The 56,895-nt window shown below is 49.6% G+C and carries 65 protein-coding genes and 1 tRNA gene (2 of these 66 running past the window's edge); 42 read left to right on the forward strand and 24 right to left on the reverse strand.

The window, feature by feature from the left end; genetic code table 11:
* The 8 genes from VF575_00430 to recO all read left to right on the forward strand — a co-directional run.
* On the forward strand, positions 1-426 hold the 3' portion of the coding sequence (locus tag VF575_00430; protein HEX8182049.1) for a lysylphosphatidylglycerol synthase transmembrane domain-containing protein. It extends 633 nt beyond the left edge of the window; the window shows 426 of its 1,059 coding nt (coding positions 634-1,059); the start codon falls outside the window, past its left edge; the stop codon is at positions 424-426.
* A gap of 3 nt (positions 427-429) precedes the next feature.
* The gene (xseA, locus tag VF575_00435; protein HEX8182050.1) at positions 430-1,593 is read left to right on the forward strand and encodes an exodeoxyribonuclease VII large subunit; all 1,164 of its coding nucleotides are present in this window, start codon (positions 430-432) and stop codon (positions 1,591-1,593) included.
* Positions 1,590-1,841 carry an exodeoxyribonuclease VII small subunit gene (locus tag VF575_00440; GenBank protein HEX8182051.1) on the forward strand — a complete coding sequence of 84 codons (252 nt, stop codon included), beginning with the start codon at positions 1,590-1,592 and terminating at the stop codon, positions 1,839-1,841. The genes xseA and VF575_00440 overlap by 4 nt, the downstream gene beginning before the upstream one ends.
* A gap of 8 nt (positions 1,842-1,849) precedes the next feature.
* Complete coding sequence (locus VF575_00445) at positions 1,850-2,338, forward strand: class I SAM-dependent methyltransferase (protein HEX8182052.1); 489 nt, start codon at positions 1,850-1,852, stop codon at positions 2,336-2,338.
* Positions 2,339-2,494: 156 nt separating this feature from the next.
* Positions 2,495-3,178 carry a hypothetical protein gene (locus VF575_00450; protein HEX8182053.1) on the forward strand — a complete coding sequence of 228 codons (684 nt, stop codon included), beginning with the start codon at positions 2,495-2,497 and terminating at the stop codon, positions 3,176-3,178.
* Positions 3,179-3,328: 150 nt separating this feature from the next.
* The gene (locus VF575_00455; GenBank protein HEX8182054.1) at positions 3,329-4,063 is read left to right on the forward strand and encodes a hypothetical protein; all 735 of its coding nucleotides are present in this window, start codon (positions 3,329-3,331) and stop codon (positions 4,061-4,063) included.
* Between the two features lie 2 nt (positions 4,064-4,065).
* Positions 4,066-4,458 (forward strand): response regulator, encoded by a 393-nt coding sequence (locus VF575_00460; protein ID HEX8182055.1) that lies wholly within the window; start codon positions 4,066-4,068, stop codon positions 4,456-4,458.
* Between the two features lie 14 nt (positions 4,459-4,472).
* Entirely contained in the window at positions 4,473-5,165 is a 693-nt protein-coding gene (gene recO / locus VF575_00465) for a DNA repair protein RecO (protein HEX8182056.1), read from the forward strand.
* Between the two features lie 45 nt (positions 5,166-5,210).
* Here recO and VF575_00470 read toward each other — a convergent pair whose 3' ends face one another.
* Complete coding sequence (locus VF575_00470) at positions 5,211-5,423, reverse strand: hypothetical protein (GenBank protein HEX8182057.1); 213 nt, start codon at positions 5,421-5,423, stop codon at positions 5,211-5,213.
* Between the two features lie 257 nt (positions 5,424-5,680).
* Here VF575_00470 and VF575_00475 point away from each other — a divergent pair, with 257 nt between their 5' ends.
* Entirely contained in the window at positions 5,681-6,997 is a 1,317-nt protein-coding gene (locus tag VF575_00475; GenBank protein HEX8182058.1) for a glycine--tRNA ligase, read from the forward strand.
* Positions 6,998-7,312: 315 nt separating this feature from the next.
* On the opposite strand, the gene VF575_00480 is transcribed toward VF575_00475, so the two are convergent.
* Positions 7,313-8,053, reverse strand: a complete 741-nt coding sequence (locus VF575_00480; GenBank protein HEX8182059.1) for a transglycosylase family protein — start codon at positions 8,051-8,053, stop codon at positions 7,313-7,315.
* Between the two features lie 349 nt (positions 8,054-8,402).
* On the opposite strand from VF575_00480, the gene VF575_00485 reads away from it, so the two are divergent.
* The 4 genes from VF575_00485 (at position 8,403) to VF575_00500 (ending at position 10,312) form a co-directional block, all read left to right on the forward strand.
* Complete coding sequence (locus VF575_00485) at positions 8,403-8,597, forward strand: PspC domain-containing protein (protein HEX8182060.1); 195 nt, start codon at positions 8,403-8,405, stop codon at positions 8,595-8,597.
* 24 nt (positions 8,598-8,621) lie between these two features.
* Positions 8,622-9,050 carry a ribonuclease H gene (locus VF575_00490; GenBank protein ID HEX8182061.1) on the forward strand — a complete coding sequence of 143 codons (429 nt, stop codon included), beginning with the start codon at positions 8,622-8,624 and terminating at the stop codon, positions 9,048-9,050.
* Positions 9,051-9,115: 65 nt separating this feature from the next.
* Positions 9,116-9,724 (forward strand): hypothetical protein, encoded by a 609-nt coding sequence (locus VF575_00495; protein HEX8182062.1) that lies wholly within the window; start codon positions 9,116-9,118, stop codon positions 9,722-9,724.
* 3 nt (positions 9,725-9,727) lie between these two features.
* A complete protein-coding gene (locus VF575_00500) occupies positions 9,728-10,312 on the forward strand; it encodes an NYN domain-containing protein (protein HEX8182063.1) in 585 nt (194 codons plus the stop codon).
* A gap of 44 nt (positions 10,313-10,356) precedes the next feature.
* On the opposite strand, the gene VF575_00505 is transcribed toward VF575_00500, so the two are convergent.
* Positions 10,357-10,989 (reverse strand): hypothetical protein, encoded by a 633-nt coding sequence (locus VF575_00505; protein ID HEX8182064.1) that lies wholly within the window; start codon positions 10,987-10,989, stop codon positions 10,357-10,359.
* Positions 10,990-11,124: 135 nt separating this feature from the next.
* Between VF575_00505 and VF575_00510 the strand changes: the two genes are divergently transcribed.
* From VF575_00510 to VF575_00595, 18 genes are all read left to right on the forward strand, one after another.
* Positions 11,125-12,006, forward strand: coding sequence for an ElyC/SanA/YdcF family protein (locus VF575_00510; protein HEX8182065.1), 882 nt, complete (start codon positions 11,125-11,127; stop codon positions 12,004-12,006).
* Between the two features lie 110 nt (positions 12,007-12,116).
* Complete coding sequence (locus VF575_00515; GenBank protein ID HEX8182066.1) at positions 12,117-13,301, forward strand: Kiwa anti-phage protein KwaB-like domain-containing protein; 1,185 nt, start codon at positions 12,117-12,119, stop codon at positions 13,299-13,301.
* A gap of 67 nt (positions 13,302-13,368) precedes the next feature.
* Positions 13,369-13,827 carry a hypothetical protein gene (locus VF575_00520; protein HEX8182067.1) on the forward strand — a complete coding sequence of 153 codons (459 nt, stop codon included), beginning with the start codon at positions 13,369-13,371 and terminating at the stop codon, positions 13,825-13,827.
* 45 nt (positions 13,828-13,872) lie between these two features.
* Complete coding sequence (locus VF575_00525; GenBank protein HEX8182068.1) at positions 13,873-15,417, forward strand: PIF1 family DEAD/DEAH box helicase; 1,545 nt, start codon at positions 13,873-13,875, stop codon at positions 15,415-15,417.
* A 167-nt stretch (positions 15,418-15,584) separates the two neighbouring features.
* Complete coding sequence (locus VF575_00530; GenBank protein HEX8182069.1) at positions 15,585-16,208, forward strand: hypothetical protein; 624 nt, start codon at positions 15,585-15,587, stop codon at positions 16,206-16,208.
* 19 nt (positions 16,209-16,227) lie between these two features.
* Positions 16,228-16,818 carry a signal peptidase I gene (locus VF575_00535; GenBank protein ID HEX8182070.1) on the forward strand — a complete coding sequence of 197 codons (591 nt, stop codon included), beginning with the start codon at positions 16,228-16,230 and terminating at the stop codon, positions 16,816-16,818.
* Between the two features lie 176 nt (positions 16,819-16,994).
* A complete protein-coding gene (locus tag VF575_00540; protein HEX8182071.1) occupies positions 16,995-17,642 on the forward strand; it encodes an MBL fold metallo-hydrolase in 648 nt (215 codons plus the stop codon).
* 99 nt (positions 17,643-17,741) lie between these two features.
* Complete coding sequence (locus tag VF575_00545; GenBank protein ID HEX8182072.1) at positions 17,742-18,569, forward strand: aldo/keto reductase; 828 nt, start codon at positions 17,742-17,744, stop codon at positions 18,567-18,569.
* Between the two features lie 44 nt (positions 18,570-18,613).
* Entirely contained in the window at positions 18,614-18,940 is a 327-nt protein-coding gene (locus tag VF575_00550) for a hypothetical protein (protein ID HEX8182073.1), read from the forward strand.
* Positions 18,941-19,264: 324 nt separating this feature from the next.
* On the forward strand, positions 19,265-19,627 hold the full coding sequence (locus VF575_00555; protein ID HEX8182074.1) for a hypothetical protein: 363 nt from the start codon (positions 19,265-19,267) through the stop codon (positions 19,625-19,627).
* 608 nt (positions 19,628-20,235) lie between these two features.
* On the forward strand, positions 20,236-21,165 hold the full coding sequence (gene rsmH, locus VF575_00560) for a 16S rRNA (cytosine(1402)-N(4))-methyltransferase RsmH (protein ID HEX8182075.1): 930 nt from the start codon (positions 20,236-20,238) through the stop codon (positions 21,163-21,165).
* Positions 21,166-21,387: 222 nt separating this feature from the next.
* Positions 21,388-21,762, forward strand: coding sequence for a hypothetical protein (locus tag VF575_00565; GenBank protein HEX8182076.1), 375 nt, complete (start codon positions 21,388-21,390; stop codon positions 21,760-21,762).
* 33 nt (positions 21,763-21,795) lie between these two features.
* Entirely contained in the window at positions 21,796-23,541 is a 1,746-nt protein-coding gene (locus VF575_00570; GenBank protein ID HEX8182077.1) for a penicillin-binding protein 2, read from the forward strand.
* Positions 23,542-23,710: 169 nt separating this feature from the next.
* Positions 23,711-24,751, forward strand: a complete 1,041-nt coding sequence (mraY, locus tag VF575_00575; protein HEX8182078.1) for a phospho-N-acetylmuramoyl-pentapeptide-transferase — start codon at positions 23,711-23,713, stop codon at positions 24,749-24,751.
* Positions 24,752-26,041, forward strand: coding sequence for a putative peptidoglycan glycosyltransferase FtsW (locus VF575_00580; GenBank protein HEX8182079.1), 1,290 nt, complete (start codon positions 24,752-24,754; stop codon positions 26,039-26,041).
* The gene (locus VF575_00585) at positions 25,977-27,146 is read left to right on the forward strand and encodes a glycosyltransferase (protein HEX8182080.1); all 1,170 of its coding nucleotides are present in this window, start codon (positions 25,977-25,979) and stop codon (positions 27,144-27,146) included. Before VF575_00580 ends, VF575_00585 begins: the two co-directional genes overlap by 65 nt.
* Positions 27,143-28,090 (forward strand): hypothetical protein, encoded by a 948-nt coding sequence (locus tag VF575_00590; protein HEX8182081.1) that lies wholly within the window; start codon positions 27,143-27,145, stop codon positions 28,088-28,090. Before VF575_00585 ends, VF575_00590 begins: the two co-directional genes overlap by 4 nt.
* Positions 28,091-28,919: 829 nt before the next feature.
* Complete coding sequence (locus VF575_00595) at positions 28,920-29,156, forward strand: hypothetical protein (GenBank protein ID HEX8182082.1); 237 nt, start codon at positions 28,920-28,922, stop codon at positions 29,154-29,156.
* Between the two features lie 14 nt (positions 29,157-29,170).
* Here VF575_00595 and VF575_00600 read toward each other — a convergent pair whose 3' ends face one another.
* The 11 genes from VF575_00600 to topA form a co-directional block, all read right to left on the reverse strand.
* The gene (locus VF575_00600; GenBank protein HEX8182083.1) at positions 29,171-30,055 is read right to left on the reverse strand and encodes a hypothetical protein; all 885 of its coding nucleotides are present in this window, start codon (positions 30,053-30,055) and stop codon (positions 29,171-29,173) included.
* A gap of 141 nt (positions 30,056-30,196) precedes the next feature.
* A complete protein-coding gene (locus VF575_00605; GenBank protein HEX8182084.1) occupies positions 30,197-30,988 on the reverse strand; it encodes an ATP-binding protein in 792 nt (263 codons plus the stop codon).
* Positions 30,989-31,359: 371 nt separating this feature from the next.
* Positions 31,360-32,364 carry a hypothetical protein gene (locus tag VF575_00610; protein HEX8182085.1) on the reverse strand — a complete coding sequence of 335 codons (1,005 nt, stop codon included), beginning with the start codon at positions 32,362-32,364 and terminating at the stop codon, positions 31,360-31,362.
* A gap of 53 nt (positions 32,365-32,417) precedes the next feature.
* Positions 32,418-33,206: a hypothetical protein gene (locus VF575_00615; protein HEX8182086.1), complete on the reverse strand. Its 789-nt coding sequence runs from the start codon at positions 33,204-33,206 to the stop codon at positions 32,418-32,420.
* Positions 33,207-33,354: 148 nt separating this feature from the next.
* Positions 33,355-33,573 carry a hypothetical protein gene (locus tag VF575_00620; GenBank protein ID HEX8182087.1) on the reverse strand — a complete coding sequence of 73 codons (219 nt, stop codon included), beginning with the start codon at positions 33,571-33,573 and terminating at the stop codon, positions 33,355-33,357.
* A 299-nt stretch (positions 33,574-33,872) separates the two neighbouring features.
* Positions 33,873-34,052: a hypothetical protein gene (locus tag VF575_00625; GenBank protein HEX8182088.1), complete on the reverse strand. Its 180-nt coding sequence runs from the start codon at positions 34,050-34,052 to the stop codon at positions 33,873-33,875.
* Between the two features lie 14 nt (positions 34,053-34,066).
* Positions 34,067-34,243 (reverse strand): hypothetical protein, encoded by a 177-nt coding sequence (locus VF575_00630; GenBank protein ID HEX8182089.1) that lies wholly within the window; start codon positions 34,241-34,243, stop codon positions 34,067-34,069.
* Positions 34,244-34,651: 408 nt separating this feature from the next.
* On the reverse strand, positions 34,652-35,263 hold the full coding sequence (locus VF575_00635) for a phosphoribosyltransferase (GenBank protein HEX8182090.1): 612 nt from the start codon (positions 35,261-35,263) through the stop codon (positions 34,652-34,654).
* Between the two features lie 9 nt (positions 35,264-35,272).
* Positions 35,273-36,313 carry a sigma factor-like helix-turn-helix DNA-binding protein gene (locus VF575_00640; GenBank protein ID HEX8182091.1) on the reverse strand — a complete coding sequence of 347 codons (1,041 nt, stop codon included), beginning with the start codon at positions 36,311-36,313 and terminating at the stop codon, positions 35,273-35,275.
* Positions 36,314-36,603: 290 nt separating this feature from the next.
* Entirely contained in the window at positions 36,604-37,455 is an 852-nt protein-coding gene (locus tag VF575_00645) for a hypothetical protein (GenBank protein ID HEX8182092.1), read from the reverse strand.
* 178 nt (positions 37,456-37,633) lie between these two features.
* On the reverse strand, positions 37,634-39,979 hold the full coding sequence (gene topA, locus VF575_00650; protein ID HEX8182093.1) for a type I DNA topoisomerase: 2,346 nt from the start codon (positions 39,977-39,979) through the stop codon (positions 37,634-37,636).
* Between the two features lie 297 nt (positions 39,980-40,276).
* Between topA and VF575_00655 the strand changes: the two genes are divergently transcribed.
* The gene (locus VF575_00655) at positions 40,277-40,504 is read left to right on the forward strand and encodes a hypothetical protein (protein HEX8182094.1); all 228 of its coding nucleotides are present in this window, start codon (positions 40,277-40,279) and stop codon (positions 40,502-40,504) included.
* 394 nt (positions 40,505-40,898) lie between these two features.
* Here the strand turns inward: VF575_00655 and VF575_00660 are convergent, their stop codons facing one another.
* A complete protein-coding gene (locus tag VF575_00660) occupies positions 40,899-41,105 on the reverse strand; it encodes a hypothetical protein (GenBank protein ID HEX8182095.1) in 207 nt (68 codons plus the stop codon).
* A gap of 91 nt (positions 41,106-41,196) precedes the next feature.
* Positions 41,197-42,084 (reverse strand): DNA-processing protein DprA, encoded by an 888-nt coding sequence (gene dprA, locus VF575_00665; GenBank protein ID HEX8182096.1) that lies wholly within the window; start codon positions 42,082-42,084, stop codon positions 41,197-41,199.
* A 626-nt stretch (positions 42,085-42,710) separates the two neighbouring features.
* Between dprA and VF575_00670 the strand changes: the two genes are divergently transcribed.
* Positions 42,711-42,989, forward strand: a complete 279-nt coding sequence (locus tag VF575_00670; protein ID HEX8182097.1) for a hypothetical protein — start codon at positions 42,711-42,713, stop codon at positions 42,987-42,989.
* A gap of 15 nt (positions 42,990-43,004) precedes the next feature.
* Here the strand turns inward: VF575_00670 and pth are convergent, their stop codons facing one another.
* Positions 43,005-43,646 (reverse strand): aminoacyl-tRNA hydrolase, encoded by a 642-nt coding sequence (pth, locus tag VF575_00675; GenBank protein HEX8182098.1) that lies wholly within the window; start codon positions 43,644-43,646, stop codon positions 43,005-43,007.
* Between the two features lie 70 nt (positions 43,647-43,716).
* Entirely contained in the window at positions 43,717-45,168 is a 1,452-nt protein-coding gene (gene der / locus VF575_00680) for a ribosome biogenesis GTPase Der (protein ID HEX8182099.1), read from the reverse strand.
* Positions 45,169-45,274: 106 nt separating this feature from the next.
* Between der and VF575_00685 the strand changes: the two genes are divergently transcribed.
* The gene (locus tag VF575_00685; protein ID HEX8182100.1) at positions 45,275-46,111 is read left to right on the forward strand and encodes a hypothetical protein; all 837 of its coding nucleotides are present in this window, start codon (positions 45,275-45,277) and stop codon (positions 46,109-46,111) included.
* Between the two features lie 107 nt (positions 46,112-46,218).
* The gene (locus VF575_00690; protein HEX8182101.1) at positions 46,219-46,560 is read left to right on the forward strand and encodes a hypothetical protein; all 342 of its coding nucleotides are present in this window, start codon (positions 46,219-46,221) and stop codon (positions 46,558-46,560) included.
* 31 nt (positions 46,561-46,591) lie between these two features.
* Here VF575_00690 and VF575_00695 read toward each other — a convergent pair whose 3' ends face one another.
* From VF575_00695 to VF575_00705, 3 genes are all read right to left on the reverse strand, one after another.
* Complete coding sequence (locus tag VF575_00695) at positions 46,592-47,254, reverse strand: pseudouridine synthase (GenBank protein HEX8182102.1); 663 nt, start codon at positions 47,252-47,254, stop codon at positions 46,592-46,594.
* Between the two features lie 53 nt (positions 47,255-47,307).
* Positions 47,308-49,398, reverse strand: coding sequence for a response regulator (locus VF575_00700; protein HEX8182103.1), 2,091 nt, complete (start codon positions 49,396-49,398; stop codon positions 47,308-47,310).
* Between the two features lie 102 nt (positions 49,399-49,500).
* On the reverse strand, positions 49,501-50,877 hold the full coding sequence (locus tag VF575_00705; protein ID HEX8182104.1) for an ATP-binding protein: 1,377 nt from the start codon (positions 50,875-50,877) through the stop codon (positions 49,501-49,503).
* Between the two features lie 107 nt (positions 50,878-50,984).
* Between VF575_00705 and VF575_00710 the strand changes: the two genes are divergently transcribed.
* Positions 50,985-51,059, forward strand: a tRNA-Glu gene (locus VF575_00710).
* 109 nt (positions 51,060-51,168) lie between these two features.
* On the opposite strand, the gene VF575_00715 is transcribed toward VF575_00710, so the two are convergent.
* Entirely contained in the window at positions 51,169-51,411 is a 243-nt protein-coding gene (locus VF575_00715) for a hypothetical protein (protein ID HEX8182105.1), read from the reverse strand.
* Between the two features lie 409 nt (positions 51,412-51,820).
* Between VF575_00715 and VF575_00720 the strand changes: the two genes are divergently transcribed.
* On the forward strand, positions 51,821-52,408 hold the full coding sequence (locus VF575_00720; GenBank protein ID HEX8182106.1) for a histidine phosphatase family protein: 588 nt from the start codon (positions 51,821-51,823) through the stop codon (positions 52,406-52,408).
* A gap of 70 nt (positions 52,409-52,478) precedes the next feature.
* A complete protein-coding gene (locus VF575_00725) occupies positions 52,479-53,321 on the forward strand; it encodes a class I SAM-dependent methyltransferase (protein ID HEX8182107.1) in 843 nt (280 codons plus the stop codon).
* A gap of 40 nt (positions 53,322-53,361) precedes the next feature.
* Here the strand turns inward: VF575_00725 and VF575_00730 are convergent, their stop codons facing one another.
* Together VF575_00730 and VF575_00735 are read right to left on the reverse strand one after the other, a co-directional pair.
* On the reverse strand, positions 53,362-53,790 hold the full coding sequence (locus tag VF575_00730; GenBank protein ID HEX8182108.1) for a 23S rRNA (pseudouridine(1915)-N(3))-methyltransferase RlmH: 429 nt from the start codon (positions 53,788-53,790) through the stop codon (positions 53,362-53,364).
* Positions 53,791-53,803: 13 nt separating this feature from the next.
* Positions 53,804-54,424: a TylF/MycF/NovP-related O-methyltransferase gene (locus tag VF575_00735; GenBank protein ID HEX8182109.1), complete on the reverse strand. Its 621-nt coding sequence runs from the start codon at positions 54,422-54,424 to the stop codon at positions 53,804-53,806.
* 119 nt (positions 54,425-54,543) lie between these two features.
* Between VF575_00735 and VF575_00740 the strand changes: the two genes are divergently transcribed.
* The 4 genes from VF575_00740 to VF575_00755 all read left to right on the forward strand — a co-directional run.
* Entirely contained in the window at positions 54,544-55,002 is a 459-nt protein-coding gene (locus VF575_00740; GenBank protein ID HEX8182110.1) for an SRPBCC domain-containing protein, read from the forward strand.
* A 115-nt stretch (positions 55,003-55,117) separates the two neighbouring features.
* Positions 55,118-56,140 (forward strand): hypothetical protein, encoded by a 1,023-nt coding sequence (locus VF575_00745; GenBank protein HEX8182111.1) that lies wholly within the window; start codon positions 55,118-55,120, stop codon positions 56,138-56,140.
* 340 nt (positions 56,141-56,480) lie between these two features.
* Complete coding sequence (locus tag VF575_00750; protein ID HEX8182112.1) at positions 56,481-56,753, forward strand: hypothetical protein; 273 nt, start codon at positions 56,481-56,483, stop codon at positions 56,751-56,753.
* On the forward strand, positions 56,750-56,895 hold the 5' end (the start) of the coding sequence (locus VF575_00755; GenBank protein ID HEX8182113.1) for a hypothetical protein. Its footprint extends 1,213 nt past the window's final position; 146 of the gene's 1,359 nt are visible here — the first part of the coding sequence; it begins with the start codon at positions 56,750-56,752; its stop codon lies off the right edge, out of view. The genes VF575_00750 and VF575_00755 overlap by 4 nt, the downstream gene beginning before the upstream one ends.

Genomic DNA, 56,895 nt, shown 5'->3' on the forward strand with positions numbered 1-56,895 from the left:
CCTCGGCATCCGGAAACGATCAATGTCGAACGGGCGCGTGATGCATTTGATGATCTGCATGAAAACTATTTATTGTTTAGAACTCATTACAACGAGCTTCGTTGGCCGGCATTCTGGGCGCTCATGACCAGCGTGACTGAGCTGGCAGCGCTATATGTCGTCTACATTGCATTCGGGGAATACGTTAATGTCGGCGCCGTCATTTTGGCATATGCCGTAGCGAACTTTGCCGGGCTTGTTTCAGTCCTGCCAGGCGGTGTTGGCATTTACGAGGCGCTGATGACGGCAGTACTGTCGGCTGGCGGCGTTCCGGCCGCCACAAGTCTGCCGGTGACGGTTATGTACCGAGTTATCAATACGCTCATCCAGGTACCGCCAGGCTATTATTTTTATCACAAAGCACTCCACGAAAAGGCACCAGGCTAATGCATGTTTGATGATTTGCCGGACGTGAGCGTGACGGTCAGCGAATTTGTTGACTTGTTAAATGAAACCTATGAATTTGCTTTCCCGAGTATTGTTATCAGCGGTGAGCTGGCCAATCTGCGGATCAGCAAAAACAAATGGCTGTATTTTGACTTAAAAGACGATGGCGCCAGCGTCAAGTTTTTTGGAAATGTTCATCAGCTGCCCGGCCCGCTGGAAGACGGCATGCTGCTCAATGTCCGCGGGACGCCGCACATGCACGAACTGTACGGCTTCAGCGTTAATGTGCAGTTCATACAGCCAGCTGGCAAAGGCTCGATTCGCCGTGCGGCGGAGCTGCTGCAGGCAAAGCTGCAGGCCGAAGGCTTGTTTGACGACAGCCGCAAGCGGTCGCTGCCATATCCACCGCGGCGCATCGGCCTGATTACTTCAGCCCAGTCAGCGGCTTATGCCGATTTTATAAAAATTTTGGGAGCCCGCTGGGGTGGGCTTGCTATCGAGCTGATTGACGTGCAGGTACAGGGTGAGGCAGCGCCAGCACAGATCATAGCTGCGATTGATACCTTCAATGAAACTGCCGATCCGCCGGAAATACTCGTGATGATCCGAGGCGGTGGCAGTGCTGATGATTTAGCGACCTGGAGTCACGAGCATGTTACCAGGGCAGTCGCTGGCAGCCGGGTGCCGACGCTCGTGGCTATTGGTCACGAAATTGATACAAGCCTGGCTGAACTGGCGGCTGACAGCCGTGCCAGCACTCCAAGTAACGCCGCCGAGCTGCTGACACCGGATAAAAAAGTAGTGCTCCAAACCCTCTCTACGTTATCGGAAGAGCTGTATGACGCGGTGCAAGATCGTATACACGATGAACGGACAGCGCATGAACATATTTTGGGGGATCTTACCCGAGCCATCACTGGCAGGCTGCAGTGGCACCGAGACCAGCTGGACAGCACTCGCGCGTTGCTTGCAGTACTCAGCCCGGACGCCGCGCTGAAGCGCGGCTACGCTATCGTACGCGACGCTCGCCACAAGGCGCTGCAGACGACGAGCAGCTCAGATCTGCCGGCGGTCGGTGATATAGTACATATAGAATTACTGCACTCGCAGTTAAGCGCGGCAATAACCAGTGTTCAGACACTGCAACGAACAGGAGAAACGAAATGACCAAATCACGCACAGCTCCCGCATCAGATGCGAGCCAGCCCGACTACACGGAGCTGAGCCAAGAACTCGCCGTTGTCATGGAAAAGCTCGAACAGGGCGGGTTAGACGTTGATGCTGCGGTGGCTTGCTACGACCGCGGACTGCAAATCGTTGCGCTACTCGAAGCACATTTGTTACATGCCGAAAACCGCGTCAGCGAACTGAAGGCAACGCTCGGTGATCTCGATGACGCAAGCGAAGAAGAGTAGGGCGCCGTATGCAGTTGATACTAATCGTCGGTGGTTTGCTGGCATTTTGTTTTGGTTTTGTGCTGCTGTACGGCGCACCGTATTTGCCGACGCTCAGCAAACAGGTCGAAACAGCTCTTGACCTAGTAGATCTGCAGCCTGGCGACACGCTGCTTGAGCTGGGCTGCGGTGACGGTAAGATACTCATAGCCGCTGCCGCCAGAGGCTGGAATGTAGTCGGCTATGAATTGAATCCTCTGCTGGCGCTGATCGCTTGGCTGCGTACCCGTCGCTACCACAAACAGGTGCGAATCGTTTGTGGTAACTTCTGGAGCCGCGAATGGCCGGAAGCCCAGGGAATATTTGTATTTTTACTTGATAAATATATGGTGCGGCTGGATACAAAAATTGCGCAACTACCGACGCGTCCAATCAAACTTGTCAGCTTTGCGTTCCAAATCCCAAACAAGACACCTGCAACCAGCCGGAGCGGCGTATATCTCTATGAATATAAATAAATCTGCATTTCAAAATCTCCCCATGAGTCTCGTCAACCTGTCCGCCCCTAAAATAATTTTGGGGCCGCCCCGCAGGTTGCCACTCAAGGTGGAGATTTTCAAATGCAAATTAAGTCAGACTTGCACGCGAGCAATAAGTCGTTTACCATTAGCAATATGATACGGGCAACCTTCGGACCAGGCAACAGAGGTGAAATTAATGTGCTTTTACTGCCATTGATTCTGCTGAGTGTATTCTTCGTAGCCAGCGCCGGCTTCGCTATATGGGCGTATGGTGGCCGGCAGGATTACAAAAATAATACGGAACAGAAAATCGCCAGCGCCGTTAAAACAGCCAAGCAGCAAGAGGGAATCGTAAAGGACAAGCAACATGCCGAAGCCGACAAGCAGCCGCTGAAAACGTATACCGGACCCGATCAGTTCGGCAGTGTAAAAGTCTCGTTTCCCAAGACCTGGAGTGCTTATGTTAACGCCAGCGGAAGTGGCGCCCAGCCGCTTGACGGATACTTTAATCCTGGAGTCGTCCCGAGCTTGAGTGATCAAGCTTCTATCTTTGCCCTTCGTGTCCAGATCGTCAATCAACCATACGCCGCAGTTATTGCTGGACTAAATACTGCGGTTACTGCTAAGCAGCTGACCGCAACACCGTACGCCTTTCCGCAGGTACCAAATGTCATTGGTACCAAATTCGACGGTACAATCAATCAAAGCCGGAAAATCACTGGCAGTATGATCGTAGTACCGCTGCGCGACAAGACATTGCAGGTCTGGAACGAGAGTTCAGTCACGAGTGCTGATTTTACTACCTATATTCTCCCGAATATTACTTTTTCTCCTTGAACCCGCCGGTTTTCGAACGTTGAAGCGTGGAAGTTGAACATAAATTTACAGCTAAGTAGTGAAGAATTGAATAAATTTTGTGGTTACTTCGCGGTACAGCGTGATCGAGGTGCTATACTACTCTGTAGTAAGTAAGCGAGGGGTACGCTGGTGACTGAATCGACTCTGGCAGAGCAAAAGCAAGCATTGGTGCAATCCGAACAGCTGTTTTTGTCACTGGCAGAACAAATGAAATTACCGCTGCTCCAAATCTTAAAACAGGCTGAACTCGGCGTACTCATCGGCAATGCCACCGAACATCTGCAGCAGGTACAGGTAAACGCAGATGTTGCGCTGAAGCTGATTGACGGATATTTGCTCAGCATGCGGCTAGCGGCCGAAGAGTCGTATGACATTGAACAGGAATCGGTATCAATATCATCAGTGCTGTACGACACAGCGCATCAACTACATCCGATTGCCAAGTTGTACGGTGTTAGCCTGGAGCTGTCGCTAGGCGGCAAGTACGGGCCGGTGACAGCCCACCGCGAAGGTTTGCAGAGCGCCCTCGTGACGCTCGGGTACGCACTGATCGAGGCGCTGCCAGCAACCAATACGCCGCAGCTCAAACTGGAGCTGGCAGCGCACCGCTGTCGCTACGGCATTGTGGCCGGGCTGTATGCAGATGTTGACCGGCTGACTGCCGAAGCCTTGCGCCAGGGGAGGCGGTTGGTTGGTGATACGCGTCAGCCACTGCCAGCGCTCAGCCACTGCGGCGGCGCCGGCGTATTTGTCGCCGACGCCATACTCAACGCCATTGGCGCCCGGCTCAAAGTTTCTCACCATAACCGCCGTTCCGGGCTGGGCACGGTCCTTCAGGCAAATCCTCAGTTACAATTAATATAATTATGGCAGACATACTATTACTCGAACCAGATGCTATTCTCGCTAATTTGTATATGCAGGCCTTTAGTTTTTCTGGACATACCGTGCGGCGGACGGTCAGTGCACAAGATGCAGTGTTTCAAGTCGATGAGAGTATGCCAAATGTTATAATCGTTGAACTGCAGCTTGTAGCGCATAGCGGTATCGAATTTTTGTATGAACTGCGCTCCTATCATGAGTGGCAGCATATCCCGGTTTTGATCCACAGCTGTATTCCGCCAACTGAATTTAGCGACAGTACGAGTCTGCTGCGCGACAAGCTGGGCGTAAAGGAGTATTTATACAAGCCGCATACCAGTATGCAAAAACTACTGCGCTCAATTACGGATATCAGCCCGGCAGCAATAACGGCGTAGCTTCTAAAGAAATTATGAAACAAATCAACACCCAGGCCGTCGTACTCAACCGCACGGAATACGGCGAAGCTGACCGCATCCTGACGCTACTCACGCCCGACCATGGCAAGCTAAGTCTTATAGCCAAAGGCGTGCGTAAAATAAAATCGAAGTTAGCTGGCGGCATTGAGCTGTTCAGTGTCAGCGACATATCGTATATACAGGGCAGGGGTACGGTCGGCACGCTTGTCTCGACGAGGCTCATACGGCATTACGGCGCCATTGTCACCGACGTCAACCGGACGATGCTGGGCTACGAGCTGATTCGCCAGCTCCACAAAGCTACAGAGGACGAACCAGAGCTGGAATATTTCGAACTGATCGAACAGGCCTTTGCGGCACTCGACGATGTCTCGATTGACCTACATCTCATAAAAATGTGGTTTCTCATGCAGTTGTTGCGCATCGATGGACATACCCCCAATTTGCAGACTGATAGTACGGGTGACAAACTGCGCGCGGATCAAAAGTATACGTTCAGTTACGATGACATGGGTTTCGCTGCCCAGCCGGATGCTCAGTTTGGTGCCGATCATATAAAGTTCCTGCGCGTTGGTTTCGCCGGCAACAAGCCGGCAGTTATACAGAAAATTACAGGTGGTCCGCAGCTGCTGGCCGATCTAACGCCGCTGCTCCAAACTATGGCAACAACATATATCCGGCTGTAGCGGTGCATGGATAATTACGATTTAAGGTACGGCCGCGTACGACAATCAGTCGACAAAATCAGATTTTTGATCACCGATTGGTCCTGAAAAAAAGGCACGAGTATTTTGTTCGTACTCATCGCTGACAGACATAGTTCTGGTTTCGACCGCTGTGTTGGAAAGAGCAATTGCACCAAGCTCAACCGTACGGAAACGGTCTGCTTCCCGTAATGCCTCTGGTAATCCTTCAGCAAGTCCAGCAGTATTGAATTGTCCCATAGTAGGTCTCCCTATTTACATTATTATAAAATTATATCGTGGCATGGTAAAATTTTCAAGCTCCTTACGCTTAAAAGAGGTGTAAAAATTACTAAATTACGAATATTTATATATTTCTACGTGCCCTAACCATGTCAAAGTCTATAGTCGATTGCGCTGCTCGACAGTACTATTATTTGCAGAATTCGAATCTGTATTTGATTATCGTTCTCCGCTGCTAGGCGAACGGGGACGGGGAGGTTATAATCAAGGACATTATGAGTGAAGTAAAATTAGAAGATATTGTCAGTTTGTGTAAGCGGCGCGGGTTTATATATCCGGGCTCCGACGTCTACGGCGGTCTTAGCGGCACGTGGGACTATGGACCTCTCGGCGTTGCGCTTAAGCGTAATATTATGCAGCTGTGGTGGAAAATGTTTGTTGATGACGCCGAAAATATGTACGGTGTCGATGCGGCAATCCTGATGAATCAGAAAGTATGGCAAGCAAGTGGGCATGTCGATACATTTACCGATCCGCTCGTCGAATGTTCGAACTGCAAGGGCCGCTTCCGCGCTGACAAAATCGATACCAGCAAATGCCCGACGTGCGGCAAAACTGGAACGTTTGGTCCTGAAAAACAGTTCAACATGATGTTCAAAACGAGCGTGGGACCAGTCAGTGACGAGAATTCGATAAGTTATCTCCGTCCAGAAACTGCCCAAGGTATATTCACGAACTTCAAAAACGTTGTTGATAGTTTGTATCCTGATATGCCATTCGGTATTGCGCAACAGGGTAAGGCGTTTCGAAATGAAATCAGTCCGCGTGATTTTATATTCCGCTCGCGTGAATTTGAACAGATGGAGATTGAATATTTTGTACATCCTGATAATTGGGAATCGGCTTTTGAAGAATGGATAGCTAAGGTTCATGATTGGTGTAGTGCACTCGGCCTACCAGCCGAATCAGTCCACGAGCTTGAAGTACCGGAAAATGACCGTGCACATTACAGCAAGCGGACTGTTGACTTCGAATTTGATTTTCCTATCGGCCGTGAAGAACTACTTGGTTTGGCGTACCGGACAGATTTTGATTTGATGAATATCCAGAATAATGCCAAAAAGACTATGGAATACCGGCCCAAAGATGGCGGAGCGCCGTACGTGCCGCATGTGATTGAGCCCTCGTTTGGTTTGGAACGAGCCTTGATGGCCGTGCTGACAGCTGCGTATACAGAAGACGAAGTCAATGGGGAAAAGCGCAGCTACTTGAAACTGCCCGCACATCTCGCGCCTGTCAAAGTCGCCGTCTCGCCGCTGCTCAAGAACAAGCCCGAACTCGTCGACAAAGCACGCGCAGTATACAGCACGCTCAAAAAAGAATTTGGTGCCGTCATGTGGGATGACAATGGAAATATTGGCAAACGATACCGTCGTCAGGACGAAATCGGTACGCCGTATTGCGTGGTTATTGATTTCGAGACTTTAGAAGGCAAAGAGGGCGCAATCGATACTGTCACCGTACGCAACCGTGATACGACAGAGCAAACACGTATACATATTTCGGACCTGAGAAACATAATCAAGTTATAGTAGTCAACGGCGCAGTTGGTAATAGATGCTGTGTGCTGGCGGGTTTTAATACGCAGAATGTTGACAATACGCATATGCTTTGATATTGTGAAAAAAGTAAGTATATCTATCAAAAAGAAACACTTACACCTCTAGCCTCAGGGCACATTCCGATAAACAATTGAGGAAAGGGCCGAGAGGCGCAGAAACATTCTTGCAAGAAGTAAAAATACCGGGTTGATCTCCGGTATTTTTATTATTAAAAATCCCCGCTACCGGTAAGGCAAGCGGGGATTTATTTTTGGTTTTGTTGCAGATGCTACAGTTTGGAAAAACTTAGCGAAGACCGAGCTTGGTCGTACATGCTGGCCATGCGCCCCAGCCCTGACGAGCTTGAAGCATCTCTCCGCGCATGATTTGTTCTTCGCGGCTAGCCTGGTGTGGATAGCCAGATCCACCAACAGCTGCCCAGCTGGATAGAGTGAACTGCAGGCCACCGTAATAGCCATTGCCAGTGTTGATGGCCCAGTTGCCGCCCGCTTCACAGACTGCCAGCCTGTCCCAAACGCTGCCGCCGGATACTGCCGGAGCTGCTATTGCAACCGGACGCGGAGCCGGAGCGGTGTAGGCAGGTGCCGCTTGGGCTGATGCTACCGGCTGTGCCGCTTCTGCTCGCACTTCTTCCTTAACTGCAACCGGTGCATTCTCGGGCAGCGGGCGAGGAGTAAGCTCTTCGGTGCTGTCCGGAATTCGCAGCTGATTGCCAGGATAGATCAAATCAGGATTTACTACAGTAGTGTTTGCATAGTAGAGCCGCTGATACGTTGTATTGTTTGCTGCTGCTATCTTGCTTAGATTATCGCCAGAGGCGACCGTAATCATCATGGTTTCTTTTGGTGCCGACGCTTGCGGTAGTGGGACGCTGTTTTGAGTTTGGGCAGCTGTCACTGCTGCAATTCTCGGTTTGTTAATAATACTTTTGATGTTAAGTGCGCTAATTGCGGACACTGGGCTCGTCTGTAATGCCAAAACGAGGGCACCACTAGCAAGAGCCGCTGTAATTGCGACGTAGCGCATATATTATTTCCTCCCTACCAACCCCAACGAAACCCTCTAAATAATATTGTTTATCGACTGGATAACAGGGGTGAGTAATGATGTTCATTCATCTCCATGAATTGAACACAAATTCAAGCTTATCGTACATGGTAAATAGTGTCAACGTCCTACGGCGTTATGACGCTTATGCTCGTTACAAATAACCATGTTTGGTATAGTTTGATACGCAATTTCAAAAATACCGTCCGTAACTTCGTCTGATGTAGCGATAGAACAGGTCGCAACAAGTCTGCCGGGAACGACGGCAACTTCATGGCGCACATGACGAGCCGTGATATGATAAAGCTATTATGAAACAGGATACGCTATGAAGAAATTGTACCGATCAACTGATAACAAAATGATTGCCGGCGTCTGCGCCGGGCTGGCAGAATACTTTAATGTAGATCCAGTCATTATTCGAATCATCGGCGTGTGTCTGTTGCTTCCTGGCGGCTTTCCGGGCTTTGTGCCGTACGTTATGCTCTGGATAATTATGCCGAAAAAACCTGCAGCAGCGTAACGATGCAATGTTTGAGATAAAACAATGAAAATTTACTACACCGACGGCTCAGCCAGCCCTAACCCTGGTCCCGGCGGCTTCTCGGTTATCTGCGACATGAAGCCGGTCGTGCTCGGTGGGGAACCGAGCGGCGCGATTACGACAAATATCCGCATGGAAGGCTTCGCCATTATCGCAGCACTCAAGCATGCGGGCGGCGAGCCCTGCGAAATCTATACCGATAGTGAATTTTGGATTAATGTCATCACCAAATGGTCGCTGGCGTGGGAAGCCAACGGCTGGAAGAAAAAGGGTGGCCCGATCAAAAACCTGGATATCTGCCAGGAAGTCTGTCCGCTGTACCGCGCCTCGCAGGCCAAGCTCGTCTGGGTACGCGGCCACAATAATGACCCCGGCAATGAACTGGCAGACCACTGGGCTAATGAAGCCCGCGTGCAGCATGCCGCTAAATAATACGATTCAGACTGAAATAATTGTCAGTCCAGCGTACAATAGCCGTATAACCGAAATAACCAACAATGAGTACAGAACAACCGCCATTTAATTTTACGGCCCGTGATCCAACTATTCGGCGCTGGAGAGAAATGTACTACGGCCCGGATCAGCTAGCAGCGCCGGATAGTACGCTCAGTATAGTCGCAGAGTGCCTAGACGAGCTGGTTGCCGTATCAAAAATCGGCAGATCATATTCAGGCAATACAATTACGAATTCGGAAACATATGACCGTACGTTCACAGAACAAATCGGCGACCTGCCGATTGGAAAATTGAACGTTCGCCTGGAAGTTATTTGTGAGCGATTCGCGCCTACTGCGCCACTTCGGGAATGTGTGCAGGCTGCCGTGTCTTACGAAACAGCAGATGGGCACTTTGTAAGTGTGTCAGAATATGAACTACGGAAGTATGCCGGTAATATAGCAAGTTTGAAAATTCGGCAATCTTTAGATGGCCTGGCAACTGCGATGGCTCATGACGACATATCATTTACTCGTTTTGTCGGACGCCGCGATGGCACAGAATATGATGCAACACAGCTTTTTGACGAAATTGCGACGCTGCACAGTTTGCAAGAAGAGGATGGCGCAACCATAGCGCCAGTAGATTCTGCAGCGAGATGGTATGATTAAACAATGAAACCAGCAAAAACACCGAACGTGTATGCCTTTATCGACAGTCAGAACCTCAATGTGGGCGTCCAGAAGTTCGGCTGGAAAATGGATTGGCAGAAGTTTCGGAAATGGCTGACTGATGAACATGGTGTTACGAAAGCCTTTATGTTCATCGGCTACGTGCCAGAATTCGAAGCTATGTACGAACAGCTGCACGAAGCCGGCTATATGATCGTACTCAAGCCAACCTACGACATGACCAAGCCACAGCCAGATCCAGCAGTTGAAGCCGCTAAGACGGCCGCTGCGGAGGCTGCTGGCATCAAGATTGAGCCTGAGGAAAAGAAACCTGTGAAGGGCAACATCGACGCCGACCTTGTACTGTGGGCCATGAAGGAATTGTCGAACTACGACAAGGCGATCCTGGTGTCTGGCGACGGCGACTTTTATTCCCTTGTAGAGTATCTAGAAGGCAAAAAGCGCCTCGGCAAAATCCTGACGCCGAGTTTCCAGTATTCGCAGCTATTCAATCGCTACGAGGAATACATCGTTCGCCTTGATACGTACAAGCGCGAACTGCGCTACTACGACCGTCGCAAGAAATAAATTTTACTTATTGCGGCAAAACGCTGCGAATACACTGTATGTCACTAGTTCTTATTGGCGTCTATTACGCTCAGCAGCGCGGCGATGGACACGCCGATCCGTGGATCGATGGGTACTTCGGCAGACGTCAAATCGAGTCCAATTTTGACGATGAATGGATTTTTGCGATGGGTAAGTCGAGCGCCAATACCAGTGGCTACGCCATTAGAGACGCCGTTGATTGTGTAGGTCAAGGGAGCGACCATCAGCAGCATGTCCGCCAAAAATCCGACGAAGGGAATGAAGCCGACGTAGCGGCGTACCAATGCCAAACCGCCACTGGTTTCGCGCAGATTCGCGATGAGATTGTCGGATGCATCTAGCACGTCCCAATGGTCACGGATAAAGGTAGATTTTAGACCTTTACGCCGGAACGAGAAGAGTACGGTGTCCGAGGCATTTTCGTAGACATCATAGGTCGCACCGAAATCGATAATCTGACGAGCATGGATACGGAGTAACTCCTGTTTCTTACTATCGTCAGCATACAGCCGGATGTCCTCGCGCAGTGTCCAGGCTTTCATTTCTATGTAGCCGACCCGTGTTTCAGTAGCTGGATCTGTCACTGTAATTGACGCACCAAATAAACGTAGGAATTTGCGCCGAAATTCGAGTGTTGTCAGTTGTGAATAGTTCATAGTGTCTCCCGGTCGTTATCGTCTATACGTTGTATACATTGTAGCCTAAGTACGCTGCATATTTTGATGAATTCATATATTTTCATACTTGTTGTCTGTATCTACGAAATGCTTATGTAGTGTAGAATGACCATAATGACAGCCCAGAGTAAACGATCGTTAGGAGCAGGTGCCGATTCTGTGCGTACTGCGACGCAGGTAAGCCCTACGACATCGAAGCGTCGGCTATCTAGCTCGTCGACTGCGATACAGCGCCCGGTGCAACCAGATCAAACCGCAAGCGGACAGCCAGCGCAGGCGCATCCAAATGCCGGAATCCCTATCGATTCGGGGCCGCTCAGTTTGCTGGGGCGTCAAAAATGGCGGATTGTCAGTATTGTACTGGTTATTTGCGCCATATTGTATATTCCGTCTGAAGCTGCCCGGCAATCGACGAAAGATATTCGATATGGTTCGAGCGTTGCCGAAATACAAAATCTGCCTGCTCGTGAGGTGGGCATCGTTTTTGGAGCGGGAGTGCTGCCAGATCGGACGCCGACCGAATACCTGAAACACCGTATCGAAACAGCGGTTGATGTCTACAAATCAGGCCATGTGAAACGGTTGATGATGTCCGGCGACAACCGCACCAGTCATTATAACGAGCCGGTCGTCATGAAAGATTATGCAATAACGCTTGGCGTTAGTCCGGCTGACATAGATATGGACTATGCCGGCTACAGTACCTACGATACGTGCCATCGGGCGCATGCAGTGTTTAAAATCACGAGCGCTACCGTCGTTACGCAGGGCTATCATCTGCCGCGGGCAGTTATGACCTGCAAAGACATCGGCATCGATACGATTGGCGTGGCTGCCAAATCAACGGGCCGTGACTGGACGGTCAACTACCTCGTACGCGAGCATGCAGCAACCATCAAAGCGTACGTACAGATTGCAACTCATTCCAAGTCAATGACCACGACTGTTACCGAAACCACAACCACGACGTCTGCACCTGAGCCTAAAACACCGTAAGAGAATTTTACAGCAGTCTTTTACGGTATTTTCCAGTAGAATAAGGTTTACGTTTATATTGTATTAATGTGCCGCTGCGGTTAGAGCTCGGCCGGATATTGAGGGATTGTATGGCTGAAGAGATTGCACAAGATACCGATCTGGATGTATTGACGACTGATGACGCAACTGAAATGCATCTTGAAGCAGACGTCGAAGTGTCGCTTGAAGAGGCAGAGACTGAGCCCACTATCAAATCAGCGGTGACGAAGCCAGTGACGAAAGATAAGCCGACGGAAAATATTTTGGCACCCGACCAGGCCGAGATCGATAATTATAAAGAAACCGATGTATTCGCTTGGGCAAACAACCTGGTGCAGTACAAAGATGAACTGAAAATCGAATTATTTTTCTTCAATAAAAATAACGTCGTGTACCGTACAAATATGACAGCCGAGCTCAGCAAACAGCTGGAACCGCTGTTTATCGATGAAATCCTGGAATATGTACTCGAAGGAGCCGACCAAGGCATGATCGTCCGTGGATTCGAAGAGGCCGAGAGTGAAGAAAATGTCTTGATGCGCACCCGGCTGTACAAAGTTGAAAAGGCCAAAGAAATGCTGAATTGGCTCAAGACTCAGGAGCACGAAATCGAAGTCTTCAAAGAAGAAGAGCATGACATCAAGCGTATCAAAGGTATCGTTGCGCGCTGTAGTCACCGCGATATGCCGATGAAATTCTATGTCATCAAGCAGTTGCCGCAGTCGCAGGTCATGAAGGGAAGTACTGGCTGGATGATCCGGGACAATAAGTTTGTCAGTTTTGACGCTGATGCGGCCCTCCGCGTACCGTCCGACAATCAGCTGCTGGTCATCGATCAGGATATGTATGTATTTAGCCAGGCCAAACTCAAAGCGCTGTTCGGCTATGACGCCAAAGAAGCTAGTATCGCCGAAAAAAAGGTCGAAGAGATTCAACAGAACTTCAAACTGAGTTTCTCCGACGGCGAATCGATCCAGAGCCTCATCAAAGGCAACCGCGGTGTTATCAAAAAACTACAGAAGCTAGAACCAAGTACGCTGAAGCAGGAAGATATCATTGACCGATCAGATGAACTTGATATTGGCCTCATGCAAGACGACAACGGTGCCATTATTATTATGGACGGCAAAGACATGACCAAATTCGTCAATCTGCTCAACGATGACTATATGGAAAGTCCCATGACCGGTATCCGCTACGAAATCCAAAAAAAGCGCGAACTCAAACCGACAGAAGAAGATGAAAACGCCGGAATTCTGCGCGAACTCAGCTAGTAGGAATATTTGCATAAAGAAACTGAAATGGTATTATAGGAGCTTAATTATTAGAGGATAAGCTTGTATGCCAACCATTGAATTATTGCAGTTTTCTCCAATATCTCCAGAAGCTGAGAGGCTCGTGGAAATCGAACACAACTTACGATTACCTCCAGAGCAGCTTGCCAGAATGGCGATATCGATGCATATTGATGATGAAAAATATTATCTTGAGCAAGCATATATACAACTAGATGAGGCGGCAGCTGTAATGCAAGCACCACCAATAACATATACTCGAGAGGAAAATGTTCTTTATTGCGTAGGTTGGGGAGTCGTATTAAGCCGTGCGGAGCGTATCAATCAACTTCAGAAAAGCATGGATCTAGCTGCTGTTTCTGAAGTTTACTTAATGGAACTTTTAGCAAAAAAGAAACAGATAGAACTTGGTAATACGAAAGTTATTACTGCAGTTGCTAGTCAAGAACGAGCGGTGCTCGAGGCGCAGAAACGACAAGCCGAGATAACAGTCTCAAAAGGCTGAACGAGGCTATCGTGGCAAGAGCATAACGCGGTATACTAGATACAGATGGATCAAGCGCTCGCACTCGAGATTATGGCGGAGGGTCATAACGTACTTCTGACCGGCCCGGCCGGATCAGGCAAGACATATGTACTCAATGAGTTTATTCGGCGCGCCAAGGCTGGCGGCAAGTATGTCGCCGTGACGGCTACAACCGGACTGGCTGCCACGCATCTCGGCGGTAATACGATTCACGCCTGGAGTGGCATGGGCATAGCCGATCAGCTGCACCCGCAGTTTGACGAGCATTTGCTCAAGGGCAGACGAGACATCATCGAAGCGACTGACATACTGGTGATTGATGAGATCTCGATGCTGCACGATTACCGCCTGGATATGGTGGACGAGATTGCCCGCAAAGTCCGCAAACGTGATGAGCCGTTCGGCGGTATCCAGGTCATCCTCTGCGGTGATTTCTTTCAGTTGCCACCAGTCAATCGGGGTGACAGCCGGCAGGGCAGCTTCGTCGTGAGCTCCGAAATATGGGAAGAATTCGATCCCGTTATCTGTTATCTCGAAGAGCAGCACCGGCAGGATGACGACGACTTTTTAGAAATTTTGAACGCCCTGCGCGCGGGCGACGTCCGCCGCCGCCATGCCGAACTGCTGCTGGCCCGCGTCGATGCTGACCTTGGTGAGCACACCGAAGCAACTGAGCTGCATACCGTCAATATTGATGTCGACCGCATCAACCAATCGCGTCTCGATAGCATTCCCGGCAAAGAGCACCACTACGAACTTTCGACATCAGGCAAAGAATCATATGTTGAGTCGCTGAAGCGCTCATGTCTGGCGCTGGACGTGCTGACGCTCAAAAAAGGCGCGCTCGTCATGTGTATCAAAAACAGTGCTGAAAAGCGTTATGCCAATGGCTCGCTTGGTACGGTTGTCGACTTCGAAAAGAGTACGGATTTTCCGATTATTGAACTGCTCAGCAGCGGCCGGCGCATTACCATGGAGCCAGAAAGCTGGGAGCTGCGCGATGGCAACAAGAAGCGGGCTGCGATTGCTCAAATACCGCTGCGGCTCGCCTGGGCGATTACAGTACACAAAAGCCAGGGTATGACCCTGGACGCAGCCCGCATTGACCTGCGCCGGGCATTTGTCGAGGGTATGGGCTACGTCGCGCTGTCGCGGGTACGCCGCCTCGACAATCTCAGTCTCGTCGGTATCAACCGAATGGCGCTGCAGATCAGTGAAGAAGCGCTTGAGATAGACAAGCAGCTCCGCCGCAAGTCCGCCTCTGACGCCGCCCGCTTTGAGCCGCTCCGCGAAAAAGCTCTGAAACGAGCCGCTCTCGAAAAATCAAATCCCACGCCGAAGGCAGCAACAGGGGGCTGGACCGACAAACTTGCCAAGATGCGTGCTGAATACCCCAATGCCTACAAACCCTGGACCAAGGCTGATGACGCCAAGCTGATGGATGTATTTAGTGATGGCAAGCCAAAATCGCTCAAAGATCTAACGGCAGTGTTTGGCCGACATCCCGGATCCATTCGCGTTCGTCTGCAGAAGCATTTTGGCGAAGACGCAGTCGCTGATCTGCACTAATCTTGCTGTTTATATAATGGCCGCAGCATCCTCGGCACCGAGCAGTATCGTAGTGGATATAGACATAACAGCTATGTGACATGTTGTTAAAAAAGTTAACAAAATATTTGGCATGAGCGTCATGTGACTGGCAATATATCGTCATAAATTAAATGAGGGTCGCGGTCATGGCACATAACATTACTAGAAATACAGGCAGAAAATTGCAGCTTCGGAATTTTCAACCGCTGGCACGGGCTGTCATGGTTGTATCTGCTGTTGCAGTCCTGGCGACAGGCGTAACCTATGCTGCTCTGCAGAGCCAGGCCGCTAATCTGACGGGCAACTCTATTAGCACGGCGACGGCTGATCTGCGGATATCGACAACCAGCTCGACCAGCTCGACGAGTTTCGCTAATACCAAAACTGGATTTGCCTTTAGTAATATTATTCCTGGTGCCGCTGCCGTGCCGACTGATGGCAATCTGTTCTATCTCAAAAACTTTGGCACTGCGCCAATGGCCCTGAAAGTTGCAATTAGTTCGACGCCAACCAATCTTTCAAGCGTCGACCTCAGCAAAGTCTACATACAGTTTAGCCGCGTCGATACCACGGCAGTTCAGAAACTACCAGTTGCCAGCCTTATCGCTTCCCACACCACGGGCGGTACGCCGGTCACCGATAACCTCGTCGGTGGAGCGACGGCACAGTACAAAACCCAGGTTGTCATGGATGATGATGCTTTCAGTGGGGCTTCAGCAACCATTGGCGGCATTGACCTAGTGTTTACCGGCTTGGTAGTAACACAATAAGCACCCATACGACACGCGCATGACACAGCAGTACGCCTCCGCACAGCCAGCAGCCATCCGGATTATTACGATGGTAATGTGGCTGTGCGTCGTACTGTCGGTCGTTGCGATCGGACTCGTAGGGTATGCCCGGCTGCACGGTAGGGCAGTGCTCAGTGTACAGACGGGTAGTATGCAGCCAGCCATACGCCCCGGTGACGCTGTCGTTGTCCGTAATGCGTCTGCTGCGTTGACCGCAAATTCGACGCCGAGTAATTTGCGAGTAGGTGATATTGTAACATTTTGGAGCCCCAGCCAGCCGGATACGCTGATCACGCACCGAATTGTGAACATTTCGCCCGCATCCGGGATGGTAATTACCAAAGGCGATGCGCTGGACGCGCCGGATACAGCTATCAATGCCGATGCCATCCTGGGTAAAGTCGAACATATTGTACCAGGTGCCGGCTATGGACTCAGTATACTGCGCCGTCCGATCGGACTAGCAGCAGCCGTCTACCTACCGGCGGCCGTGCTGATATACGGCGAAATCAGCCGCCTGATGCACCACTATGACAGGCGTTTTTACCGGCTAGCTGCGTACCGCTTGCCAGCTCCGGCTTCCCGGTAGTGCTCGATCGTATTTCTGGCCGATTCCTTGCCGACTCCTTGCCTATTTCTGGTCCATTTCCGTCCTATCCCGTACTCCACCTTTATGACACAGAGTACCATTTCTAACTGTCGGTCCGACGCAGAGACCGTATAGTAATTGCAGTCTACGCTACTGTATGTGCAAAGGAGGTGTATGTGAAAATTACAAAATTCGTTCATTCCTGTTTGCTGGTCGAAATGCCGGCACCTGTTAACCGGACTGCATTGTTTGACCCTGGAGTTATGAGTGAAGCAGCGCTTGATGTCGATGCACTTGAATTTCTGGACAATATTATCATTACGCACAGCCACGTCGACCATATGAGTCTGCCGCTGCTGCAAAAACTGCGGGCCAAATTCCCGAGTGCCCAGATTACCGCACCACCAGAAGCTCGAATGCTGCTCGCCGAGCAGGGAATTGAATCGGTCAGCGAGGAGACGCCGGGAATTGCTTTCTTTGCCTCGCCGCATGCCGACGTCTCACCGCTATTTCCGACGCCGCAGCAAGCGGGCGTACATTATCTCGACACCTTGACTAACCCGGGCGACGGGTATGATTTCAGTGAAACGAAAGCCATTTTAGCTTTGCCAATTACCGCCCCTTGGGGCGCGACGACCGACGCTGTCCGAACCGCCCTAAAGTTGAAGCCGCAGTACATTATCCCAATCCATGACTGGCACTGGAGCGATGATGCCCGCACGCAAACCTATGACAATTTAGAGCCATTCTTCGCCGATCATGACATCAAATTTATCAAACCCATAACCGGGCAACCGTTTGTCATAGATATAAGTATCAACTAGTGCAAAGCCGCTTCACAGGCCCGATCCAAGCCGGAAAGCACAAGCAGACTGAACGAAGCGCCATAACCCAAACGAAATAATGTAACGAAAGCGAGGAATATGAACGACAATAACACCTATACGCTAAATACTGGAGCTACTATCCCGGCTGTCGGCTTTGGCTGCTGGCAGGTAACACCCGATAGCGCTGCTCGCACTGCCGTCGAGGCTGCGATCGATGCCGGCTACCGTCACTTTGATACCGCCAAAATATACGGCAATGAAACTGGCGTCGGCGCTGGCCTGACAGCTGGCGGCATGGCGCGGGAAGACGTGTTTGTCACCACCAAACTTTGGAACGATGATCAGGCCTACGACACGGCGCTGGGCGCTATTGATGAATCCCTCGCCAAACTGAGCCTCGACTATGTCGACTTGTACTTGATTCACTGGCCGGAAAGCGGCACGCGGCTTGACGCCTGGCGGGCGATGCAGGATATATACGCCTCTGGCAAAGCCAAGGCCGTCGGAGTTAGTAATTATACCGTCCGCCATCTGGAGGAATTACTAGCAGGCAGCGAGCTGGTACCAGCTGTCAATCAGGTAGAGTTCCATCCATATATTTACGAACAGCAAAAGCAGCTGCTGGACTACTGCGCTGACAAAAACATTATTATCGAAGCTTATAGCCCGCTGGCGCGTCACTCGCGCGACGTTGACGAGCGCATCGCCGCCATTGCGGAGCAGGTCGGCCGCACGCCTTCACAGGTGATACTACGCTGGTGTCTGCAACACGGCACCGTGCCGCTGCCACGCTCGACAAACCCCGATCACATCCGCGAAAATTTCGAAATCTTCGATTTTTTCCTTGATGACGAGGCTATGAACACGCTGAATAGTATGAGCGACGGCCAGCGGGTAACAAGCGACCCTGAAGAATATGCGTAGGGAACAATATTGACACATTAGCACTATTATGCTAATGTTAAATCATGGTAGAAAAAAATAAAAACAGTTTTATATTAATTAAAGAAAAATTAGAAAATGTCGTATCCCATCTCGGTGTTGCCGTTATGCTGGCAGCCACGGTTGTCAGCATCGTCGAGATTGCCGAACGAGAGAGTAGCCGGCTCGTTACAACACTACAGCCGGCCTATGTCCACGCCGGATCGACGAGCGATATAGCTGGACAGGCTGGTCATAGCGGACATGCCGGGCAGGGCAGCGACCAGGCGCACCGCGGCAAAGAAGAAATTCGCCATGCTGCAGCATCCTACGGCGAACTGCGGCGCCAGCATTTTGTAGCTGGTACTGTATAAACGACGCATCGACTTCGTACATATAATTCCGTACGTAAAATAAAGAGCAGAGACGCTTGGCACATGAGCAGCAGGGGCGCCTAGCGCAGCTCTTATAAACATAAGCGCTATATGTGTGCAAAACTCGACGACACTAGTAAAACTGTGGATAACTTTTATGTAAAACGCTCATGTTTAGTAGAAAAGTACTTGTAGTGGGTACAAGTGGGTAGTACACTCTAGCTAGTGGGTAATCGTGGGTAACCAAGCAGAGAGCAATCAGCTCGAAACAAGTGTTAACCATCAAAAAACAAAAATAACCACTAGCACACTAAAACAATACGTATGGCCACAGTAGATTATTTCCAGCGCAAGCTTGACGACAAGCGGCGGTTAACCATACCGACCGAACTTAGAGCCGAATTTGCCGATGGCGTAGTCATAACTCGTGGGTTCAAGCAATACTTACATATCTATCCCAAATCGGTCTGGGACAGCGAAGTTGAGCCGCAGCTGACGGGAAATATTCTCGATGAGCGCACGGCTGACCTCAACGTACAGTTCCGAGCAGGCAAAAGCGAAGATGAGCTCGACGACAAGCAGGGGCGCATCGCGATTGAACAGCATTTGCTGGACTATGCAGGTATTGATAAAGGCGTCGCCTGCGTGCGCGCCGGTAAGTATTGGCGGCTTATGGCTGACACCTAAGCATCACTATACGTACTAGGCTCCTTAACAATTCATAGAAAACCAAAACTGAAAACTCCCGCAAACAAGATCTGAGCTATCAGGATTGTAGGTCAAATCAAACTTACAATAAATGATAGACAGGGAAGAGCAGCCCGCATGACGATTTTATATCGGCATCCGGCGCGATGAGAAACCTACGATAGTAGGTGTCTCAATACACACATTTGCAGGTCAGCTATTCGGTAGTCAACAAGTGGCACCTTGGGGCACCACTCTAAAAACCCTTGCACATTCATCAAAAACACCTCCCAAAACTCCACCTCACACATAAGTCTCTCACTTGTTCTGTAGCAATACAGAACCACATCGATCATTTGTTCGTCCAGAAGTCTCATGGATTACTCCAAATCTATGAGATACGCTTCGGGACATGCAAACAAATGATCAACCAAAAACAAAAACGTTCCTCCAAAAAAAACAAAAAGTTGGCTATCGAATAGGTGACCTAGCAATCTACTGGTATAATGCCAGCAGGTTTTAAAACAAAAATCACCAAAACCAAAAAAATTAACAATATAACAAGATGCTTTTCTGTTTCGTCCATCAGCCAGTATAATAGCTAGCTTATGACGAGTAGAGAAAGTAGTACGATGACCACAACACAAGCCGATACGCCAGATGATGCATTGCACATCCCGGTGCTTGTAACGCAAGTCATGCACTATCTAGATCCGCAGTCTGGGGAATCATACCTCGACCTGACGGCTGGATACGGCGGACACGCGGCGCAGGTGCTTGAACGCACGCAGAATCCGAGCGGAGCAGTGCTAGTGGACCGCGACGGTAATGCCGTGGCGGAACTCCAGAAACGCTTCAATCACGGTGAAGTAATTGTCCAAAACGATTTTGCAGCTGCTTCGCAGCAGCTCGTCGACCAGGGCAGGCACTTTGACTGTATTTTGGCAGATCTCGGGGTATCATCACCGCACCTCAACCAGGCGGCACGCGGCTTTTCGCTCGCCCAGGATGGTCCGCTGGATATGCGGATGGATCAAGACCAGGAACTGTCGGCTGACACTATCGTCAACGGCTATTCCGAAGCGCAACTGATCGACATACTGGACAATTACGGCGAAGAACCAAAGGCCAGGGCAGTCGCCCGAGCGATACTCGCAGCCAGGCCGGTACGCAGTACCGCGCAGCTTGCCAGCGTCGTAGCCAGGGTATGGCCCGGACATAGTAAAGTGCATCCTGCGACCAGGACATTTCAGGCAATCCGTATCGCCGTCAACGACGAACTCGGATTAATCGAAAAAGCCTTGCCGCTGTGGATTAATTTACTGAAGCCAGGCGGACGAATCGCTATAGTATCTTTTCAGAGCCTCGAAGACAGGCTGGTAAAGAATCTATTAGCCGAACGAAGCGGCAAAGATAGATATGACTCGGACCTCAGACTGCTTACCAAGCGACCAATTACCGCGAGTCACACTGAATTAGTTCACAATCCGCGGTCCCGTAGCGCTAAGCTGCGAGCCGCAGTGAAAATAAACAAATAAAATAAAAGGAGGCTATCATGCCTATACAAATCAAAAGCTCATCACGTGCTTACAAAGTTCACGTCAAAGTAGTCTAGTACTGCAATGACCGGAGAAGGGCAACGTATTGTTGCCCTCTTTCCACATCTCTAGCTAGTACATAGCTCGGAACATTTATTCTTCACACAGGCTTGATCATGTATCAAGCCCATATACAAACACACTAAAATAAAAGGAGCGCATATGACGTACTCTAGTTCTATTGCTATGTCTCGCGCTATGACGCAGCGGACTCCACAGGGTCAAAGATTCGCCAGTCGAGGTCAAAATGCGGTTGATTTTCGTCGCACCAGCACCCGGCTTGGACCGATCAGCAACACTGTTATTATTATCGTACTGGCCTGCTTGCTCGGTTTATTATATCTGACACAGGTCACGAAAACAGATGCGTATGGCTACCAAATCGACAAATTGCAAACGCAGCAATCACAGCTGAAACAGGAAAATGAAGACCTGGTACTGGCTTCGGCACAGATGCAGTCGCTCGACCGCGTGCAGGCAAGCCCACAGGCAACTGCCATGGTTCCGGTATCTCCGTCTGGTACAGTTCGCCAGTAATCACGAAATATCTGTATAATATATACTGAGCTTATGTTTTCTCAAGTCAATGACAATCCTCGTCCTGGCGCTCAGCCTATCGTGCGCATCCGTATTTGGTATGCGGTTTTATTGGTAGTTCTGGCTATATTTTTGATCAGATTATTTTATATTCAGATTATCCGCTACGATTATTACAAAGATTCGGCACTGAGCGACCAACTCAAGCAGTATGAGATTCCAGCTTCCCGGGGCAGGATATTGGTGCAAAACGGCACAACCGGGCAAACCCTGCCCATCGTACTCAATCAAAAACTATATGTGTTGTATGCCGATCCGGTGTTTATCAAAGATGCTGATCGGACTGCACGGGCAGTTGCGGGTATTACCGGTGGTGACACTGCTGCTTACAAACAGCTGATGAGCCGCAAAGACAGTCGCTATGCCATTCTTGCCAAAAAGGTAACCGAAGACCAGAAAAAGAAAATTACAGCCTTAAAATCTCCTGGTATAGGTACCCAGGTCCAGGAATACCGAACTTATCCGCAAGGTTTACTGGCAGCCCAGGTGCTTGGTTTCGTCAATGATGAGGGCAAGGGAACATATGGCGTTGAGCAGGCGCTTGATAGTCGGCTCAAAGGCCAAAAGGGCGAGCTGAAAGCAATTACCGACGTCCATGGTGTACCGCTGGCGGCGAGCTCTGGAAACACGCTCAAGCCTGCCGTTCCCGGCAAAGACATTACGCTGACGCTTGACCTGCCGATGCAAAAGCAGCTCGAGATGATCCTGGCCGACGGTGTCACACGGACCAGGGCTGAATCGGCTCACGCTGTCATCATGGATCCGCGCACTGGTGCCGTTAAGGCGATGGCTAATGTGCCGACTTACGATCCGGCAAAGTATTATGAAGTCGAGGACGGCGCCCGCTTCAATAACGGTGCCGTGACGCATTCCATTGAAGTCGGATCGATCATGAAGACACTGACGACGGCCGCCGCCCTGGATACTGGTGTCATCAAACCGACGACGACGTATTACGATCCAGCAAAATGGAAAATCGATGAATTCAATATTACGAATATCGAGGAAGATGGCGGCCCTGGTGTCAGGTCGGTTGCAGACATACTGAACCTGTCGCTGAATACCGGCGTGACCTGGGAACTTATGCAGATGGGCGGCGGCACTATCAACCAAAAGGCGCGTACGACATGGCACAATTATATGGTCAATCACTTCCTGTTTGGTAAAACAACTGGCATCGAGCAAGGCTACGAGTCGCCAGGATTCGTACCGGGACCAAAGGACAATGGTGCGGGCATCAACCTAACGTATGCGAACACTGCTTTCGGTCAGGCTATGACGGCGACACCGATCCAGATGGCTGCGGCTATGAGCGCTGTCGTCAATGGCGGTACCTACTACCAGCCGCATTTGATAGAATCCGCTCCGAAAGTGGTGCGTCAAAACGTCGTGTCTGGCAAAGTCAGCAAAGAAATCATACCGCTGCTGCAATACGTCATCGACAAGCACAATGTTACCCCGGCGTTTGACCAATCGCGTTATATCGTCGGCGGCAAGACGGGTACGGCCCAGATCGAAAAGGACGGGAAGTATCTTGATAATGACTTCAATGGTACCTACCTGGGGTTTGTGGGCGGCGACCAGCCGGAATATGTGATAGCGGTGTTTATGAACAAACCGAAGATTACGGGATACGCCGGCTCGGCCGCAGCTCAACCGGTATTTGTGAAGCTTGGGCACATGCTGATAAACAATTCGTATGTGACGGCGAAAAACTGAGGCCAGGACTAAAATAAGGACGGCTCTCTTTACAATATTTTGACTGCGCTCTACGTGCAGCCGCCTTGCATGAGCAGCCGGCTGGCACGTAGCGATAGCTACCCACAAAATTGGAATAATAAACCATCAAACATTCCGCGTATAGTATAATAAGCGGAGAAGTTTCACCATGACACAAACACTCGAACTCGTTGTCCCATTGAGCACAATTATCCATATTTTTACGTATGGATTTATCGCGTTCGTGCTGAGTATGCTGATCACGCCGATATATACGACAGCAGCCTATAAGTATGAATGGTGGAAAAAGGCACGCACGGTCGCCTGGTCGGGTGAGTCGTCCGCTGTCTACACCAAGCTGCACGCTGCCAAACACCTGCGTAATATCCCGACGATGGCGGGACTGATATTTGTCGTCGCCATCACCATTACGACGCTTATGGGTAATCTGAGCCGTGGCGAGACCTGGTTGCCGCTGGCCGGTATGCTGGCGTCGGGTGCTGTCGGCCTGGTCGATGACATCATGAATATCCGTGGCAACTCATCGATTGCTGGTATGCGGGCAATTGTAAAATTCAGTTTGCAAAGTGCTATCGCTCTGGCGGCCGGCTGGTGGTTTTTTGACAAACTCGACGTCACGCAAATTTACATACCCGGTTTTGAGCAGGTTTATATCGGCGGCTTTGTCATCGTGCTGTTTTGGTTTATTGTCATTGCGACCGCCAACTCAGTCAATATAACCGACGGTTTGGACGGTTTGGCTGGCGGTCTGCTGGTAACGTCGTTCGCGACCTACGCAGTTATTGCGGCTGCTCAGGGTAAATATTCGCTGGCTGCCTTCTGTCTGACTGTCGTCGGTGCGTTGCTCAGTTATACTTGGTTTAATATATTTCCAGCCCGGTTTTTTATGGGAGATGTCGGTGCTTTCGCGCTCGGTACGGCGCTCGGTATTGTGGTAATGCAGACGGATACAGTATACGTTTTGCCGATCATCGGCGCCGTCTATGTCATGGAAACAGGATCGGTTATCATCAACCGTCTGTCCCGTAAGCTGCGTCATGGTAAGAAGGTGTTTTTGTCGACGCCGCTACACCATCACTTCGAGGCGATCGGCTGGCCGGAGACCAAGGTCACCATGCGTTTTTGGATTTTGGGGCAGGTGGCCAGTGTCGTTGGTCTGATGCTGTTCTTTATCGGGAGATACTACTAGATGGGGGAGTATGGCCGGCTGGCTCGTGCTGCCGAACCCTCCGACATTGGACGAAAGCACCGTCCCGATTACTGGCTGGTCATTTTGTGTCTGATGATGCTGGTCATTGGCCTTATCGTGGTGTATGCCATTAGTCCGGCACTGAGCGAAGCCGCTGGTACCAGCCAAACGCATTATGTCACAAAGCAATTAGTCGCAATCGGGCTGAGTGCCGTCGCCTTTGTCGTGATGGCTAAAACGCCGCTGCATGTTATTAGAGGACTATACAAACCATTGTTGATCGTGGCCGCTATCGCAACCTTTATAGCCTTGATCACGCCGCTTGACCCGCTCTATCCGGCGCACCGCTGGGTGCGGATTGGCGGATTTTCGTTTCAATCAGTCGAGCTGCTGAAATTCGCCATACTGGTGGCTGCTGCCGGGTTCTTGGCAGAGCGCGCCCGGACGGGACTGCTCAACGATTGGCAGCAAACTATCCGGCCGTTACTCATCGCCTCGGTGGTACTCGGTCTTACTGTAGCTGGTCCTAGTCAGCTGCACGCCCAGAGTGACCTTGGATCGACGGCTGTCATACTCGCTATGCTGACGACGATGGCATTTGTCGCTGGAATGTCACTCAAGCGGCTGCTGCTCGGTGTCGGCATATTAGCCATCGGTGCAGTACTGGTGGTGCTGCCGTCCGATTATCGCCGGGCACGGGTAGCATCATTTTTGCATCCTGATCAAGGCTGCGAGCAGGCCGCAGGCTACCAGGCGTGCCAGGCGCTCATCGCTGTCGGATCGGGTGGTATGGTTGGTCTTGGCCTTGGGCGGAGCGTTCAGGCGTATGGCTATTTACCTGAAGCAGCCAACGATTCAATCTTTGCAATTTATGCCGAAAAATTTGGTTTTATCGGTGTAACGGTACTGTTAGCTGTTATGGCGGCGTTTTTTAGCCGGCTGAGAACGATTGCCGAACGTGCACCGGATGTCTTTAGCCGGCTCATCGTGGTTGGTGTACTGGCCTGGCTGAGCATTCAGGCGGTTATAAATATCGGTGCTATGATCGGCTTGCTGCCACTGAAGGGTATAACGCTACCGTTCATCAGCTACGGTGGTACCAGTGTCGTATTCGCGGCAGCAGCAGTCGGCTTAGTATTTCAGATTTCGTACTATACGGCGCTTCGTGCACCGCTAGTTTCACAGAATACCGGAACATACGAAGATAATAATAGAGGGAGGCGCCATGACGATAGTCGTGACCGGCGGCGGCAGCGGGGGGCATATCACCCCAATCCTGGCAGTCGCTAAAGAACTCAAACGCATCCGGCCTGATGTCCGTATCGTCTATATCGGCCAAATCGGCGATGGACTGGATGATGTCGTAGCGGCAGATACCAATATCGACGAAATGGTGGCGGTGCGTGCTGGTAAACTGCGCCGCTATAACGGCGAGGGCCTGCGCCAGCTGCTCGACCTACGAACCATGTACCTCAATATACGTGATGGCTTTCAGATGCTCATGGGTATCTGGCAAAGCTTTTGGCTGCTAGGACGGCTCAAACCGAGTATTATATTTACCCGTGGCAGTTACGTCAGCGTGCCGGTCTGTTTGGCTGGCGCTCTGCGGCGCATACCATATGTCACGCATGACTCGGATGCCATCCCTAGTCTGACTAACCGGCTGATCGCCCGCTGGGCGGCAGTACATGCTGTGGCGCTGCCGGAAGAACTCTATCCCTATCCAATCGATACAACGCTCACCGTTGGCGTACCGATCAGTCCAGAGTACCAGCTGGTCACCCGCAGCCTGCAGCAGCAGTACAAAAGAGAATTGCAGCTGAGCGACTACACCAGTCTTCTACTCGTAACCGGTGGTGGCCTGGGCGCTCAGCGGTTGAACGATGCAGTTATTGCCAATGCTTCAGAACTTCTGGACCGGCATAGCGGCTTGGCGATCGTGCATTTGACAGGGCGGAGCCACGAAACGGCCGTCAAGTCTTCGTACAGTGCAATCTTGCAACCAGAAGCACTCAGCCGGGTTATGGTCAAAGGTTTCGTGTCCGACATGTACCGCTACACCGGGGCAGCGGATGTCGTCATTGCCCGTGGTGGCGCCACGAATCTGGCTGAACTGGCGGTCCAAGCTAAACCGTGCATTGTCGTACCAAACCCGCTCTTGACTGGCGGTCATCAGCTGAAGAACACTGCCACGCTCCGGGATGCTGGGGCAATCGTCGAAATGACTGAGGAGCAAATTCAGCAAGAATTACGCCTTGCCAGCGTCGTGTCAGACCTGCTCGACAATCCGGGTAAGGCTGCAGCGATTGGTCAAAGCTTCACGGCTTTTGCCCGGCCTGATGCAGCCCGGCGCTTAGCACGGCTATTAATTGAAAAATCCAAAACACCAGCATGAAATTATTTGGTGGGAAACAATCAGTCGAACCACAAGGCCGCCGACCACGTACAGCGGATGATGACGCCGCGCGCCGGTCCAACCAAGCTTTTTCGTATTATTCGCAGCGTTCGCCCGAAGCCGGCAATACTGGCCGCCGTGACCCGACCGATATGGTATCCGAACGTCGCAGCCAGCAGGATACATCACTATTTGCGCGTCACCGCAGCCTATCCCTCGTTGTGCTTTGCTTGATTGTTCTTGCTCTGGCCTATGCACTGTCGCTGAGCGGCCGATCGAAGGTTATACTGATGGAAGACGCGGCGACGGCCTACTTTTTGCAGGACGCCAACATCTACCAGCAGTCAGTTCAGCAGACCCTGGGGCAGTCAATATTTAACCGCAACAAGCTGACAATCAATTCCAGCAGCGTTCGCCTGGAGCTACTCAATAGGTTTCCAGAAATCAAAAACGTATCGGTTACGCTGCCGATTGTCGGCCATGAGCCGCAGATATATATAGAACCGTATCGACCTTCGTTTATACTCACCACCACCAGTAGCAATGCTTTTCTGCTTGATACAACTGGACGGGCTTTGGCGACGACCAGCCAGATTGCCAATATCGAGCAATTACGCCTGCCGACAATCGAGGATAAAACCGGTATAGATGTAAAGCTTGGGAGCCGAGCGCTTCCCAGTACGACCGTGCTGTTTGCCCAGACAATACTGGCCGCTTTGGATGCTGAAGATGTATCAGTTACGTCACTGGTATTGCCGCCAGCCGCCTACGAGCTTGATGTCTATATCGCCGAAACGCCGTATTACGTGAAGTTCAATCTACAGAATGACCCCTTGCAGCAAGCCGGCACGTATCTCGCCACCAGACAGCGGCTGACAACAGATAAGGTCACCCCTGGGCAATATATTGACGTACGGGTTCCTGAGCGGGCATATTACAAATAACGCTACTCTTACAAGGCAGGGCGGAGGCTCGTACTGCGATGCGACTAGCACGACGCACATTGCCGCCACTCTCCGCTTTCAATCCGCCTGTATGCTCAGATAAAGCCGTCTATGAACATATCGCTACATTAGATTGAAGTATAAAAGAGCAGGGCTCCTATCCCGCTCTGCCCTCATTGTTCGTATTTTGTTCAAGAATATAATCGTAGATCAAAAAAACATATAAACATACAATACATATAAAATGTCAAAAACTACCAACATATCGATGAGAAAAGTAGGGGAGTGACATAAAATAACATTTTGTCAAAAATACAAATATTTGCTGTAAACTGTGGAAAACTTATAGCCGTGAAACAAATAGCGTGAAATGCAAATAGTAAACGCTAGAGCTCGACATATCTAGGAATACGACTAGTTAAGACAATATTGGGTCAAATCTGCTATGCGTGAATACAACGCAGCATACGTACACATGCAGCTATAGATAATACGCATAGAGCATTTATAAAAGAAAGTTTACATACAAATTGTTTATAAACATAACTAATGACGGAAACATCCCCTACATCGATATATGAAAGTGGTACACATTAACACCTATAATACATTGTATCACGTCGTAAAATATACATTGTGCGACATATGGTAACTATTTTGAATGGGGTGCTTTACGTTCCCCTTTTGTCTAGTGTGTTAAATTTTTAACGAACTAGACACAATGTATATGTTAAGCGTAACCATGTCAATAGTTTTCTGCGTCCCTACGCAAAAATACATAAGCTTAATGTGCTATAACTATGGAATAGTTATTAATTAAGGAGTTTTAATGAATGTCAAAAAAATTAACTACAGAGGTCGTAAAAGCCGTTTAGGTGCTGTTTTAAACGATGGTGGTCGCGTTGCCTTTTTTGGTGGTTATCACACCTGTAGTTCATGTGGTGAGCGGGGAAAAATTATAATTGGTCATGCCGACATTGTTATGCTAAGGCGTAGATTTGGTGTTGGACGTGAGCCGATTGGTGCTCGGATTACTAGGAGGCTGAGCAAGCATTATGATCTATAGTGTTCGTTTTTTGTTTAGATATCTAAACGTCGTTGGTCTTGGTATGGCTTTGTGGGTTTGGTTGGCTGCTGATTTGGACGTCGTAAGAAGTTTAGAAGCGGTATGTCGGGTTGCTCATTCGAGTACATGTTTTTGGTTTGGATATTTTCGACTTCACCAACAAAGTCGATTTTTTTAGATGCTACATGTACTTTCATGTTGGGTATTTGGTGCTCGGTAGTAAAATGTTTCATGTCTGACGGAAATACTACGGGGTTCATGACTTTTTTAGGCCGCTGGAGGCCATGTGAGCACCAGTAGCGCTTTTTTCCGTTGAATTGGGGCATATCCTTGGTTATGTACTTTTTTATGTAACTGCCTACCTTTTCAATGTCATCTATCTTTACAGCAGTGCTATAGCCTAGCTTATATGATTTTATTTCGTAGCTTGTTTGTCCGCGCTTGGTTTTGTGGCCGGTGTCGGTTAATTGTCCGGGATAGTCCTTAAAAAGTGCATGGAAATGAATAGATTTACCGTCCTTATGGAACTCTGGAACAATCAAGTATGAGAACTTCCCTGCCCGTTCTTGCTGATGATTCAACCATCGGGACATTTGTTTTTTTAAATGATCGACGTTTTGGCGATCTTTAGCGAATGTAAATGTGCAAAACAAGTCGAAATCATTACTTACAGCAATATCAGTTAGACGTGTTTTGGTACGTCGTAGAGAGTCGATTAAGGTAACTGGGTCGGTGAAGTTTGTAGTAATGCCCTTCTCCTTTTTCTTTGCTCGGATTTCGTAACCCTTGATGCGTACTTGGGATGGATGGTTGAAAACAAATAACTTAGTAAATGTTGGGTAAATCTTAGCATAACTATGAACAGTTTGATAGGTTTCAAACTCGTGGGTGGGATTCATTTTAACTCCAATTTGGGGATGGATAACTTTGTACCACCATTAATAATGGGGTATAAAGTGTACCTAATATCAAGTTGAGGTACACTTCGGCCAGACTAGGCCGGGGCAATCGCGGCACTGCCGCTTGATTGCCTACCGGCGCTATTTGACTTGTACTTTCCTGCCTTTTGATACTAATTGCATTGGTTGTTGCATGGTGTCGTATTGTTCGGCACCACTGACTACTTTTTGATACGTATCAAAACTATTGCGTATTTTGCGTGTATGGAAAAACCAGCCAGTTTTTCTAACGTGGCCGGAAATGCCACCATCATAATCCTGTGATAGTGACATGCCATCGAAAGCCTTTTGAATGGTCAAAATGCCGAAGATCGTGTTACAGATAATCATGTTATCGGCTTGTTCACGGAACGGTTTGGCCATTCGCATGAAAAGCTGGGACGAGCCAATAATGACTTTGCGTTGTTTTCTCTGTTGAGAAATCTCAGTAAATACGAACATCGGAATGTTTTTGGACTCTAATGCGTTGAAATACGTGTGTATTTCGTCGATGAGGTATATTACGCCGTAAAACTCGTTATTTACTCCTGTCAGAGCAATGCCGAGTTGTTCCATGTCCTCGAAAAAAACGTACTCTGATACAGGGTCAATATTTGTCAATATTGCGGCCAAGCCAGCTTTATCGGTAAAAGGACGCCGTTTGAAATACTTTAGATCTACGTTGCTGACGATTATAGATCGTGGATAACGTAATTTCATATCGTGAACGTGTTTTACTGCCGATACCGTTTTTCCGCTGCCCTGCCTACCCACGTATACCTGCGTCCCCGTAGGCCAAAAGAAATGCGGGTTTCTTCGATTAGCAATATCGTCGCGTAGAGACTCAAGATAGGGACGGCTATTTTTGCGTATGACATTAATAAATCCGGACATTTTGTACCCCTTATTTTACGTTTAACATTGGTATTTTCTTGATTATCCATAGTGTCGCATGGTAGATCCATTCCCAATTTATTATTGCGATTATCATTATCATAGCCGCACTCATTAAGCCCGGAGTGAATATCATATTTAGTACTGATATCACACTCGTTACTTGGTCTATGAGCCATTGGCCGCCGTTAACAACTGCGCTTGGTGTAGCAGGGACGTTAGGAAGTAACGACAGTGGTGCTCGGATTACTGATAGTAATGCCGATATTATGGATTCAATTATCACGGGTTTACCCTCCGATAATCAGACCAAATACTGCCGCAGGCCCAACCAGTCATTAAGCTTAGCCATAAAATTACTATGTAATTTGTCATCGCGTCATAACCTCCAAATATTTCCGTCTTATGCCGTAAATGAGAGCTAATATCAACATGCCCCGAAGGAATAGGAGTGCGTAAGTCCATAGCGCTGGCATGGTTGATTTCATTTGTATGAGGTTGATCGTAAAGGGCTGGCCAAAAATGTTTCCAAAATTTTTATTGCAAGATGACTCGGAGCACCAAGAGCTGCCGGACGTGAATGCGCCTAGGAAGCCGCCAAAAAATTCGAACGGGTAGACCAAAAAGCCTAGTTTTTGGTTCATAAACTGTTGAAAATTATCGAATATGGCACTAATACGTCCGGAGTCAGGAGAGAACAAAAAGGCTATGCCCTTTAGTATGTTTTGGGCCATGCCAGAAACTGCGCCGGTGATGTTGTCGCCAAGGTCGCCCATCCAACAGCTGAACTCTAGTGCAGAACAGACTTTAGTAGCAGTCGATGGTACATCATTAACGCCTTTGGTCGACTGATAGCTGCTGTCAAACTTTACGTTTACAGCATAGGCTAACGTATCCATGATGTTTTGGGTGTAGTACCCCTGATATATACTGGTGCTGCCGGAGTTTGTGGCGTAAGTTGTGATGTAGACTTTTTCGACATCTTCCAAATGATAATAAACTGTGTAGCAGTTGAATGATGCCGTGGATCTAAAAGCACTTTGGCCGTTAGTAGTTAAGAATGTTATATCAGTACTGCTGATGCAGAGGATATGTTGTCGTCGGTCTGGAGTATCATTTGGGCTCGGGTTATATAGGAATGTTCCTCCCGTATACACAACGTATTTGGACGCGGATGCATTAAAGCCAGGGATAGCATCGGCTGCAGCTTTCGTCCACTGGGTCTGGGGGAGTAGTCCTACGTTCGTTTCCGGATATCCAGTCCATGCATGAGCTTGAGCAGGCGCTAGGCTGACGAGTAATAGTGCAACTAAAAACGTTACTGGGATTTTCTTGGCTGAGGGCTTTTTGGCAGATCGCCTATGGTATAGATGCATACAGATAAGTATTCCGGGTATACAAGCGAGTAGTTGGATTGTTAACATTGTGTTCATGCGATCGACCTCCATCGGAACTGTTTAATGATGAAATAACAGAGTGCTATGCTTGTACAAAATGCGGCACCTTTGGTCGCGTAATCATGGGCTATCGTGCGGATTTCATCGGGACTGATGCCACCTGTACCGGCTGAGCCGGTCGGAAACTGGTCGTAGTTATCTACGATTACGTGGCTTGTTCCTGTTTGCGCTGGTGTGTTGGGGTCGTTAGATACTGTATTCCCTGCCCAGTAATGGTTTGCGTAAAATGGCCATGTGTTAGTTACGCTGAAACTTGTGTTTGAAATTGCGGCACCTTTTTGTGCCGTTATGCAGTTGTGAGTTCCGAATGATGACGACCCGTTAGCCGCGTTTGAAAACTGGTAAAACGACTGTGTTGCGTTGTTCCCTGTCGTTGGTATACTACCGTCAGAATTTATTTGGACACGATACCCGAATGATGACACTCCTATCGCTTGGACTGCTATATTTGCTACTCCGGCCGAGTCAGTGATGTTCAAATTGTAGGATGGTTGGGTGACATACATGACGTAATAAGCATCGGCAGATCGCCGTGTTATTACACCTTTGGTATTCTGGTTGCTCCAATCAATGTGTTGTCCGGCGTTGGATTTGCTTGCTATGAAATTCGATACTCGGACCATATAGTCCGAGGGGAGAGTTAATCCCGTGCAACTTGCGTAGTTTGGTAGCGCGTCGGCTGATGCGTTCGATGGTACGCTTAGCGCCACGACGAGCATCAGAGCTACGGCTGCGGAAAGACGGCCGATTCTTTTTGACATTCATCAGGCCCGAAACGCTTTCCGTCCGTGTCCAAATACGACACCCATAAACCATGTGACCATGTAGTTGATGCCTGCTAATAATGCGATGATAGGTAGCATGTATACCATCATTTCTTTCACTAAATCAATGATTATAGCGATTATCTCAGCGTTTGCCATAAGTGTGCCTTTCTTTACCGTTAGCGTATGTTTCGCTTTCTTCTGGCGAGAGTCCGGCAGCTTGTCCTGATCGGTAATTGTCTACCCATTCAGATGTGTCTCTGGCTGCTGCTTCTAATCTGTCATCCCGATCGTCGGCCCATGAATCCCATGAGCGATATCCTTCGATCTGCCATTGTTCCATGTTTGCACTTCGAGTGAACATGGAAATTATTAGTCCAAGGCCTGCGGTGAATGCTAAGACTGCTATGATTATTGGTATATTTGCGACTAGGTGAGTCATAAATGCGTCTGTGTACGTTGTGATTGCTTGGGGTGGAAAAAATTGTGCTGAGAACATGTGGTGTGTTCCTTATTTGCTTGATTGAATCGCGAGCCGGAATCGTAAACGAGTGGAAGCGTTGCGTTTTTCCGGACCACGAGTCAATGTTCAAATTTCTCGCATTAACTTGAACAGAGTGGGAATGCCGATCGGCCGGCATTCCCGGAAAGTGCGACGCTAAGCTAGGCTCTAACTTTAGCGTGCTTCTGGAACAGGTGCATGACAAATTTCAGTCCTGCGGTGAATGCTATTAATCCGACAACAACTACGATGTTGTCGCTGATTGCGCTGGTGATGCCAGTGGTCACGGTTGTTACCGTGTCTGCTGGGAAAATTGATGCTCCGAGTACTGCTTGTGACATATTGGAATCCTCCGTTATTTCGCGCCTTTGATGAGGGAATCAATCACAGCCATTTCTGCGGGGTGCGGGAATACCTTTACCTCGTATCCATTGCTGAGCTTGAGAACTAATACTTTGTAGGGTTTGCCTGTCTTCTGTGACAATGCGCTGTCGATTCTACATTCATCGACTACTGTGTCAATATTTTGCATATTCCCTCCTTCGGGCACGGTTATGAATTATTCAGAGTCGTTGCAAAAACGACCCTGTTTTGACCCACAAAAATAGCCTAGTATTTCTACTAGACTTGACAAAATAGTTTAATTATTTTTATAATTTAAAATCAGGGGTGTTTTACAATTTTATTGCATTAAGGCAATATACATTGTACGACATATGCACTATACCTTTTGCGGGTTAGCAATACGGCTTCCCGACTGCCAATCGAGCTTGTAAAAACTGTAATATTACAATTTCATATAACTGCACTGTTTGTTACGTACGCTTCCGCATTAATCTTCGCTGTCTATACAAGCTCGCATTGATTATCGGCTACATTTGCTCTGATGTTAGCTTTGTTCGTGTTTTGTATACAAATGCCCGAATTCAAATATATATTGTCATTGTTCGTATATTGTTCGGTTATTATCAGGTTGTGTATTTTGAGCAGCAAAGCGGCCTATGCTAACCATTGCTTCACTATGTATTGATGTGACTGATTCTAAAGTAATTTCGGTTAGCTTGACGTTGTGGTACCACTCACCTCTAATTTGCATGACATCTGACGCACCCGCATCGCGTAATATATTGGTAGCTAAATTGATGGTGCCGCCAGTATAAACATACTGATCAATTACACATACGCGCTTCATGCCTTCAACCGTGTGAGATAAGCGAGCGACTTCATCGTCATATACGCGACGCACAGAGGGGTCCCTTGGATATAGTGCCATCTGACTATGAGCACGAACAAACTCTATTGGCGGCGATGTTTGGCCCATCTCTTCGTAGAAACCACGAACTGTATCTGCAACAGGAATGGCTGAGTTGGCGGTGACAACGTAACAATCGACTGTGCCGCCTTCTAACGCATTCTGCATTTGCGAAGTAAAAGTCTCATCAGGGTTTACGATCGTATCATCATCGTAGTCAAAAGGTTTAAGCATTCGATCAGATACGGCCGGGTAATATTCTTTAGATAAATGCGACGGGACAAACGGAAACTGAGTCATCCTAGATCTTTACTCAGCCAGGCTGTACGTAGCTTTGGCGACGCGCTTGAACTGGGTTTTGCCTTGGAGATTCAGGAGAATGGTTGTCTCTTTGACGTAGCGGCTTTTGAGGACCCGTTTGACGATTTCGTCACGGTGCAGCGGGCCACCTTCTTGCTTGAGGACTTCCGAGATGATGTCAGATACGGTGCCCTTTTCATAGCCCCATTCTTTGAGGGCATAGATACCACGACCGATAAGGACGAAGCGCTTGTCCTTGATCAGCTCGTTGTGAATGGCCTGGGTGGTCACGTCTTTGCGCTTGAATTCGCTGTCCTTGATGGCTGATGCGATCTCATTGAAGTGCATGTGCTTACCATGTTCTTTCAGGATGACGAAGATCTTGTCGCGGATGTTCTTAGGATTGACCATTGGCCACTTGACGAGGCCCCAGCGACCGTTGAGGGTTGCCAGGTGTTTGCTGATGCTGGCGAGTGAAGCAGCCTGCTCGACGTCTGGTATGCTAGCACCTTTGGCAATGTCGGCAATTGCAGCGGGCTGGCCGAGTTTCTTGACGGCATCGATGAGTTTGGTGACGTCTTCTTTGACGGCAATCGTATCGCGGGTGGCTTTGATGCCAACGGCGTGGTGATAGTTATCATCTTCGTTAATAACGACGAGTTCAGGACAAAGCTGTGCCAGGAAAGCGACGCGGGCTTGCTGTAGCTTGGAGACGTCGCTGCCGACCTTCTCAGTTAGTGTACTGACGCGGGCCAATTCGCCAAGTCCCTGCAAGTGCTGCACGAACTCCGTCTGGATGTCGACGATACGAGGGACTGCTCCCTGCTCTGCTGCTGCCTTGAGGCGGTTGACAACTGATTTTTCGAGCTGACGGACGCGTTCGCGGGTAATGCCAAGAAGTTCCCCAATTTGCTCTAAGGTTTCTTTGCGGTCAAAAAGACCAAACCGGCGCGATACGATTTCTCGTTCACGTTCACGGTCAATCGTGCCTAAAATTTCATTGATGCACTCCTCGGTCTGAATTGAGGTCTGAGTGGTCTCTGAAGCCATCGTTATTATCCTATCTGTTAATACAGTAACGTTATGTTAACTATAACACCTAAGCATATTTGAGTCAAATACTTATTGGTCTGAACATATTGTATCACGATCTTGGCGTAGGTATAGATCTTATGTTGTAGAATTGTAGCTATGAACTATGCTGCATAAAATGCAAGTTTCCGGTTTGATACGGAACATAACTGCGCCACCCCTGTTGCTACGCTTCCCTGTCTAATGTATAAAAATACCCGCATAGAGCGGGTATTTTTATGGTTGAGCGGTCAGTCGCTTACCTAAACTTAGGAATCGCGGCGTCGGCTTGAGAACCAGGCGTGTCCAGCTGCGGCTGCAACTGAGACGCCGGAGAACAGACCAATCATTCCAGCAGGACCAGCTGCAACCAGTTCGGTTGGAGCTTCAACTTCTTCTACTGGTGTTACTTCCTCGACTGGAACAACTACTTCTTCCTCTTCTACGGGTGGTGTAACAACAGGCGTTACTACTTCAGGTGTTGGAGTTGGGGTAGGTGTTGGAGTCGGGGTTGGTACAGGCGTAGGAGTAGGTGTTGGCGTAGGCGTTGGGACCGGCGTAGGAGTTGGCTTTGGTGTTGGTTTCGGTGCGGGTGTCGGAACAACGTTCGTGGCCTTCACTGGGTTACCACAGGCACCAATAACAGCGTACTGGAACTGGCCATTGGCGTTGAGCACGACGAAGGCGCTCAAGCTGCTGCTACGGAACGATACTGATGGAGTACGGGTGTAGAACGTAACGTTATTGCTAACGACACGGGTGCTGCCAGCGATGTTCTGGCGACCTGCAGTGACTGCATTCTTGGCAACCAGCTTGGTACCAACGTAGACGTTACCGTCTTTAGTAATGCGGCCTTCTTTGGCAGTCGTATCCATGTTGTCGATTGCACTTGAGCTAATGCCGAAGTGACTATAAATGACACGCGTACTAGCGTCTTTATCAAATTTAACATTAACCTCTGCGGTTGTATCTGCACCACAGTACATAACTGCGTTATCATCACAGTCGCGTGCGGTTTGAATTCTTAAACCAGCTGCTGATACGTGAGGTACGATCAAACTAGCGGCAATTACTGCTACTGCGGAAAATCCTGCAAGTTTCGTCTTAAGTGTTGAGCTCATAATTACTCCCTATTCATTATTGGCGCCACTTTCGTTTTGCCTTGATGCTAAACCTAAGATACCATAAGCAATGAAATAAGTCAAGTATATTGTAAAGCTATAGTTCTTACGCTTAGCTATAAAAAATCTCCCTCCGTTCAACAATAGAGGGGTTTAGGGCAACACGTGGTAATATTTTTTACTTCTTGGCTGCGGCGCGACGGCCACCGAACCGGCCGGGCTTTTTGTTGGGTGTGGCAGCCAAAAGATCTTTTACTTCGATCTCGGTCAGTTTAGCAGGATCTTTGTCCTTTGGTATCTTGGCATTCTTTTTGCCGTCAGTAATATAGGGGCCATAACGGCCATTTAACACCTGAATGCCGCCCGGGAATTCGGCGATGTACTTCTCGGCGTCTTTCTTTTGCTTCTCCGAATAGAGTTCGAGGGCTTCATCGAGGGTAATGGTGTGCGGATCAAGTGGTTTGATGGATACAAACGTCTTGCCTATCTGGATATACGGCCCGAAGCGGCCAATATTGGCTTTGATCGGCTCACCCAGCTCGGTGGTACCGACGGTACGAGGCAGTTTGAACATCTGCAGCGCCTGCTCCAAGGTGACATTCTCTATCTTAGTGCCTGTCGGCATCGGTGCAAACAACGGCTTATTGGCGGGATCTTTATCGTCTTTATCGGGGTTACCGAGCTGTAGCATCGGTCCGAAGCGTCCAAAACGGGCCAAGATCGGCTTGCCGGACTTGGGGTCGATACCCACTTCCCTGGCCTGGGCTACCGTCGAGCGGTCGATACCACCGGATTCGGTGATGAGTTGGTGAAATGGCTTATAAAATTCATCAAGCATCTTATTGCGCTGGAGCTTGCCATCGGCGATTTGGTCAAATTCCTCCTCGACATTAGCAGTAAAGCTGTAGTCAACGACCTGTTCAAAGTGGTTGGTCAGGAAGTCGCTGACGACCTGGCCACTGGCAGTCGGAACTAGCTTACCTCTGTCGGAGCCGGTTTTTTCCTGTACGACAGCGCGTTCTACCGCTGCATCGGCAGCAGTTGGGTTTTGGAGTGCCAACTGGATGACATCACGCGGCGTGCCCTCACCCTCACCCTTGGCGGCGTAGCCGCGTACCTGCACGGTATTTATGATGGTTGCATAGGTACTTGGCCGGCCAATACCGAGCTCTTCGAGCTTTTTGACCAAACTACCTTCGCTGTAGCGGGCCGGCGGCCGGGCAAATACCTGACGCGCTGAGGCTTCGCGGAGTTCAAGCGTGTCACCACTGGCGACGGCCGGTAGTATGTCGGCGTCCTTAGTGCTGCCGCCGTACACCTTCAAGAAGCCGTCGAAGATGATAACTTCGCCTTTGGCTTCAAAGTGGTGCTGGCTGGTGGATATCGTAATTGTAACGGTCGTCTTCTCCAGCTTGGCCGGGGCCATCTGACTGGCCAGCGTGCGGCGGCGGATGAGGTCGTAGAGGCGCTGGTCGTAATCATTGCTGCTGCCCTGCTGGATACGGACATCAGTCGGCCGGATAGCTTCGTGGGCTTCCTGGGCACTAGCAGACTTGGTCTTAAAGGTGCGTACCTGGTGATACTCTTTGCCAAATTCGCTGCTGATATAATCGCCCATTTGCGCAATCGCCTGGCCACTGAGGTTGACTGAATCAGTACGCATATAGGTGATTTTACCTTCTTGATAAAGCTTCTGGGCGCTGCTCATGGTGGCTTTGGCGCCAAAGCTCAGCCGGCTGTTGGCTTCCTGCTGCAAGCTGGACGTTGTAAACGGCGGACCGGGATTACGGGTGCTCGGGCTGGTTGTGACGTCGGAAACAGTGCAAGTAGAACCAATTAAGCTCTCCAGGAATGCCTGGGCTTCTGCTTCGGTTTTGAACTTTTGCGGCAGTTCGGCCTTCATATCCAGACCGTGGGCATTAAACAGCGCAACGACTTTGAACGAGAATGAGCCTTCGAAAGAATCGATTTCCCGCTCCCGCTCGACCAGCAGACGAACTGCTGGCGACTGTACCCGCCCGGCCGATTTGCCGCCAGGAACTTTCTGCCAAACGACAGGAGATAATTCAAATCCTACCAGCCTATCGAGGATCTGACGGGCTTGCTGTGCCTGCACGAGGTTCATGTCGACGGTACGCGGGCTTTTGATAGCGGCTTCGATGGCGGGCTTGGTAATTTCGTGGAACACGATGCGCTTGGTTTTTTTGGGGTCAAGCTTGAGTACTTCGCATAAGTGCCAGGCTATCGCCTCGCCTTCGCGGTCTTCATCAGTTGCCAGCCAGACGTCGCTGCTGTCTTTGACGGCCTTTTTGAGCTCGGTAATTACTTTCTTCTTATCAGGATCGACTTCGTAAGTAGTCTTATAGCCTTCTGCGGTGTCGATCGGGGCAGCCCCGCCCTTAACCTTCTTGGCAATGCTGCGGATATGACCAACGCTGGAGAGCACTTTGAAATCACTACCGAGATATTTCTCGATAGTTTTGGCTTTGGCCGGACTCTCTACGATAACTAAGTTTTTACTCATTTGTCCTTACAGTATACGGGTTTTATGGTAAATCTTAAGCGCAAACCGTATTTTGGCGCACAAATGCCTAGCATACAGAACCTTGCAGAAAATACCAAATTAAGTCATCCATATGTATAAACTCCTTGTGGTAAAAATTCTTACATGAAAGTGCTTGACACGTTTCCCAAACGAGAGTAAACCTATATAAGTAATATTAGTTAGGCAAGACGCCCACCAGATGAGGCCGCTACCTGTTTGTACGAAACGGAGAGCGGTTTTTTATTTTGAGTGACGCCTACCTTAAAGGAGAAAAGAATGATTTTCAATGGTAAAGCAGGAACTATTATTGATCGTAAAGTTGAAGGCTTTTTTGTAGCTCAAGACAATGCATTAATAGAGACGGCTCGGATGCAAGCAGCAGCAAACGCTGGTATCACTGCTGTCGCAGCAGAAGTAGGTACCCCTCAGGAGGTACAAGCAGTATTCACTCTCGACCCTACTGCTAGACTCGCTCCTAATGCTGCAGAAGTCAACGCAGCTTAGTACGTCTCAACAAATACACATAAAAAGAGCTCTTCCCGGAGCTCTTTTTATGTGTATTTAATAAGGATTGTGTATGCGAAATGGGAAAAAGTGCGAGATTGGCTGAGGTGGACGAGGGCGTGAAGGAGTATGGCAGATGCTATACATCTAAACTTCGATTTGTATCGTACGCCTGCAAGCCTGTCTCGCACTAATTGCGGGCTGTATACATATTGGGGCAAATGCCGCACGGAAATGTATACGAACGCGCATATCTCTAGGGTTAAGTAGTATTGTGCAGGATAGGGCGAGGTTTCGCACCGGTGTGGCATCGCTGGAATGCGATACGATTTTCGGTGCGAAACCTCGGCCCCTTCTCCTGCTCGCAGCATAATCGTCAGGTCGTAGCCGAAGGCTACTTGACCTTATTGATGGCTTCGCTGAGCTGCTGCCCGCACTTGACCGGGTCGGCCGCCTTGGCGCAGGTCTCGACGATCGAGATCTGAACCTTGGTCTTGTCCCTGTTCTCCATCGCAAACGGGATGGATCCAGCTACGACGATCAAGACGAAGGCGGCGGTACCCGCAATCCCAAGCCGGGTAATCATCAAGTTCTGGCTCATCGGTTTTCCCAACTGCAGTACTACTTCTCCCCTGTGGAGAACTCGGTTATAGTATCATTAAATTTACATTGAGTAAATAAAATGAACATAGCTAATTTAACGACCATTTGTTGGCACCGAGTGCCCTGACCTTGCCAGTCAGCTCGAGCATCGTCAGGGCGTGATTGAACTGGTCAATGGGCAGCGCGGTTCCAGCCAGCAGCTGGTCACCATCAGATATGTCGCTAGACAGCAGATCCAGTATCAATTGTTCATGGGCAGTGCCACCAATGGATTTGGCGGCTACATGCAGTGGCTTCAGGCCAAGCAATGCCAGGACGTCTTCCGGTGAGGTAGCGGGTGCTGCACCGGCTTTAATGAGATTATTTGTGCCGGCTGACGTCGCACTGGTGATGTTGCCCGGTATAGCGAGCACGTCCTTGCCCTGCTCAAGAGCAAAGCGGGCGGTGTGCATGGTACCGCTATTGATGGCGGCTTCAGTGATCAGTAATACGTTGCTCATACCGCTAACGATGCGATTGCGCTCGATAAACTGATTTTTGTACGCAATCGACGCAGCGGCTGGATACTCGCTCATGAGCGCCCCGCCCTGCCCGACAATACGGCGAGCCAGCTCTGTATGGGCCGCCGGATAGACTTTTTCGACTGAGCTCGGCAGTACGGCTATTGTCAGGCCGCCGGCGTCAAGAGCCGCCTGGTGAGCAATGGCATCGACGCCGTACGCCAGCCCGCTTACAATCACAATTCCCTGCCGAGCCAGGTCTCCAGCGAATTGGGCAGTGACGGCCCGGCCATACGGCGATACCTTGCGGCTGCCGACGATTGCCACTCTTGGCCGCGTGAGAAGATCGGGCAGATTATCGCTACGGACATAGAGTGTCTTGACGGCTGGCAGTATGCCCTCGAAGACCGCCGCGTAGGCTGAATCTGCAAGCGTAAGCGTGTTGACAGGAATGGTGGAATCGGCTTTGGTAATCATTGCTATTACGATGATCTGCCAGACTTATTTAGTCAACGAAACTTGAAAATATTACTACAGTATACGAGGTTAATAGTAGGAGCATAAGCATAAAAACTAGCTTATGCTAAAACTTGTCATAAAGTCCAATATATATTTTAGTATTGACAAATGGCAAGCGGTTTGCTAGAATAGCAATCTGTAAGTCCTTGCAATAATCTTGCAAGATGACCTACGTACCTTATACCCCCAATTCTAACAATTTGTTAGAGTGCATTAGAGCGTGACGATGGCCCCAAGTTGTTACCCTCCACTTGTCCTTTGTCTGATGCCTCCGGGTATCAGCGCTCTAAAGCATACTAACCCCTTTAACCCCGCATTCCCCCTCGTTTTATTTGAGCTGTGGTGATATGACGGTAAAGCCTCTGAGTGGGCCGCTTGTGTGACTTTTGCGAGATTACATAAGCGGGAGCCTTCAAGGTGGGTTGAAGGGTGTATCTGTGGGACAATCCACTGCCCTCACCGGCATACCGGATTGTCCTGCGAAAAAGGCCTACAAGCGGTGCCCACCCCCTCTTGTAGGCCTTTTTTGTTGTACATCAGATAAAAGTATTGGAATACAGGCAAATACTTGTAAAATAGCGTTTATGGAAATTGATAAAATACACGGCGTAATAAAATTTGATGATCAGGACCGACGACATGCGCCCGACCTTATTCCGGATGAGATACCTATAGCGGACGCGAATACTCTAGGTATTGATCTGTTGCGTCGAGCTCAAACACTGCAAGCAGAAATCGATGCTGCCTATGGCTATTATCCCGAGAATAACCCACACGGCGATGAGAGCCATATGATCCACATCCCTGCCATCAATCAAGCAACTATCGGTAGGAAAATACTCGACGCTTGGCTTGAAGTGTAACTAAGCTGATAAGCCTTAGATCAGAAAACTTCTGGTCTCAGCCTGCAACTCCGCCCCATATACCAGTTCGCTCAGTACAGCACTGACCTCGCGAGTTAATTGTGGCATTTGAGCAAGTTCGTCAGTGTTGAACCGTTGCAGTACATAATCGGCACTGTCGATCTGGGCCGGCTGCTTTGGGCCGATGCCGATGCGGATGCGGCCATAATCTTCACGCATATGCTGCGAGATGGATTTGATGCCGTTGTGGCCTGCCGCACTGCCGCCGATGCGCATACGGATCTGGCCGAAGTCAACATCGAGTTCATCGTGTACGACAACGATTTTGCCGAGTTCGATTCTATAGAAGCTGCTAACCGCCTGCACGGCCTCGCCGCTGAGGTTCATGAAGGTTGTCGGCTTGATGATAATGACGCGGGTATCACCCAGCTGCCCAGTCGATACGAGGCATTTCAGGTCTTTCTTCTGAAGCCAGCTCGACAGCTCGCTCGTTGCCTCCACGAAGGCGTCGACGCAGGCAAAGCCGATGTTGTGCCGAGTCTGATCGTACTCCTTGCCGGGATTGCCAAGTCCCACGACGAGCACAGTCTTGTTGAGGCCGACGGTCACATAATTGACAGGATTGCTGGTCTGCGGACGATTTTGGAATAATGCCATTCGCTTTAGTATAACGCAAATCTAACACTATGAAATCTTCAGTCCGATTTTATTCTGATGAGACAGTATTTTAGCTTGGGCGCTGCAGGCCGGCGCGCGAGTTGTTCTTGCGTGGTGCAAGTGTCGGGCTGTTGCCGTGTTTGTGCGTGTCGTGCTTTTCGATGAACCATAATTGTACGGATGTTCCGGCATAGCCAAAACGCTCTCGGAGATTGCGCTCCAGGTAGCGCTTGTAACTCCAGTGTATGTAGCGGGTGTGGCTGCTGAAGATTTTGAAGGCTGGCGTCGGATTGTCGGTTTCCTGGGTCATGTAGTTGAGCTTCGGCAGGCGGTTCTTGAGACCGGCCGGCGGATGCTTGTCGACCATTTCGCGCAGCCATTTGTTGAGCTGCACCGTCGGGATGCGCTTTTTGCGTTGTTCGTCGATCTCGACAGCTAGGTCGAACATCTTGGTGACATTTTGGCCAGTGACGGCACTGGTAAACATCAGTGGTGCCCAGGGGATAAAATCATAAGTTTGCGCTAGCTGGGCGGCAATGCGGTCGCGGGCGAACGGATCAGTTTCGAGGCTGACTTCGCCGTCTTCATTCTTGGTTTCAAGCTTCATTGTATCCCATTTGCTGACAACTAGGACGAGCCCCTTGCCTGCTTCCTTGACCATACCAGCAATCTTTTGGTCGAGCTGGACATTGAGTTCGTTGGCGTCCATAAGGACGAAGCAGACATCTGACTGCTCAATGGCCGCCAGGGCGCGGACAACGCTGAATTTTTCGATGCCGACTTCTATCTTGCCATTACGGCGGATACCGGCCGTGTCCATGATTTCGATTTCACGTTCGTGATACTTCACGACGGTGCGATTGACGTCGCGGGTGGTGCCGGCCTTATCGGCGACGATGGCCTGCTGCTTTTTGGCAAGGCTGTTGAAAAGGCTCGATTTACCGACATTCGGACGGCCGATCAGCGAGATGCGCAGGCGATTGTCGTCCTCACGGATGCTCATCTGCGGGATGATCCCGGCCAGGTGTGCAAGGAGCTCGTCGATACCGCGGTTCTGAGTAGTGCTGGTGTGGAATATGTCTTTGATACCAAGCTTCATGAATGTCGTCAGGTCGGCGTTGGCTCGTTTGGCCTTGTCGACTTTGTTGACGATGAGGTAGACCGGTTTGCGGCTCTTGAGCGCAGTCTTGGCGACGCGGCGGTCTTCCTCGGTGATGAGGACATCAGCTTCGACGACGACCCAGATGATGTCGGCGCTGTCGGCGGCCTGGACAATTTGCTCCTGAATCGTTGATTCGAAGTCGTCCTCAGGGTCTTTGATACCGGCCGTGTCGACGAGCCAAAACTGGCTGACGTCGTTGTCAGGGTGGATATATTCGGCCTTGGCCATGATGCTGTCGCGGGTCGTACCGGCTTCGCGGGCTACAATCGCCTCTTTGCGTTCCAGAATCGCATTGAACAAGCTGGACTTGCCAACATTTGCGCGACCGACGATAGCGATAATGGGTAATTTTTTGCTCATTACTCAAATTATAACAGATATGGGACGTTGACCATAATGCATTTTTATGCTAAAGTTTTGCCAACTACTATCAACACTTATCAGAGGAAAATGAGGAGTTACATACATGGCATTAGAAATCGCAACCCTGAACGCAGCAGGATCACTGTCGAACCCCGCAAATGTACGGCCATTCGTGGACTACGTCGTGTCGCTTGATGTACATGCAGCTGGATTCCCTGAAGCTTATAATGTCGGTGCCGAGGAAGGTGTACGCGAAGCTCAAAATTTGTTTCATGAACGTGGCTTCAATACGGCCATAACTCCTAATGGTGACAAAGATGGCCGTACCGATCAGCGGGGCTTGCTGGTTGTGACGCAAATTGACGGTTTTTATGTAAACAGATTTGCCAGTCGTAATGGCATCGTCGGTATGCTGACCGATGAGGCAACAAACATCCGAGTAGCAGCGGCTCATGCGCATCTAGATGATCGGAGCGAGTATACTCGACACAATCAGGCACATAGTATCATCGAGTGGCTGGATCAGCCCGATGACATACCTGGATATGCAGCGATGGATGCAAATGCAATGTACCGTGACGACCCGAGAGCTCGATGGTACAGAGCACTCAAGCATCTTGGTCGCATCTTGCCGGTAGCAGAACCACGGATCGGCCAAAACGAAAAAGATCCTCGTGTTATTGCCAGCAAAGCTGTACGAGCCAGCGGCATGGCCCATGGCGGTACTCTGAAAATATTTGAACATTCTGGTTACCGTAACCCTAATACAATCCCCTACGAGACAACTGCTCGATTTCTCGGCGGACGAGCAACAGCCCAGCTCGACCATATTTTAGTATCAAAAGACATAAGCTGCCCGCGCTACGAGGTCACTAAAGTGCCCGGTGGAAAAGGCATCCAGACAGAACACCTCCTTATACGCGCTACTCTTGAAACGTAAGCTCCTTCGGTTAATTAATTTGTGACGTACATCACAAAAATACTTGACAAGTGCGTGTAATGAGCGGATGATATGAATATATAAAGGTTATTGCTACGATGCATAATGTGAAATCATCATCTGAGTTCAGTCAAAACTACGGCCAGCCAACTTTCGTGACTGCTGCTGATGGGCTGCGTAGTATCCATACCCGATCTGCAGTCGGGCGATTATCAATGCCGGAACCTGCTGACTTTGAAACGGTCGAACCAGTTGAGTTCCGCAGGGAAATTGATCCATTGCTTATCCGTGGCATTGGCCAGGCCGCGACCGGATTTGCAGATGGCACCGAAGACTTCTTTTTGCGGTTGTTCCGTGATGGCCAAGGCCGTGCGCCTACTCCTGTGCAAGCGCCAGTGCTGGAGCGCTCAATCCCCCAATCAGTCGGTTCGTACGCGCTGGCTGCTTAAATACTTACACTTATCTGAGAAATTGCCTGTTCTACAGTTGTTTGTAATTGCCGAGTCCGAGGTCATAGAGGCTATAGGTGCCGAAATTAGTTCGGTGTAAGGTGACGACGTTGTAGCCAAGCGCTTCGAACGTGCGGCGGATCTGGCGGTTGCGGCCTTCGTGCATGGTAATCTGCCATTGAGTGTCATCACCGTCGTAGAGGCGGTCTACCTGTAGTTTGCTGCGGCCGTCCGCCAAGCTGATGCCGTGATCCGTGATCATCTGGCGGTGCAGCGGCATCAGCGGCTTGTCGAGTGTGACTTCGTATATTTTGGTTTTCTGGTATTTGGGGTGCGTCAGTTCCTGGGCTAGATTACCGTCATTGGTCATGAGCAGTAGACCGCTGGAGTCTTTGTCGAGACGACCGACTGATTTTAATACATGGAACTCCTCAGGGATGAGTTCGTAGACCGTTTTGTTGCCCTGGCCTTCCCGGCTACAGACATAACCGGCCGGTTTATTGAGCATAATGGTTATGGTATTGACAGGCGGTGTAATACGCTGGCTGTCAAGAGTTACGACGTCAGCGTCAGTTACCTGCTGGCCGGAGGTCGGCGGGCGGCCGTTCACCAGCACTCGATTGCGGTAGACGGCATCATCGGCCGCCCGCCGGCTCAGACCGGTAGAAAGAGCTATATATTTGTTAAGTCGCATGCTAGTAGTATACGGCATTAGCCGCCGACATTGGATACTGCCTAACTGGCAGACTACAGTGAAATGCTGTTTGGATCGACGCCTGAGTTGTATTTGTCTTGGCGTGGCTGTTCGGATACGGGCAGCGGCTGCCAGTCTGCTAAATTCGCAGGATCAGGTGGCTGATTGTTGGTAGGTGCTAGTACATTGCCTGCTTGGGTGGCTGCGGCTTTGGCTTCCTCGAGCGCCAGCAGCTGATTGATGTCAGGGCCGGGTGTGGTATTCAGCGGTGCTATAACACGTTTGCGGGTGACAGGATTGAGTGGAGCATTTGGAGTGGCACCAGGAGTCGTACCGGCTGCAGCTGGTGCTGGACCGACTGGTGATGGCGGCTGAGAAACGCCGGCAGCAGAGCCAGAAGGTTGTTCGAGGGGCGCTGACTGTTGCTCAGCCGTTGACGGAGCTGCTACTGGCTGTGGTGTGCTGACATCTTCATTAAAAGCGTCGGATACGAGTTTGTCGCCGGAAGATTGTACGGCTGTTGTGTCGCCGATTGCGGCACCTGGTAAAGATGGCAATTCGTAGGCTTGACTTGGATAATTTGCTTCACTGGAGACGTTCGTATCGGAATCGGTAGTACCGGTGGCAGTTTCAGTGCCAGCGGATGCTTGAGCGGTACTTTCATCAGTGTGAACATCGAGTTCGCCCATGTCCGGCGTACTGGCGTCCTTTTCGTATTCTGAGACAGGTTCATCTGCTGGTGGTTGGTGGACTTCCGAATAGTCTGGCTCTGTTGCTACGGCTGCCGCTACTGTCGGGTCTCCGGCTGGCTCGGCTACAGGTGCAGTAGCTTCAGGATTAGCCGGCAGATTACCTAGAAATTCATTAATCTGATCATGTATGACTGATTCTTCCTGTGAACTTGGTGCAGCGGCATCTATTTCAGCTTGAGCGGCAAGCACTTCGGGTGTAGGGCTGCCGGTGTTATTGGGGGTGGATTCATCGAATGCTGGCAATACTGCGTCGGCGGTAAAGGCTTCCGATGTAATCACCTCTGGTTCGGTTACCACGGTAGTGTCGACGGCGGCTGGAAGGTCTGTGTCGGCGACCGGCTCGGGCAGTACGGTGTCTGTCGCTGGCTCATCACTTGCTGGAGCGTCAGCTGCGCTGATTGGCTGGTCAGTAGCATTCTGGCTGACGCTGCCTGTCGGTGCCGTAGTATCGGAGTCTTGTGATGTGGTAGTTGGCGTATCGTCGCTTAATCCGGCGATATTGATGGGCGCGACCGCTGTCTCAATGTATGCTGGCGATTCAGTTGAAACTGGTTCGTCTGCAGGAAGCGCCGCCACGTTAGCATCGGGCACTTCCGCTGGTGTCTCATCCAGCAATTCGTCTGGCAGCTGGATAGGTGCGACAAATGTGGAATCTATTTCCGGATCAATCGGTTGTACCTGAGCCGGCTGTTCGGTTTCGATGGCCGGTACGACGGGTTGAGCGAATTCTGGCTGCGGTACTGGTGATGGGCTTGTGGCAGCTGGCTCGGCTACAGCTGGTGTGGTTGCAGTCTCTGGCTCGACTGCTGTAATGTCAGTGGTTGATGCTACGACTGGAGCGGGCGCCGACACCGCGTCGGTCAGTGGCACGTCGGTTGCTGAGGTAGTCGTGTCAACAGTGGCAATCGGCACCGCAGTGCTCCTAGGTGTGGCAGTGTCAACAGGCGCTGCATCTGGTGCGGCTGTATCCTCAGACACGCCAGCCTGCCAGCTGCCTGGTTCGGCAGCAGCTAACGCGACAGGTGCCGGCTCGAGTACTTCATGTGTTGCTTTGACGATGTCTTCCAGTGTGACCTGCGACTTCACGAGGTAGCGGTCGGCGCCGAGTGAGTTGGCGCGGGCGTTGTCTTCGGCCTGGCCGAGTGCGGTCAGCATAATGACTTTGACATCGCGGAGTGCTTCGGTGTTACGGAGGATGTCGAGCATCTCAAAACCGCTAATTTTGGGCATCATGACGTCAGTAATAACAAGATCCGGGTGTTCTTTGGCTGCTAGAGCAAGCGCAGCCTCGCCGTCTTGGGCGGACACAATCGTATAACCTTCGGCGGCCAAACGCGCTTCATAAATCTCGCGGAGGTTATTGTCGTCTTCGACAAGCATTATTTTTGTCATCTGGTCTGGCCCCTGTAGTTACTAATATTTTAAGTGCTAATGTTTAGCTTAATTGTACCATATCACATACTATAAGCGGTTGTCTCTATTCTGCGCCATGATTCATGAATGAGCCAGTGATGTGATGGCCGGCAAAGCAGTATTGCTGGCTTCGGCCGCCTGGAATTGACCGGCCTGCTGGGTTGAAAGCCGCGGCAGATTGATGAAGAACGTACTGCCCTGCCCCATCTGGCTTTCCGCCCAAATTCGTCCCTGATACAGTTCGACAACTTTACGGCAGATAAACAGACCGAGTCCGGTACCGCCAATGGTGCGGGTGGTTGAGTTATCAACACGGTAGAATTTCTGGAATAAATGCGGCAGATCTTCGGCCGGAATGCCGGGACCAGTGTCGCGGATCGAGAATTGAACGACGTCCTGATTGCCAGTCAGGCCAATGGTTATTTTGCCCTGATCGGTGTATTTGACGGCGTTGTCGAAGACATTGGTGATGACCTCGCGCATACGGTCGGCGTCGGCCAGAACGTAATACAGCGGCCGTACAACGTGCCCGGTGTCTTCGCGGGCATTAATAAGCTGGTTGGATCCTACGTTGAAATCAACCGCCAAGCCCTTTTTGTCGGCCGAAAATCGCAATTCCTCGGTAATTTGCTGCAGATAGGCGCCCATTTCGACGACCGTCGGATGGCTGCTGAGCCGGCCGTCTTCGGCCTTGGCACTGGTCAGTAAGTCCTGGAAGAGTTTGCCAAGATGCTGGGTGCTAATGTGGGCCTTTTCCAGGTAATCGCGGGCCCGGCTGTCGATGGTACTGACGCGGTCATTGAGCGCCAGCGCGATGTAGCCTTCGATAGCGGCGACTGGCGTGCGCATCTCGTGGCTGGCGGTGCTGATAAACTCGGCGCGCTGAGATTCTTCCAGCCGTTCTTTGGTGACATCACGGAAGACGGCAACTGCTGCAAAGACATGCTGGTCTTCGTCGATCAGCGGTGAAACATTCAGGTTAACAGGAATTCGCTTGTTGCTCTGTGTCGTCAGCTCGGCATCATTGACACGGATAGTGGCTTTTTCGACAAATACGCGCTGAAACGGGTCTTGATCGGCGGGATATGGCTCGCCTTTGCTATCGGTAATTTTGATGACTGTACCAAAATCGAGGCTCATTGCCTCCTCTGTTTTCCAGCCGGATATAGTCGCCGCACCAGGGTTAAACGACCGAATGGCATGCTGTTCGTCAAACAGTACGACGCCGTCTTCGATGGCGCTGACGATAATGCTTGATTTCATTTTCTCATCGCGCAGCGCGCTAGCCAGCTTACTGACCGACCCTGCCGGCCCCAGCTGACGCCGCCGAATCCTCCAGAAAATAATGAAAACAGCAGCCACTACCACCGTAGTGACGCCAATAATCATCAAAGTGTAACCAGAAGGCCCGCCAGAGCCGATGCCGAACATAGTATTTGCTGTATCAATTGGATTCATAATCGCTTAAGTTTATTATGGTCTATAACTGTCTGAGATTCAATGCCGATCGGACCTGACGGTGGACTGCGATTAACAGATATGGTACTATAGGCCGGTCGTAATTTGGCCTCATCGTCTAACGGTTAGGACGCCAGGTTCTCATCCTGGCAATTGGAGTTCGATTCTCCATGAGGTCACCACAAGAACATTGTATCTTCAAAAAAACACCTATTCTCCATGTGGAAAATAGGTGTTTTTCTTATCTGTTAAATTGTTCGATTTTCTAATCCTTGCAAAGGGACTTGGAAACTATCTATGATTTTTAGAGTTAACAAGCTGTTTTATAGCCGCAACCAACCAGATTACATAGAGCACTGATAACACTTGTTGAAACCAGTGAGCCTGAAAGAACTCACCGTTAATCAGCAGATAAAGATTACCTGCTGTAGCTATTCCTGTAAGAATTACTATTATCCATGTAATTGCTAAGCTAGACTTTTGTTTATCGTCCTTATTGTTGACTGATCTGAGACTACCATTAATAAAGTTCATTTTTTAATCCTTTTAGATTTTTTATAGTAAAGCTAACGCTTAATAAAAACAAGCCTCCTGCCTTGTCCGTTAATGTATTGAACTCAAACTATTCCATCTAACGATTTCAGCCACTACGGCTTTATAAATCGGGTGGTGTAGGGTCATCAGTTTTCGTTATACATAAAAGAAAACTTTTTATTTTCGGCGCTATTTGTCGCGCCTCGACCGATAACTATTATATCTTAAAGTCTATAATTCTAATAAAGCAATAAGTGTGAATATTGTTCATTTTGCTAATACTGCCAACGACACATTAGTTTGGATAAGATATTTAGCAAGATCACACGACTTTTGAGTACAATCCTCTGTTTCTTAGTAGCTACAGTAGTGTTCATCGTGTGCGTTTTCAGTATGTTACAATCCAGTGATGAACGCCATCTATATAGCCCGGCACGGTGAAACGGAAAATAATAGAGCAAAACGCTTATCTGGCTGGATAGATACCCCATTAACTGATATGGGTTTAGAACCAACTAAAAAGGTGATAGAGAAATTGTCCGCTCTTCGCTTAGACAGTATGTATTCCAGTGACGTAGGTCGAGCATTTATCACTGCGTATGTTATAGCAAAAGATATTGGTTACGACGATGAAATAGTACGACTTCCAGGACTCCGAGAGGTTAGCTACGGTGACGCAGCCAATATGTATAGCGTTGAGGCGTATCAAAAATATCCTGGACTAGATAGCGATACGCATTATACGCCGCCAAATGGCGAATCACTCGACCATATGCAAAAACGCGTGCTCAAGACTGTAAATGGTTTAGACGAGACGCATGCCAATGCAAATATCTTGCTGGTTTGTCACTCGGGAGTCATGGCTGCCATTCGAGCAAGTCATATCGGTCAAGATTTCGGTGCGCACAATATTAGCGAAGCATATCCCCATGACTATGTTGGTAAGTTTACGTTACAAAACGGGGAGGTGGCAACATTCAGTGAGTTTCTAGGCTAAGGCTGAATTACCGCTAAGAATATTCTTATTTGCGTAATTTTATCAACTCACGTGCTGTACAATAATCGAAATGACAAATGCTAAAAACGTTAAAGCCTATTACAATACAAAAGAATCAAAATTAGGATATATCCTCTTCTTAAGAGGCGCTAAGCACTTCGGCTATTATGAGCGTGGTGACAAAATGTTTCAAGTTTCCAAGGCGCTCCGCAAGATGGAAAGAAAAATAGGTAAGGCATTAGATTTGCCAGCCAAAAGCAACGTACTCGATGCAGGTTCGGGCATGGGTACGGTATCACGAAATCTTGTAAGATGGTTTGACTATAGCATCACGGGTATTGATATTCTCGATTTCAATTTGGCAAAAGCATGTAGAGAAGCTGACAAGTCGGCGAACTCTAATCTTTCGCTACATTATCTTCAAATGGATTATCACAATCTCAGTTTTAAAGACTCAACTTTTGATGGTGTGTATACTACCGAAACTTTTGTCCACGCTAGCGATCCTGCGAAAGTCCTGAGCGAATTTTACAGAGTTCTGAAGCCCGGTGGAAAGTTAGTACAGCTCGAATACTCCCATGACCCATACGACACAATGAGTAGCTCCGAGAATCGGTCATTCGAATTCGTTAATAGATATGCCGCCATGCCAGCTTTTGATTTATTTGAGCACGGAGTTCATGAAAAGCTAATACGCGACGCTGGATTTAAGCTCATATCGAGTACAAATCACATGAAGAATATTGAGCCGATGCTTCGATGGTTTATGCTGAACGCGTGGCTACCTGTAAAATTTATTCGTCTTGCTAGAATTGAGCACCGATTTGTAAATGCAATTTCAGCTGTTGATTTCTGGAAACTGCGACATAAAATTCATGTAAAAATTATTGTCGCCGAAAAACTAGCGCCTTAGCCGTACGATACAATTGGTTAAGCTACTGCGTGTACCAAATTTAGCGGTGATACGGCTGGCCGGCGGCAATTGTGCTTGCGCGGTATAGCGTTTCGGCCAACACGACCATAGCGAGATCATGTGGAAATGTCAGACGCGAGAAGCTCCACTGCATGTCGGCAGCCGCAATAACTTCGCTGGGTAAGCCATCTGGCCCGCCGATGAGAAACGTTACTTCCCTGCCGTCCTGATTGCGAGCTTCGATAAATCGGGCGAGTTCATGACTACTAAGCTGTGTAGATTCTATGACGAGTGCAACGCTATACGCTTGCCCGGTGGCCTGCAGCAGATGCCCGGCGTCGTTGTGCTTGTCAGCGATATGGGTGATGCGGACTGTGTGGTAATGCTTCAAGCGGTCAATGTATTCGGCCCAGCCGGCACGGGCGTATGGGAGCTTTGGTTCGCCGATTGTAATAATGTGTATCTTCATAACTTCCTTATGATCATGGCTTTAGTATGACACCAATATTGTGCGAAATCTGAATAGCTGGAACGTTTCCCTGAAAATAATCGTGGATAGCCCGTTTGACGCCCGGTAATGCTTCGCGGCCATAATCGTCGAAACAGACAATACTGCCAGTTGTCATCCGTGGCCAAACGAGTTTCAGTGAATCATAAATTGAGTTGTAGAAATCTCCGTCAAGGAATGCGAATGCAATGTTGTCCGGCACGTCAGCCGGACAAAGCTGATCGAACCATTGCTTATGGATGATTGGCGTACGCAGGCGGGCTTTCCCAAATTCGGCTATGAACTGCTTTTTGCTGACCGTTAGCTCGCCCGCCTGAAAGTCATCGCCGGCGACGCTGGCGTCTTGCGCTGTTTTCGGCGGCAGTCCTGCAAACGAGTCATAGACGTGAAATGCCCGCTCGTCCTGGTATACATCGAGCAAACGGCGCATAAATAAACTGGTCGTCCCGACATAGCACCCAAATTCGACGGCTGCACCGTGTGTACCCTTCGATATGATTGCTTCAAGCTGGCTAAGTAAAACGCTCAGCGCCGGCTTGGTAATCTGGTCGGATATGATTGGATATTTTGCGAGCAGAGCTGCTGTGTGAGACATGCAGTATATAGTGGCTTACCGGGCGTAAGTGCGTCAAGTCAATCGCAGTAAACTAACCTGGCGCTTCCCCACAATCATCGACAACCGCCGACAATCGTATAAATGCTACAATACTATGCATGGCTACATATACATACACTATCGATATTACTGCTCCCCGTGAAAAAGTCTGGGACATAATGCTGAGCGATGCTTCGTACCGGGAGTGGACCAGTGTCTTTCAGGAAGGTTCATATTATGAGGGTACCTGGGAAGCTGGCAGCGAAATGCTCTTTTTGGCTAAGGGTGCTGATGGACTAAGCGGTATGGCAAGTCGAATTGTCGAAAACAAACCGTATGAGTATGTATCAATCGAAAATTACGGCGTGTATAGCAATGGCACGATCGACACTACCAGTGACTATGCCAAACAATGGGCTGACTCGCACGAGAACTATACCTTTACTGAAAATGATGGAGTTACAACGGTGCGCGTGGACCTGGAAAGCGATGCACTCAGTGGCGACGAAGTGATCGAAATGTTTGACGGCATGTGGCCGCCGGCCCTGCAAAAGCTCAAAGAGCTGTGCGAAGCCTGAGCCGAAAATTTGCTACAAACTCCTAACGCTTATCTTGCCTCGTATGTAATGGTTGTGATACTATTTTTCTAATAAGAATTGTAATTCATTACACTGTCACTAACTGGATCCATTCATGAATCACTTTCGCCTCCTGATCGTCGTCCTTATTACTCTCGGAACTGCCGTGCTAGGCACAATCTATATGAAGTCGTCACAGGCGGCAACGCCATTTGTCTCGCTTGAACCGGAAACAGGCGAAGTGGCCGCACCATCAACTGTCGTAACCGATACGACGGCATCGACTGGCAAAGCGATCAAGTTTGCGGCTACGTCGACACAGCCGCCAGCCACCGGTACTCGTACTTGTCCTGCCTATCCGGCATTTCCAAACGACGACTGTACCGGTGTGCCGAGTGATACAAGCTTGACTGCTATTGCGGGCGGGCTAAGTACATCGGCTAATGGTCAGGTCATTGACGGCAGGCTTATCAACGGCGACCTCTCTGTTAATCACTCTAATGTTACAGTCAAAAACACTCGTATCATGGGGCGGATATCTAATAGAGCGCCATCTAATTTGATAGTCATGGACAGTGATATCGGCCCAGACTCGTGCCCGGCTTCTAGTAATTTCTACAATAATTTCAACGGTACTAATTACACAATGCTTCGTTCGCGTGTCCACAGTGCTCCTGCTGACCTCGTGGGTATCGGAGGAACCGGCACTATCGTCATACGGGACTCTATTATCAACCGAGCCTGTATCTATCCGGGTGATCATCTCGACGCAATCCAATGGTATGCGCCTGGCGAAGTCGGCAATGTTACTATTGATCATTCAATCGTCGACACTCGGCCAGTTAATTCACCCGGCAGTCTCGGCAACGCGGCTATATTCTGGGCGGACCGCGCCGGATCGGGCTCTCGGTTGACGGCGACCAACAATTGGTTCGCCGGTGGTAACTATACTGTCTCGCTCTACGATGCCAATGCCGGCAGCGGGGTGATACTCGATGTCAGGAACAATACATTCCTCAAAAATTCATACACGTACGGCGCCTGTGCCAGCGCCAACAGTATTCCCTTCAATGGCAGTGAAGGCGTAAGATTCACTGGCAATATTTACCACGATGGCTCGGCTTTCCCGAGCTGCTAGTCACAAACTGCTACCCAGCCGCGTTTATCTATAGTACATTACTTCTGTTGATTAAATTATATAGTTTTTATGCCATGTATTGGCTGTCCAATGTATACTGATAGATAGCAACACCGGTACTCCTGACAAGGTTTGACCGGCGGGCTTTATACATGGCAAGCACCCTACCTTACTGGCGGCTCTGCGCGCTACACGGCATTTGTTCACTGCGAGATCTGGGGCGCTATACGGTCGCATCAGGTCGAAGACAATGTAGGATTGTCAGACGCAGATAGCACTCACAACCAAAACCCGTCTACCCTGTTACCTAAACTAACCGGTAGTTTTGTGAGGCCGATGTATGGATCCAACTATTCTTATAAACGAACGAGTCGATGTGGTCGTGATTTTCAAAAAGCACGCCGGCATCGGTGCATTCTGTATGCCATGCCGTATGCGCTGGCGTGGGCATGATTATGAGCTGACTGAACTGGGGCTGCGGCACCCGACAACACAGGGGCGGCGCATGGTACATGTCTTTCATATGAGCGATGGCGTCAATGATTTTCGTTTGGAGTTCGACGCCGAGGCGCTGACCTGGACGTTGGTGGCGATGATGGGAGGTGGATTTTGAATTCGCCCCTGCCCTTGCCTCGTCCGGACGCCGGTCATGAGCGCAGCTTGGCTTCGTATCATGGCTTGCACGGCAACCGGCCCGCGGCTGGCACCGATGCCGACAAATATAGTCTTAATACCGAAGAGCCACAGCTGATGCA

This window comes from Candidatus Saccharimonadales bacterium, from assembly GCA_036388415.1.
GTDB lineage: Bacteria > Patescibacteriota > Saccharimonadia > Saccharimonadales > UBA4665 > UBA4665.

Coding starts and splice junctions, on each gene's coding strand:
- VF575_00660 (HEX8182095.1), bottom strand. CDS start 41,105: ATGAGCCAGAACTTGATGATTACCCGGCTTGGGATTGCGGGTACCGCC.
- VF575_00615 (HEX8182086.1), bottom strand. CDS start 33,206: ATGTCAAAAAGAATCGGCCGTCTTTCCGCAGCCGTAGCTCTGATGCTC.
- VF575_00695 (HEX8182102.1), bottom strand. CDS start 47,254: ATGCGACTTAACAAATATATAGCTCTTTCTACCGGTCTGAGCCGGCGG.
- VF575_00605 (HEX8182084.1), bottom strand. CDS start 30,988: ATGTCCGGATTTATTAATGTCATACGCAAAAATAGCCGTCCCTATCTT.
- VF575_00520 (HEX8182067.1), top strand. CDS start 13,369: ATGCCAACCATTGAATTATTGCAGTTTTCTCCAATATCTCCAGAAGCT.
- VF575_00470 (HEX8182057.1), bottom strand. CDS start 5,423: ATGGGACAATTCAATACTGCTGGACTTGCTGAAGGATTACCAGAGGCA.
- VF575_00460 (HEX8182055.1), top strand. CDS start 4,066: ATGGCAGACATACTATTACTCGAACCAGATGCTATTCTCGCTAATTTG.
- VF575_00595 (HEX8182082.1), top strand. CDS start 28,920: ATGAATGTCAAAAAAATTAACTACAGAGGTCGTAAAAGCCGTTTAGGT.
- VF575_00645 (HEX8182092.1), bottom strand. CDS start 37,455: ATGAGCTCAACACTTAAGACGAAACTTGCAGGATTTTCCGCAGTAGCA.
- VF575_00635 (HEX8182090.1), bottom strand. CDS start 35,263: ATGACTCAGTTTCCGTTTGTCCCGTCGCATTTATCTAAAGAATATTAC.
- VF575_00735 (HEX8182109.1), bottom strand. CDS start 54,424: ATGTCTCACACAGCAGCTCTGCTCGCAAAATATCCAATCATATCCGAC.
- VF575_00685 (HEX8182100.1), top strand. CDS start 45,275: ATGGCATTAGAAATCGCAACCCTGAACGCAGCAGGATCACTGTCGAAC.
- VF575_00525 (HEX8182068.1), top strand. CDS start 13,873: ATGGATCAAGCGCTCGCACTCGAGATTATGGCGGAGGGTCATAACGTA.
- VF575_00490 (HEX8182061.1), top strand. CDS start 8,622: ATGAAAATTTACTACACCGACGGCTCAGCCAGCCCTAACCCTGGTCCC.
- VF575_00440 (HEX8182051.1), top strand. CDS start 1,590: ATGACCAAATCACGCACAGCTCCCGCATCAGATGCGAGCCAGCCCGAC.
- VF575_00640 (HEX8182091.1), bottom strand. CDS start 36,313: ATGGCTTCAGAGACCACTCAGACCTCAATTCAGACCGAGGAGTGCATC.
- rsmH (HEX8182075.1), top strand. CDS start 20,236: ATGACGAGTAGAGAAAGTAGTACGATGACCACAACACAAGCCGATACG.
- VF575_00740 (HEX8182110.1), top strand. CDS start 54,544: ATGGCTACATATACATACACTATCGATATTACTGCTCCCCGTGAAAAA.
- VF575_00450 (HEX8182053.1), top strand. CDS start 2,495: ATGATACGGGCAACCTTCGGACCAGGCAACAGAGGTGAAATTAATGTG.
- xseA (HEX8182050.1), top strand. CDS start 430: ATGTTTGATGATTTGCCGGACGTGAGCGTGACGGTCAGCGAATTTGTT.
- VF575_00585 (HEX8182080.1), top strand. CDS start 25,977: ATGACGATAGTCGTGACCGGCGGCGGCAGCGGGGGGCATATCACCCCA.
- VF575_00725 (HEX8182107.1), top strand. CDS start 52,479: ATGACAAATGCTAAAAACGTTAAAGCCTATTACAATACAAAAGAATCA.
- VF575_00745 (HEX8182111.1), top strand. CDS start 55,118: ATGAATCACTTTCGCCTCCTGATCGTCGTCCTTATTACTCTCGGAACT.
- VF575_00590 (HEX8182081.1), top strand. CDS start 27,143: ATGAAATTATTTGGTGGGAAACAATCAGTCGAACCACAAGGCCGCCGA.
- VF575_00670 (HEX8182097.1), top strand. CDS start 42,711: ATGGAAATTGATAAAATACACGGCGTAATAAAATTTGATGATCAGGAC.
- VF575_00715 (HEX8182105.1), bottom strand. CDS start 51,411: ATGAACTTTATTAATGGTAGTCTCAGATCAGTCAACAATAAGGACGAT.
- VF575_00610 (HEX8182085.1), bottom strand. CDS start 32,364: ATGCATCTATACCATAGGCGATCTGCCAAAAAGCCCTCAGCCAAGAAA.
- VF575_00570 (HEX8182077.1), top strand. CDS start 21,796: ATGTTTTCTCAAGTCAATGACAATCCTCGTCCTGGCGCTCAGCCTATC.
- VF575_00475 (HEX8182058.1), top strand. CDS start 5,681: ATGAGTGAAGTAAAATTAGAAGATATTGTCAGTTTGTGTAAGCGGCGC.
- VF575_00600 (HEX8182083.1), bottom strand. CDS start 30,055: ATGAATCCCACCCACGAGTTTGAAACCTATCAAACTGTTCATAGTTAT.
- VF575_00620 (HEX8182087.1), bottom strand. CDS start 33,573: ATGTTCACTCGAAGTGCAAACATGGAACAATGGCAGATCGAAGGATAT.
- VF575_00720 (HEX8182106.1), top strand. CDS start 51,821: ATGAACGCCATCTATATAGCCCGGCACGGTGAAACGGAAAATAATAGA.
- VF575_00580 (HEX8182079.1), top strand. CDS start 24,752: ATGGGGGAGTATGGCCGGCTGGCTCGTGCTGCCGAACCCTCCGACATT.
- VF575_00565 (HEX8182076.1), top strand. CDS start 21,388: ATGACGTACTCTAGTTCTATTGCTATGTCTCGCGCTATGACGCAGCGG.
- VF575_00630 (HEX8182089.1), bottom strand. CDS start 34,243: ATGCAAAATATTGACACAGTAGTCGATGAATGTAGAATCGACAGCGCA.
- VF575_00445 (HEX8182052.1), top strand. CDS start 1,850: ATGCAGTTGATACTAATCGTCGGTGGTTTGCTGGCATTTTGTTTTGGT.
- VF575_00705 (HEX8182104.1), bottom strand. CDS start 50,877: ATGAATCCAATTGATACAGCAAATACTATGTTCGGCATCGGCTCTGGC.
- recO (HEX8182056.1), top strand. CDS start 4,473: ATGAAACAAATCAACACCCAGGCCGTCGTACTCAACCGCACGGAATAC.
- der (HEX8182099.1), bottom strand. CDS start 45,168: ATGAGCAAAAAATTACCCATTATCGCTATCGTCGGTCGCGCAAATGTT.
- VF575_00555 (HEX8182074.1), top strand. CDS start 19,265: ATGGCCACAGTAGATTATTTCCAGCGCAAGCTTGACGACAAGCGGCGG.
- pth (HEX8182098.1), bottom strand. CDS start 43,646: ATGGCATTATTCCAAAATCGTCCGCAGACCAGCAATCCTGTCAATTAT.
- VF575_00700 (HEX8182103.1), bottom strand. CDS start 49,398: ATGACAAAAATAATGCTTGTCGAAGACGACAATAACCTCCGCGAGATT.
- VF575_00480 (HEX8182059.1), bottom strand. CDS start 8,053: ATGCGCTACGTCGCAATTACAGCGGCTCTTGCTAGTGGTGCCCTCGTT.
- VF575_00500 (HEX8182063.1), top strand. CDS start 9,728: ATGAAACCAGCAAAAACACCGAACGTGTATGCCTTTATCGACAGTCAG.
- VF575_00495 (HEX8182062.1), top strand. CDS start 9,116: ATGAGTACAGAACAACCGCCATTTAATTTTACGGCCCGTGATCCAACT.
- VF575_00545 (HEX8182072.1), top strand. CDS start 17,742: ATGAACGACAATAACACCTATACGCTAAATACTGGAGCTACTATCCCG.
- mraY (HEX8182078.1), top strand. CDS start 23,711: ATGACACAAACACTCGAACTCGTTGTCCCATTGAGCACAATTATCCAT.
- VF575_00750 (HEX8182112.1), top strand. CDS start 56,481: ATGGATCCAACTATTCTTATAAACGAACGAGTCGATGTGGTCGTGATT.
- VF575_00550 (HEX8182073.1), top strand. CDS start 18,614: ATGGTAGAAAAAAATAAAAACAGTTTTATATTAATTAAAGAAAAATTA.
- topA (HEX8182093.1), bottom strand. CDS start 39,979: ATGAGTAAAAACTTAGTTATCGTAGAGAGTCCGGCCAAAGCCAAAACT.
- VF575_00655 (HEX8182094.1), top strand. CDS start 40,277: ATGATTTTCAATGGTAAAGCAGGAACTATTATTGATCGTAAAGTTGAA.
- VF575_00515 (HEX8182066.1), top strand. CDS start 12,117: ATGGCTGAAGAGATTGCACAAGATACCGATCTGGATGTATTGACGACT.
- VF575_00530 (HEX8182069.1), top strand. CDS start 15,585: ATGGCACATAACATTACTAGAAATACAGGCAGAAAATTGCAGCTTCGG.
- VF575_00535 (HEX8182070.1), top strand. CDS start 16,228: ATGACACAGCAGTACGCCTCCGCACAGCCAGCAGCCATCCGGATTATT.
- VF575_00485 (HEX8182060.1), top strand. CDS start 8,403: ATGAAGAAATTGTACCGATCAACTGATAACAAAATGATTGCCGGCGTC.
- dprA (HEX8182096.1), bottom strand. CDS start 42,084: ATGATTACCAAAGCCGATTCCACCATTCCTGTCAACACGCTTACGCTT.
- VF575_00625 (HEX8182088.1), bottom strand. CDS start 34,052: ATGTCACAAGCAGTACTCGGAGCATCAATTTTCCCAGCAGACACGGTA.
- VF575_00730 (HEX8182108.1), bottom strand. CDS start 53,790: ATGAAGATACACATTATTACAATCGGCGAACCAAAGCTCCCATACGCC.
- VF575_00510 (HEX8182065.1), top strand. CDS start 11,125: ATGACAGCCCAGAGTAAACGATCGTTAGGAGCAGGTGCCGATTCTGTG.
- VF575_00505 (HEX8182064.1), bottom strand. CDS start 10,989: ATGAACTATTCACAACTGACAACACTCGAATTTCGGCGCAAATTCCTA.